The sequence below is a fragment of the Planococcus sp. APC 3906 genome (genome assembly GCF_030407685.1).
Classification (GTDB): domain Bacteria; phylum Bacillota; class Bacilli; order Bacillales_A; family Planococcaceae; genus Planococcus; species Planococcus koreensis.
Window position 1 is genome coordinate 1 of sequence record NZ_JASDCW010000020.1, and the last position, 57,052, is coordinate 57,052.

Here is a 57,052-nt window from a genome sequence, read left to right on the forward strand (position 1 = left end):
TTTGCAAACCACTCTCCATAAAGACAAAAACCCATCCAAGCCTATGGATGGGTTTTTTTCATATCAACTAAAAAGGAAATATACACTCTAATGCTATTTCAAAATAAGAGATTTTTCGGATTTTGTAATTAATTGAAGTTTCACATTATCGGAATTTAGGATAGAATTGTTGAAATACTATATGTTATAGTGTTATTTAAATACTTTAGTGCGTTGAAGGGAGAAAGTGCCATGCGTTATTTAACTGCAGGAGAATCACACGGTCCACAATTGACAGCAATAATAGAAGGTCTGCCGGCACAATTGCCTTTAACGGCGGAAATGATCAACAAAGAGTTGAAACGCCGCCAAGGCGGCCACGGCCGCGGCAGAAGAATGCAAATCGAGAAAGATACGGTGGAGATTGTCTCTGGCGTTCGGCATGGCAAGACTCTTGGCTCACCAGTCACATTGGTTGTTAAAAACGATGACTGGAAGCATTGGACGAATATCATGGGCATTGGCCCGATTGAAGAAGATGATGAAGTGAAACGCCAATTGACACGTCCCCGTCCGGGTCACGCAGATCTTAACGGCGGTATGAAATATGGCCATCGCGATTTGCGCAATGTCCTTGAACGGTCATCAGCGCGTGAAACAACAGTCCGGGTAGCGGTTGGGGCTGTGGCGAAGCAATTGCTGGCGGAACTGGGTGTTGAAATTGTTTCGCATGTAACTGAAATCGGCGGGATTAAAGTCAATCCGCAAAGCTACCAAGGCATGAGCGCTGCTGAAATCCGCGAATTGGTCGAGGCGGATGCGGTGTATTGCGCGGATCCATCTGTTACGCAGCAAATGACCGACCTGATCGATGAAACGAAAAAGAATGGCGATTCGATCGGCGGCACAGTCGAAGTGATTGTGGAAGGCATGCCTGCTGGAATCGGCAGCTATGTGCATTATGACCGCAAGCTTGATGGTAAAATGGCTGCTGCAATGATGAGCATCAACGCTTTCAAAGGCGTCGAGTTCGGCTTAGGTTTTGAGATGGCGAGATTGCCTGGCAGCAAGGTCCATGATGAAATTTTGTGGAACGAGCAGCAGGGCTATACCCGCAGCACGAATAATCTGGGCGGCTTTGAAGGCGGCATGACAACGGGAATGCCGATTGTGGTGCGCGGCGTGATGAAGCCGATCCCGACACTTTATAAACCGCTTCAAAGTGTTGATATTGACACGAAAGAACCTTTCCAAGCGAGCATCGAACGTTCAGACAGCTGTGCGGTACCGGCGGCGTCGATTGTTGCCGAACACGTCATTGCGTGGGAAGCTGCAAATGCGTTATTAGAGCAATTTGATGCGGATCAAATGCCGCGTTTAAAAGAAAATCTGCAGAGTTACTTAAAATACACGAAGGAGTTCTAAAAAAATGAAATCATTGCGAGTTGAAGCTGAAAAACCTTATGAAGTCCATATCGGAAGAGGCGTTTTGAATTTATTTTCCACAGAGTACCGCGAATTGCTGGAATCTGCGGATGCAATTGCCGTCATCGCTGACGAAAATGTCGCTTCGCTTCACCTTGACTATTTCCTTTCTTTTTTGGAACCTTTCCAAGTGCGTGTTTTCAAGATTCCTTCGGGCGAAGGAGCGAAATCGATTGAAGTTTTCATGGATTGCCATAGTTTCTTGCTGGCTGAAGGATTCTCGCGCAAATCGCTCATTTTGGCTTTCGGTGGAGGAGCGGTAGGTGACGTCGCAGGATTTGTCGCTTCCACATTTATGCGGGGCATCCCTTACATCCAGATCCCGACGACGATTTTGGCGCATGACAGTGCAGTTGGCGGCAAGACGGCGATCAACCATCCGTCTGGCAAAAATATGATTGGGACATTTTATCAGCCTGCAGCGGTGCTTTATGATATCCAGCTGCTCCATACATTGCCGGCGAAGGAAGTTCGCTCCGGTATAGCAGAAGTCATCAAGCACGCTTTTATTTCAAACGAGCATTGGCTTGGCGAATTATTGGAAATAAAATCTCTGGATACCATATCAGATGAGAAAATGATGCTTCATCTGGAACGGGGAATAGCTGTGAAAGCGGCAATCGTTGAAGAAGATGAATACGAGAGCGGTGTTCGCAAGTATTTGAACTTCGGACATACATTGGCGCATGCCATCGAAGCGCATCTCGGCTACGGGCGCATTACGCACGGCGAAGCGGTAGCGCTTGGCATGGCTTATGCTTTGCAGCTGTCAGGCCATCCACGTCTAATGGATTTCCTGTCGTGGTGCAAAACTAACGGCTATCCACTTGAAGGGCTGTCAGGCATTTCGTTCAAAGATGTTCTGGGCTACATGAAAAAAGATAAAAAATCTTCCGGCGGTACTTTGAGCTTCGTTTTGCTGAAAGAAACCGGGATTCCCTATATGGAGACGATTGATGAAAAACGCGCGGAATCCGATTACGAGGAATTGCGTTCGAAAATAAATGAGGTGCTTAAATGATACGTGGAGTTCGAGGAGCCATCACAGTTTCTGCAGACCAGCCAGAAGAGATTTTAAAAGAAACCCGTAAGTTAATCTTAGAGATGGTAAAGGAAAACAAGATTGTCCCCGATGATGTCGCGTCGGTGATTATTTCAACGACTACGGACATTTCTTCAGCATTCCCGGCGAAAGCGGTCCGTACCATCGAAGATTGGACGTATGTGCCAGTCATGTGCACCCATGAAATGGATGTGCCGGGCAGCATGCCTTTATGCATCCGGGTCATGATGCACGTTAATACGACAATCCCGCAACAAGAAATCCAGCACATTTACTTAAATGAAGCGGTAAAATTGCGTCCGGACTTGATCAAAAGTAGAGAGGCATCTTCGCTATGAAGGCGAATGTCCTGATTATCGGCCTTGGCTTGATCGGAGGCTCTTTAGCGAAAGCACTGCAGCGCCATGCCGATGTGCACGTTGCAGGATATGATGCAGATCCGCTGACTGCTAGAAAAGCATTTAAAATGGGTATTATTAATAGTTGCCCGCCGTCGCTTGAAAAAGCGGCGTCAGAAGCGGATGTCATTGTTTTTGCGACTCCGGTTGGCGCAACTTTGCGTTTGATGGAACAAAGCAAATTTTGGGATCTGAAAAAAGATGTCATTTTAACCGATACGGGCAGCACGAAGGCTCAAATCATGGAAGCTGCCGGAACGCTCAATCATGCATTCATCGGTGGCCATCCAATGGCCGGTTCGCATAAAAGCGGCGTAGAAGCTGCCAAAGATATGCTGTTTGAAAATGCTTTCTATATTTTGACGCCTGCTGAAGGCGTCAGCACAGATCAAGTGGCTTTTCTTGAAGAACTGTTGTCTGTCACAAAAGCGAATATCGAAGTACTGCCGGCCGATGAACACGATTATATGACAGCGATCGTCAGCCATTTTCCCCACTTGATTGCCGCGTCTCTTGTCCATCAATTGGCGAAAGAAGAGCAATATCCATTCGCTAAACAGCTCGCAGCAGGTGGTTTTCGAGATATAACCCGCATTGCCTCGTCAAACCCCGAAATGTGGCGTGATATAACTACGCAGAACAATCGCATGATCGCCCATCAACTGACAAATTGGATGGCGGAGATGGAAGGGCTGCGCAACCTGCTGCTGGACAATAAACCCGAATCGATCGAGCAATATTTTCAACAGGCAAAAACCGTCCGCGACGAATTGCCGATTGCCGGGCACGGCGCATTGTTCAGCGTCTACGATTTGTATGTCGACATCCCGGACGTTCCAGGGGTCATATCCGAATTGACCGGTTATTTGGCTGAAGAGCAGATTTCCATCGTCAATTTAAGAATTCTTGAAACCCGTGAAGATGTTTTCGGTATTCTGGTCATCAGCTTCCAGACGCCGGAAGACCGTGAGCGGGCAAAAAACTGCATCAGCAAGAGAACTGCATACGATACGTATATTTCTTAAAGGAGAGGCTCCATAATGACGTTATCCTTAACTTATTCCACCCCCGCTTTAAGGGGCACGATCCAGGTTCCTGGAGATAAATCGATTTCTCACCGTTCCATCATGTTCGGCGCCATGGCTGCAGGCACGACCACTGTTGAAGGCTTCCTGCTCGGAGACGATTGCTTGAGCACCATCAGCTGCTTCCGAAAGCTTGGGGTCGATATCGAACTTGATGGCGACAGAGTCACCATCAAAAGTGACGGGGAACGGAATTGGCAAGAGCCTTCTGAAGTATTGGATACCGGCAATTCTGGCACGACGACACGGCTTATGCTCGGGCTTCTTGCTGGGACGGATTTCCATTCTGTGCTTGCTGGAGATGAGTCCATTGCCAAGCGCCCAATGCGCCGCATCATCGATCCGCTGCGTTTGATGGGTGCGGATATCAGGGGGCGTGCAAATGGCCAATTCACGCCATTGGCAGTTCAGGGCACAAAGCTTCATGCGATTGAATACACCTTGCCGGTTGCGAGCGCCCAGGTAAAATCCGCGATTTTATTGGCTGCACTGAAAGCGGACGGCGTAACCACAATTACGGAGCCGGTGGCAACAAGGGACCATACCGAAATCATGCTTGAACATTTCGGTGCGGAACTAGTGCGCGAAGAAAACAAAATTTCGCTCGCAGGCGGCCAGAGTTTGGCCGCAGCCCACGTGAAAGTTCCGGGTGACATTTCTTCCGCTGCATTCATGATTGGTGCAGCTTTAATCACGGAGGGCAGTGAAGTCGTGCTGACGAACGTCGGCTGCAATCCGACGCGGACAGGGATACTGGACGTAATCGAACAAATGGGTGCTGATTTCAGCATCAGCCTCCTTGAAGAAAACGGCGAAAGGCCAGCTGATTTGACGATCCGTTCTTCTTCTTTGAAAGGGATCGAAATCGGCGGCAGCTTGATTCCGAGATTGATTGATGAAATTCCATTGATCGCGCTAGTGGCAACGCAGGCAAAAGGCACGACGGTCATTAAAGATGCTGAAGAGCTGCGCGTCAAAGAAACAGACCGCATCGCTGCAGTCGTGGCCGAGCTGTCGAAAATGGGAGCGGATATCACCGCAACAGAAGATGGCATGATCATCAATGGTCCGACGCCGCTGCACGGTGCTTCGATGGTGACATACGGTGACCACCGACTTGGAATGATGGCTGCTGTTGCTTCTTTGATTGCGGATGGCCCAGTTGAAATCGATGATCCGGATTGCATTTCCGTATCGTTTCCTAATTTTGTCGAACAGATGAATTCGTTGATCGATTAACTCTCCTTCGGGGGAGTTTTTCATTATCATTCGAACACACTTTCGTGTAGGATGGAAGTATGAAACTCAAGGGAATAGGTGATAGGATGGCAAGTATAGAAGAGATACAAAAAGCGGTGGAAATGGGCGATCCGGATGCCGTCAATGCGCTTCTCGAAGCGTATTTGCTGAAAGGCGATCCGGATGAGCAATATGATCTATCGGAATGGCTCGCGGAAATCGGCTATGTAGAAGAAGCGATCAAAGTGCTCGAACACCTGGAGTACGTTTTCCCAGAGGAATCGCAATTAAAAGTCGACCGCGCAAACATGCTGATGGAAGTGGACCGCGAAGACGAAGCGCTGAATACGCTGATGGAAATTTCGAAAGAAGATGAACTTTATCCGCAAGTGCTGGTCACATTAGCCGATCTTTTCCAATTGCAAGGACTTCTTGAAGCCGCAGAAAACCGGCTCAATGAAGCGATTGAGCTGCTGCCGGATGAACCGCTGCTGCTGCAAGCCAAAGCGGAACTCCTGTTGGATTCGGGACGTTATTTGGAATCGGCAAAGATTTACCAGGATCTTCAGCGCGAAAACGTTCAAATAGAAGGTGTGAATCTTTCAGAGCGGCTGGCTGAAGTCTATAGCGCCGGTGCAGCCTATGAAGAAGCGCTGCCCTATTACGAAGCAGTGCTGGCAGACCAAGTGCAGCCGGATGTATTGTTCGGGGCCGCTTTTGCCGCTTTCCAGACGAAGCAATATGAAATGGCCGTCAAAAGGCTCGATGAGCTGATCGAGTTGGACCCGGATTATTTCTCCGCATACTTATTGCGCGCACAAAGCTTGAACATGGCCGAGGATTACGAAGGGGCATACAGCTCAATCCAGCAAGGCATCGCGCGCGACGAGTTCGACAAAGAGCTTTATTTGTTTTCAGGCAAACTGGCGCTGAAACTGGGCAAAACAGTGGAAGGCGTCGACCAGCTAAGGCAGGCGATTGCGCTTGATCCGGAATACATGGAAGCCATTTATACGCTGGTGTCTTATTTCCATGCAGAAGAAATGGATGATGAAGTCGTTGAATTGGCTGAAACAGTCATCGCCAATGAAGATGATTGGGCAGGGCTTTACCCAATGCTTGCCGAATCTTACGAACGCACCGAAAATTTTGAGCAGGCAGCTGTTTATTATGAAAAGGCGTATCCGTCATTCCGCGAAGATCCGAATTTCCTCGAAAAATACGCACGCTTTTTAATCGAGGAAGGAAAAAGAGGCAAAGCCCTCGAAATTATTAAGGAACTTCAAGTTTTGGAACCAGAAAACCCGGATTGGTTTGATTGGCAACAGTCATTTGAGTGAAAGGGGGAATTCCGATGACCGCTTCAATTTCTGTAGGAGAAAAAAAGCAGTTCGTCCGATGGTTCTTGCAATCCCATAAAATGAAAAGGCGGGAATGCATCTGGATACTCAATTACATGCTCAGCAACGAAGAGCTTCTCGAAAAAACGCATTTCGTGGAGGAAGCCCATTATTGCCCACGGGCAATGGTCATGTCCTCGACTGAGTCGGAAGAAATTCCATTCCGTTTCTATAAAGGGAATTTGATGACTGCAGATGCTGAAAAATCCTTTCATGATTTAAGGCTTAATCCAAACGATGATTTGTTCGTGCAACTGAATTTTCCAAACCGCCCGCCATCAGCACTATATCTATCTGTGTTGGAAGAAAACCCTTATATGCCGAAAAATGCAATGATTACTGACGAGGACCGGCAGCTTGCTGAAAAAATGCTGGAAGCGAGCATGGCCACTTTTCAGGAAGAGGCAATTTTAAAGCAGATTGACGAAGCTCTTGATGCGAATGACCGCGAAAAATTCTTTGAACTTTCCGCGTTGCTTCATTCCATCAAGATTTTAAAGGAATCGGAGAGTGAATAAGGAAGATGCATTTTACGGGAAGAGATATCGACCAATATATACAGCAGCAGCAATACGTGGATACTGCGGTAATTCCGCTCGTCCAGCTTGATTTAACCCCGAACGGCTTGAAACAAAGTGCCAGCGCTTCGGATTATTTGCAGTCGCTGACGAATTTGCTGGAAAAGCAATTCAAGGGCAGAATCCTGCTGTTTCCTCCGGTCGCCTATTCAAAAAATGGGGATCGAAGCCGCCTTGCGGAAGAAATGAACGCAGAAATGGGCAATACCGAATTCAAGCATGTATTTTATATCACGACAGATGCCGAATGGCGCACTTTTGAAGAATTGAATAATGTTTTGTGGCTGCCGGCGATACCGACTGAGAATATGGACCAATCGTTCAAATTATCTGTCATGGAAGACCAGCTCCGGCAAGTCTTGCCGCTTTTCATAAAAGAATGGTCGAAGCCTTCATGAAATGTTCACAAACTGCGAGAATCGAAACAATGCTATATTGACCTTAACATTTGATTGATATATCATTAGGTTGTCCTAGTAATTATATTTGAAATGAGTATGTCCATTGGACTGACCTTGAATGTTAGAGGGGGGAAAAGGATGAGTAATAATCGTGTATCACGACGTCAATTTTTAGGCTACACTTTAACAGGTGTTGGTGGATTTATGGCAGCAGGCATGCTGATGCCGATGGTTCGTTTTGCAGTCGACCCGCTTTTACAAGAAAAAGCTGGCGGAGATTTCATTTTGACCGATCAAAAAGTAGCTGACTTGAGCGAAGAGCCAGTTCGTGTCGACTTCGCATTTGAACAAGTAGATGCATGGTATACATCTGAAGTGACAAGTTCAGCTTGGGTGTATAAAGAAGGGGATAAACTGATTGCCCTGTCACCTGTCTGTAAACATTTGGGTTGTACAGTCAACTGGGGAGGCGATCCGGAACACCCGACGCAATTCTTCTGCCCATGCCACGCAGGGCGCTACGAGAAAAACGGCAAGAACATTGCCGGAACTCCACCGCTTGGGCCGCTCGACGAATTTGCTATCGAAGACCGTGACGGCTTAGTTGCTCTCGGCGCAGTAAAAGCGAACACATTAGTTAAATAGTTAGGGGGTACGATACCAGTGCTAAACAAGTTATATGATTGGGTTGATGAGCGGTTGGATATCACGCCGATCTGGCGCGATATCGCTGACCATGAAGTACCGGAACACGTAAACCCCGCACATCACTTCTCTGCATTTGTTTATTGTTTCGGAGGATTGACGTTCTTCATTACAGTAATTCAGATCCTGTCAGGTATGTTCTTGACAATGTACTATGTACCGGATATTGAAAATGCGTGGCAGTCGGTTTATTATCTTCAAAACGAAGTTGCTTTTGGAGAGATTGTGCGTGGGATGCACCACTGGGGTTCTTCTCTTGTAGTAGTTATGATTTTCCTTCATACACTGCGTGTATTCTTTACAGGTTCTTATAAGAAACCTCGTGAACTTAACTGGATCGTCGGCGTATTGCTATTCGGCGTTATCTTAGGCCTAAGTTTCACAGGCTATTTGCTTCCATGGGATATGAAAGCATTATTTGCAACAAAAGTTGGTATTGAAATTGCGGCTTCTGTTCCGGTTATCGGCGGCGCAATCAAAGTCTTGCTTGCTGGGGATTCAACGATCCTTGGTGCACAGACGCTTACCCGATTCTTCGCGATTCATGTATTCTTCTTGCCCGCTGCTTTGCTTGGGTTGCTCGGCGCGCATTTTATCATGATCAGAAGACAAGGTATTTCTGGCCCATTGTAAAAAATGCGGCTCAAAGGATTTATTTAAGGAGGGGACACTATGCATCGCGGAAAAGGGATGAAATTCGTCGGGGATTCACGTGTACCAGGTTTACAGCATCGTAAGCCGAATATCCCGAAAGATTACTCCGAATATCCTGGCAAAACAGAAGCTTTCTGGCCGAACTTCCTTCTAAAAGAATGGATGATCGGTTCTGTCTTCTTAGTTGGGTACTTGCTCCTTACTGTTGCGCATCCATCGCCTCTTGAAGGCCAGGCGGATCCAACAAATACGGGTTATATTCCATTGCCAGACTGGTATTTCTTATTCTTATACCAATTATTGAAATATGAATTTGCATCTGGTCCATTCAACGTTGTCGGTGCCATCATTATGCCAGGTTTGGCATTCACCGCTTTGATGCTGGCTCCATTCTTGGATCCAGGTCCGGAGCGCCGCCCGTCAAAACGGCCGCTTCCGACAGGCTTTATGCTTTTAGCAATCGCTTCAATCATTTTCCTTACGTGGGAATCAGTAGTCAACCATGACTGGGAAGCTGCTGAAGCGCAAGGTAAAATTGTTGAAGAAGTTGAAATCGACACAGCGGATCCCGGGTATGAAATCTACTCAGGTTCAGCATGTATCAGTTGCCATGGCGACAATTTAGAAGGTGCGGTCGGACCAGCATTGACTGCAACAGCATTTACAGCAGAAGAAATTGCTGAAATCGCTGTTAACGGCATTGAACGTGACGGAGAGCAAGTAATGCCTCCATCATGGGATGGTTCCGAAGAAGACCTTAAGGTCATGACAGAATTCATCGATGGTTTATCCGAATAATACTTTAGAAAAGAGCCGGGAAACCGGCTCTTTTTTGCTACTTGAAAGGGAGAATCCGATGCTTTTCACAATACAGAAATTATCTGCTTGGCTGATGTTCCGCCCGTTTTTGATCTTGTTGTTCATCGTCAACCTGGCAGGCACGATCTATGGATACATATGGTACGGTTGGCAACTTGAAATCACCGAACCGAAATTTTTGATTTTTGTTCCGGATAGCCCGACAGCAAGCCTGTTCTTTACGATGGTACTAGGACTGTGGATCATCGGCAAAAAAAGTGCGCTTTTTGAAGCACTGGCTTTTGTGACACTCATCAAATACGGCCTTTGGGCGGTTGCGATGAATCTGCTTACTCTAGTCGAGATCGGTTCAATCGGCTGGATCGGCTGGATGCTGGTCGTCTCCCATTTCGCGATGGCGCTGCAAGCTGTGCTTTATATAGACCATTACCGCTTCGGCTGGCTTTCCGCCGCAATTGCAGCAGTATGGACGCTGCATAACGATGTCATCGATTACGTATTTGGCCAGATGCCGATTTACAGCAGGCTGGATATGTATACGGCACAAATCGGCTATTTCACGTTTTGGTTGTCGATCGCTTGTATTCTTTTCGCTTTCTTTGTCGTGTCTCTTAACAAGCCTACTAAGCGTTTCAGTTGACCTAAGTTGACCAAAGTTAGTAAAATAAAGATATAAACGAACGCAGAAAGGCGTGGGGAATTGATGGGGTATATCGTCTATTTTATTGTGCTGCTGATACTTCCAATTTGGGCGCAGCTCAAACTTAAAAGCACTTATGGAAAATATTCTAAAATCCGTTCGACTTCCGGTCATACCGGTGCGGAAGTCGCCCGCATCATTTTAGACCAGAACGGCCTGCAGGATGTCCAAGTGGTGGAAAGCCGGGGCATGCTAAGCGACCATTACAATCCACTGACGAAAATCGTTGCGCTGAGCAGCCATAACTTCCACGAAGCATCTGTGGCGGGTACAGCAGTGGCGGCACACGAAGTGGGACACGCCATCCAGGATGCCGAAAGCTATGCGTTCTTGCGCATGCGCCATCGCCTCGTGCCAATCGTCAACATTTCTTCGAACATGTCATGGATCTTCATCATGATCGGTTTGTTCTCTTCTTGGAGCAACGGCTTGCTGATCGGTATCGTGTTATTGGCTGCAGGTGTTTTGTTCCAGCTCATCACATTGCCGGTCGAGTTTAATGCTTCGAGCAGAGCGATGGACCAATTAGTAGCGCATAACATCATCCGCAACGAAGAAGAGCGCCATGCGAAAAAAGTATTGAGCGCTGCAGCAATGACGTATGTCGCTGCAACAGCCGTCGCTGTCCTTGAACTTGCGCGTTTGCTGCTCATCTACACAAGCATGAACCGTTCTTGATAATAGACATGAAAAAGCCCGTTCCGGCATTCCGGAACGGGCTTTTAAGCAAGTTGAGAAAGGTAAATCGTTTTTCTGAAGGAGCCGATATTCCGCAAAACAGCTGCGCTTGCCGCGGGCGAGCGCCAAGCCTCCTCGCTCGCTTCGCTCCCTGCGGGGTCTCGGCTGTCTCGCTTTCCCGCAGGCGTCTCCGCTGTTTTGCTCCATATCTAGAGAACACGAAAGAAACTGCAGAAAGTGTATCTTTCGTGTTCTTGAGTAAGAGAAATAACTCGCTATCAAGAAATATCTTGGAATGAAGCGGAAGGCGGCGACTCCAGCGGGCAAAGCCTGAGCTGAAGGCCCCGCAGGAGCGACAGCGACGAGGAGACTGAAGCCAGGCCTGCGGAAAGCGTCCGCCTGAAGCGAAATGCAAAACAACCATCTAATTTTCTCGACAATATCAAAAAGCCCGTTCCGGCGTTCCGGAACGGGCTTTTCTTATTCGAGCGGACGTTTCAATTCATCCAAGGTGAAGCCTTCACCCATGACATCGTGCACCTCGGTCATGGAAACGAATGCGTGCGGGTCGACGCTGTTGATGATATTCTTCAGACGGACGATCTCGTTTTTGGCTACGACGCAATACAGGACTTCACGTTCTTCTTTCGTGAAATGGCCATAGCCGCGCAGGATGGTGATGCCGCGGTCCATCTCCGCTGCAATGCGGTTCGCAATCTCTTCTTGCGAGTTTGAAATGATCATAGCGCCTCGTCCGGCGTATGCACCTTCCTGCACAAAATCGATGACACGTGCGCCGACGAAGACTGCCACCAGTGTATACATCATCGTGCGGTTATCGAGAAACGTCAGGCGCGATAAAGCGATGACGCCTGCATCAAAAAGGAACATTGTCTTGCCCATGCTCCAGCCGCTGTATTTCTGAACCAACCGGGCAATGATATCGACGCCGCCGGTTGTTCCGCCATAACGGAAAATGATGCCAAGGCCGATGCCGACAAAAACACCGGCAAACAGCGTAGCCAAAAACAAATCTTCATGCAGATCGATTTGGACTTCGTATACGAGGAAAATTTTCAGGAAGACCGAAACTGCGACCGTCCCTATGATCGTATAAAGGAAAACCTTTTTGCCCAGCAGCTTCCAGCCAATGAAAAATAAAGGTATATTCAGTAATAAGTTCATGAGCGCTGGATCCCATTGAAACAGGAAATACAAAATCAGTGTAATGCCGGCAAAACCGCCTTCTCCCAATTCATTTTGGATATTGAAATGGACAAATCCAAAACTGTAAATGGCAGAGCCAAGCAAGATGAAGAAAATATTCTTCACGCGCAATTCTTTCAAAAATATCATCCCCTAAATGTAAATTCGACTTCTGTATTATCGGTTATAATAATGATTTTGACAACATCTCTTGTTTTCTTTACGATGAAATGAGGAGTGTGATGATATGGACGGCAATAAATCGATGAAAGAGCTGCAAATGGATGTCGACAACTACATAAGCCAGTTTAAAGAAGGCTATTTTACACCGCTTGAATTGGTTGCTCGCATAACGGAGGAACTGGGTGAATTGTCCAGGGAAGTGATGCACGAACACGGTCCGAAAAAAAAGAAGGCATCTGAGAATGCGGGCAGCATAGCTGATGAGATGGGCGATATCTTGTTCGTGCTCATCTGCATGGCCAATTCACTCGACATCGACTTGGCAGAGGCGCATGACCGCGTTATGGCTAAATTCAATACACGGGACAAAGACCGTTGGACACGAAAGGATGAGAAATAAAATGACAATACGAGTGGCAATTGCAGGCGCAAGAGGCAAGATGGGCCAAGAAGCGGTACATACAGTGATGAAAAATGCTGAAATGGAATTGGTGGCAGTGCTGGATTATAAAGACATCGGAGCGACTTTGGCGGACACCGATATTTTTCCGGATTCATATGATGTTCCTGTTTTTACCGATATGGAAGAAATGCATGACGCAGCCGAGCCGCATGTCCTGGTCGATCTGACTTCGCCTGAAGCGGTTTATAAGCATACCAAAAAAGCTTTGGAATTGAACATTCGGCCGGTTGTCGGGACAACTGGATTTTCGGATGACGAACTGAAAGAGTTGGCCCGGTTGTCTGAAGATACGGGTGTCGGCTGTATCATCGCACCTAATTTCGCGGTCGGTGCTGTTTTGATGATGAAGTTTGCCGAGCAGGCAGCGAAATACTTGCCGGATATCGAAATCATAGAAATGCACCATGACCAGAAATTGGACGCGCCGTCAGGCACCGCCATGAAAACGGCACATTTGATTTCTTCGCATCGCCAAACTCATGAGCAGGGCCATGTCCATGAAAAAGAAACGCTTGAAGGTGCGCGCGGAGCGAATTATGACGGCATGCGAATCCATAGCGTCCGTTTGCCAGGGCTTGTCGCCCATCAGCAAGTACTGTTGGGAGGAGAAGGGCAATTATTGACCATCCGCCATGACTCCTTCAACCGAGGCTCGTTTATGTCAGGCGTGGTATTATCTATTAAAACCGTTATTAAAACGGAGAAACTGATTTATGGACTCGAACATATAATTGACTAGAGGGGTAGAGCCGATGAACATAGCATTGATCGCACACGACCGAAAAAAGGATGATTTGATTCAATTCGTCACCGCTTATCAGCCGATTTTATCGGAGCATACGCTATACGCTACCGGCACAACCGGGCGTCGGATTATAGACGAAACGGACTTGGATGTCATTCGTTTCCAGTCAGGTCCGCTTGGCGGAGATCAGCAGATTGGAGCCATGATCGCGCAGAATGAAATGGATATGATCATTTTTTTCAGGGATCCGCTCACCGCACAGCCGCATGAGCCGGATGTTTCGGCTTTGATGCGTTTATGCGACGTCTATAACGTGCCGCTTGCGACCAATATGGGAACAGCGGAAGTATTATTGAAAGGCCTGGAGCAAGGCTTTGTAAACTGGCGGTTGATCCGTGAACAGAGAGGATAGGAGTGGCAGCAATGCGTAAAATGAAAATAGGCATCATGTGTTATCCAACAGTAGGGGGCTCGGGCATCATTGCCACAGAGCTGGGCAAGATGATTGCAGAGAAAGGCCATGAAGTCCATTTCATCACGTCAAGTACGCCTTTTCGGCTGAACCGGATGGACCCGAATATCTTCAGCCACCAAGTCAGCGTCAACACGTATTCCGTGTTCGAATACCCGCCTTACGATATTGCCTTGGCGACGAAAATAGCGGAAGTCATCAAAAATGAAGGGCTGGACCTTTTGCATGTCCATTACGCTATCCCACATGCGGTTTGCGCAATTCTTGGGCGCGACATGGCAAATTCGGACATCGGCATTGTCACGACGCTCCACGGCACTGATATTACGGTGCTCGGCACTGATTCCTCACTGACGGAAGCGATCCGCTACGGAATTGAGAAATCCGATATCGTCACAGCGGTTTCCAACTCGCTCCGCGATCAGACCTATGATTTGGTAGGCCCTAAAAAACGGATTGAGACCGTCTATAACTTCGTTGATGAACGTGAGTATAAAGTGAAAGAGTCGAGCCAGTTAAAAAGTGACCTCGGGATTGCCGACAATGAAAAAGTGTTGATCCACGTTTCCAACTTCCGCAACGTCAAACGGGTTGAAGATGTTGTTGAAACCTTCTATAAAGTGCATGATCAAATCGATTCGCGATTGATGCTTGTAGGCGATGGACCGGAAATGGGACGAATCGTCCAGCAGGTCAGAGATTTAGGTATTGAAGACTATGTGCTGTTCTTAGGCAAACGGGATAATTTGACAGAGTTATACAATATCAGCGATGTTAAATTGCTGATGTCGGAAAAAGAATCGTTTGGCTTGGTTTTATTGGAAGCGATGGCTTGCGGCGTGCCATGCATCGGGACGGCAGTCGGCGGAATGCCTGAAATCATTGAACCGGGCTTCAATGGTTATCTGGTAGAGCTTGGAAATACGAATGAAGCGGCGTTGAGCACGCTGAAAATCCTTTCAGATGAGGAAGAATACGCGCGGCTAAAAGCCGGCGCATTGGAAACAGTCCAGCTGCGCTTCCATTCTTCTAAAATCCTGGATCAATACATCGGCTTGTATGAGCGTTTGTTGGATAAAGGCGAAGGGAAATGAAAACAGCCGCAAAGGTGATCCGGAATTTGGAGAACGCCGGCTTTGAGGCATATATCGTCGGGGGTGCTGTGAGGGATTATTTGCTCGGAAAAGTGCCTCACGATATGGATGTAGCATCCAACGCATATCCGGAAGAAGTGAAAAAACTCTTTAACCGCACAGTCGACATCGGCATTGAACACGGTACGGTGCTTGTACTGATGGAAGGCGAAGGAATTGAAGTTACGACATTCCGAACCGAAAGCGAGTACACCGATTTGCGCAGGCCGGACAAGGTGGAATTTGTCCAATCGCTGGAAGAAGATTTGAAAAGGCGTGATTTTACGATCAATGCCATGGCGATGGATAAAGACCTGGCAATCATCGACCCGTTTGGCGGAAAAAGCGATTTGGAAAAATGCTTGATCCGGGCAGTTGGGGAGGCGGGCGAGCGGTTTCAGGAAGATGCATTGCGCATGCTTCGTGCTGTCCGTTTTTCTGGACAATTAAACTTTGCCATCGAAGAAGGGACGCTTGCGGCTATCCGCAGCCACGCATCGTTGATCCGTTCGGTTGCAGTGGAACGGCTGAAAAATGAACTGGATAAAATTCTTCTCAATCCAAGGACGCAGCACAGCATGGCATACTTGAAAGACTCAGGTTTGGCAAAGCATCTGCCAGCTGGCGGCCTGCTGTCGATGGATTGGACTGGCTACGAGCCGAAAGGCCAAGCGGCTTTCGGCTGGGCCTATTTGCTGCACAGCCAGCAAAAACAATTCGAAGAAATCAAAGGCTATAAATTTTCCAACGCTGAAAGGCGGCTGGTTGAACGCGCGCTTGAAGCGGCGAACCTTACTGAATGGGACGACTGGACGTTTTATTGTTTCGAGGCGAAAGAACTTGAAATCGCGTGTTATTTGAATGGGACAGATATGGACATTCCTTTAAGAAAAGAACAGCTGCCAATCAAGTCCAAACGGGAGTTAGCTGTAAACGGCATCGATCTGATGGAATGGAGCGGGCGAAAGCAAGGTCCGTGGCTGCGGCAGTGGATTGAAAAAATGGAGCGGCATATCGTGTACGGGCAGCTTGAAAACGATAATGGCCTAATAAAGGATTGGTTTCTAAATGAATATAACGGTGACTCATAAATTAGCCGGGCGGCTGATTGAAGCTAAAGGCACAGCCGTATCAGGGCAACAGTTGGCAGACGAATTCGGCATTTCGCGGACCGCGGTCTGGAAGCACATCAAAGAGCTGGAAGAACAAGGCTATGAAATTGCTTCTGTCAAAAAGAAGGGGTATAGCCTCGTCAGCCAGCCGGATACATTGGAACCTGCCGGGCTTCAGCCGTTGCTGAAAACGCGCATGATCGGGCGCACGATGGTATACCAGCAATCATGCGCTTCGACGCAGATCATCGCGCACCAATTGGCTCAGGAAGGCACACCGGCCGGAACTGTTGCACTTGCGGAAGAGCAGACAGCTGGACGGGGCCGTATGGCGCGGGTATGGGATTCAGCCTATGGCAAAGGGATCTGGATGAGTATTGTGCTGCGTCCGGATGTCGTGCCGCAGAAAGCGCCGCAATTTACGCTGGTGGCAGCAGTGGCGATGGTGCGCGCGATTGAAGAAGTGACAGGAGTCAAACCGGAAATCAAATGGCCGAATGATATATTGATCAGAGGAAAGAAATGCACCGGCATCCTGACAGAGCTTCAATCGGATGCAGATGGCATCCAGGCGCTGATCATCGGCATCGGATTGAACGTCAATCAGGAGCTGTCCGACTTTGATGAGCAAGTACAGCCCATTGCCACTTCTTTAAAAATGGAAAGCGGCAAACATGTCAGCCGCCAGGAAATGGTCCGGTCAATCCTTTTCTACCTTGAACAATATACAGATCTTTATATCGAGGAAGGCTTTGGCATCTTAAAAGTGCTGTGGGAAAGCTATTCATCGACAATCGGCAGCAAAGTGCGCGCACGCTTGCCAAAAGAGACGCTGGAAGGCATCGCAGAAGGCATCACCGAAGACGGCGTCTTGCAGCTACGGACAGCTGACGGCAAGCTGCATTCCATCTATTCAGCTGATATCGAGATGACAAGTTGAAGTATTTTGTTTTCTGCAAATTTCTGATATAGTATTTTTATCGGGCAGTATCGCTTGCGAACTGCACCGGAAAACAAGCGTGATTAGAATTTTATAGCACGAAGATCTGCCTTGATCTATCGCATGACAGGGACGGAGAGACCTAAACTTACATTTACTGTCCTTCTGCCCATTTAGCGGCGGGAGGACTTTTTATATGGCCTTCTTCCCGAGAGGAGAGAAATACTTGGAAATCATTACGACATTAAAAGACCTTAAAGCCTGGGTCCAAACGACAAAACAGCAAGGTGATTCGATCGGCCTTGTGCCGACGATGGGCTTTTTGCACGAAGGCCATATTTCGTTGGTGGACATGGCAAAAGCGGAAAACGCTAAAGTAGTGATGAGCATTTTCGTTAATCCGGCGCAATTCGGGCCGAACGAAGATTTTGACCGCTACCCCCGCGACCTTGAGCGGGACAGCAAACTTGCAGCAGCAGCTGGGACGGATGTGATTTTTGCTCCATCCGCAGAAGAAATGTATCCAAGAGAATCCCATATCCAGCTGTCTGCCGGACCATTGGCAAATGTGCTGTGCGGCGCCAAACGCCCTGGCCATTTTGACGGCGTGCTGAAAGTCGTGACGAAATTATTTCATCTGGTACAGCCGGACCGGGCGTATTTTGGCCAAAAAGATGCGCAGCAGCTGGCGATTATCGAGTCGCTCGTTGAAGATTTCAATTTTCCGCTGGCTATCCGCAGAGGCGAGACTGTCCGCGAAGAAGATGGATTGGCAAAAAGTTCGCGCAACGTCTATTTAAGCGAAACCGAACGGCAGGAAGCTCCCCATCTGCGCAAAGCGCTGCTGCTCGGGGAACAAGCGGTCCTCAGCAATGAAGACGCGGTGCAGTCTATGACGGCATACTTAGAGCGTGAAGTATCAGGCAAGATCGATTATATTGAATTGCTGTCGTATCCGGATTTGGACCACAATGTGCAAGGGCTGGCAATTTTAGCGCTCGCGGTACAGTTTGAAAAAGCGAGATTGATCGATAATATTATATTTCCGATAGAAGGGAAGAACTGAATTATGCTTAGAATGATGCTCAACTCCAAAATACACCGTGCCACTGTGACAGAGGCTGACTTGAACTATGTCGGCAGCATTACCATCGACCAAAACATCCTGGATGAGGTGGGCATGCTGGCGAACGAAAAAGTCCATGTCGTCAATAACAATAACGGCGCGCGTTTTGAAACGTATATTATTGCCGGAGAACGCGGCAGCGGCGTCATCTGCGTCAATGGCGCAGCAGCACGCCTCGTGCAGCGCGGCGATATCGTCATCATCCTCACTTACGGATATGTCATGGACGAACAGGCGCGCAGCCACAAACCGACAGTCGCCATCATGGGCGAGAACAACGAAATCCGGGAAATCATCAATTATGAGCCTGAAGCAACTATTATGTAATCAAGCGATGGGAACAAGTGGACAAGCGGCCTCGGCTGATCGTCCGCTTGTTTTTTATTTCCAAGCAGTGAAAATTCCATAGAGCGATTTTCTGGTCTGGCGCACAGCGCAAAACAAGGGGATATGGTACAATTTTTAAAGAATGTATCACCTGAGAAAGAGGGTTTGCCATGAACACCCAAAGATACGTCGTTGTCGATATTGAAACAACGGGCCATTCCCCTGCAAAAGGTGACCGGATTATTCAAATAGCGATGGTAACGATTGAAAATGACATAATAATTGATACATATACGGAATTCATCCATCCCCAAAAGAAAATCCCTGTTTTTATCCAGGATTTGACGGGCATTTCAGATGCAGATGTTAAAGATGCACTCCCATTCGAGGCCCACGCAGCAAAAATCTTCAGTATGCTGGAGGATGCAGTGTTTGTCGCGCATAACACCAATTTCGACCTTCCTTTTCTGCAAGCGGAATTTCAGCGAAGCGGTTTGCCGAAATGGCATGGGCTGACAATGGACACAGTGGAAATGGTCCGTCTAATGTACCCGACGGCGTTCAGTTTTAAATTGCAGGATATTGCTTCGGTACTCGACATTCCGTTGGAGAACGCGCACCGGGCGGATGATGACGCGGTGGCCACTGCGCATCTGTTCCTGAAAGCAAAACGGGATTTAAGCCTGTTGCCTTATGAAACATTGGCATTGCTCCATAAACGGTCGTTCCAATTGAAATCAGATCTTTCCAGGCTGTTTTTCGAACTGACGCAGAAAAAGCGCAGTGAACAGCAAGTGCAGTGTGAATATTTCCAAGGGATCCCGCTTAAGCATCGGCGCGGTATGCAAGAAGAAGAGCTTTATTATCAGCCGGCACATGATTGGGAAAAATCGCTTGAAAAAGCCTTTCCGAAATTTGAAAGACGCCAGAGCCAATTCGATATGATGGATTCGATTGAGTCAGCGCTGACAAATAAAGAGGAGAGAGTGATCGAAGCTTCCACCGGCATGGGAAAAACAATTGGCTACCTGCTGCCGGCTGTGAATTACGCGATTGAAACCGGTGAACAGGTGCTTGTGAGCACATATACAACCCATCTGCAGGATCAGCTCGTTCAAAAAGATGGCGAAATTGTCAGCAGCTTAGTCGGCGCGCCAATAAGAATTTCATTGATCAAAGGACTGGGGCATTACATAGATTTGCCGAGATTTGCCGAATTGGTGCACGGGCAGGATGAATCTTATGACGAGTCGTTTACAATCATGCAAGTGCTGATCTGGCTGAATTTGACGGATACGGGCGATTTGAACGAACTGAATGCATCAAGCGGCGGACAATTCGTGCTGGATAAAATACGGCGTTCACATTTAAGGAGATTGGCGAGGGATGAAAGGCGCTATGATTTTTATGAATATGCGCTTGAAAAATCCAAAAAAGCACAAGTCATCGTCACGAACCATTCGTTTTTATTGAATCAGCGGATGCCGCATCAAAGCATTCTCGCGAATGTTGGCGCGTATATTTGGGACGAGGCGCATCAAGTGGTCCAAGCGGCGATATCACAGCACGAAAAAACATTCGTTTACACGCAATGGAAATATATCTTCGGCCAATTGGGCACGTTTGAAGACCAGCAATTGTTTTACAGGCTCTACCAAACAGCGGAAAGAAGCGGATTCTCGACAGTGCCCGAATTGCTGAAGCTTGAATCGCTGTTCCTGAAATTTACCGCGTTGTTCGACGAAACCACAAACGGGTTAAGTGCAGCATTCTATGCGAAATTCCAAGGCAGCCGCCACAAGAAATGTTCGACACTGCTGAGTGAATTGAGCTATGACAGGCAGCGGTTTATGGAACTTCTTGGATTTCTCAATGATTGGATTGATATGTCGCAGCTTATTCTGCAAAAAGCGGAACGGCTGACAGAAACGACTATAGAGGATAAATTGGTCATTTCGGATTGGCGTTACTGGACAGAGGAATTGATGGTCAAGGCAGTCGAGTTTGGTGAAATTTTCGTCTTTCCATTGGAAGATGAAGTCAGCTGGTTGGAAGCGGATTTGCGAAGCTTGCCGACGAGCTTGTCATTTTACAAGCGTCCATTTGAAGTGACATCGATTGTCCAACGGGTGGCATCGCCTGTACGTGGAAAAAAATCGCTGATATGGTTGTCGGGTACGATGAGTGTGCCTTCGAATGAACGATTTATCGTCAATCAGCTCGGCATTCCGAATACCGTGCCGATTACCAAGTTCAGACCGCCGGAAGAATTCTATCAAGGTGCCCGGGTATTCATTGTTGATGATATGCCCGAAATCCAGCATGTGTCGCAAAGTGAATACATCGAATCAGTAGCAGATGCCGTCATCCAGACGGTACTGGTAACAGAAGGGCGATGCTTCGTGCTGTTCACGTCACAGGATATGCTCCGCAAGACGGTGGATTTGATACAGGATACCGGGCTGCTTGATGGCTATATGCTATTTGCCCAGGGCATGACATCGGGCAGCCGCATGAAACTGCTGAAATCGTTCCAGCGTTTCCAGAAGTCTGTGCTGTTCGGCACGAACAGCTTTTGGGAAGGGGTCGATGTTCCCGGAGATGCGCTGCGTGCAGTCGTGGTCGTGCGTTTGCCGTTCACTTCACCGGATGAACCGATTTTCAAAGCGAAATCAGAAGCGATTTCCAAAGAAGGCATCAATCCCTTTTTGTATTACGCTTTGCCAGAGGCAGTGCTCAGGCTGCGGCAAGGATTCGGCCGTCTCATCCGATCGAAAGAAGATCAGGGATTGTTCATCGTCCTGGACCGCCGGATCGAAACAAAGTCATATGGTGTCGAATTCCTGAATGCGCTGCCGCGCGTTAAGGTCTCAAAAGTGTCATTGGAAAAGATGGTAACGGATATTGAACATTGGTATAATAAGCAATGATATAAAATGGAACCACATATACAGAAGGGAAGATCGCTCTAATGGAATCGAAAATCGAAGTGCTGTCCACCGTGACAGTCAATTACCAAGCAGATTTGTATAAAGTCGTTGATGCATTGAACCGCACCTTAAAACACGATAATTTAATGTTCGGGTTGGCCCTGGACAAAGAAGATCCAGAAAAAGCGATTTTTACAATCTATAAGACATAGGTGAGAAAATGAAACAATGGATCATATTTATACTTGGATTTCTGTCTTTTCTGGCAGTTGCTTTGATGATCGTCGTCATGGTGGCAGGCAATAAGCCGTTCACGGAAGTGGAGCAGCAGGCAATTGACCGTGTGAAAAACGAGGAACTGCTGGCGGAAGTAAAACAGGCATATGTCTATGCCAATAAACATACAGCTGTGACGGTGATCGGAACGGATGCAGAAGGCAAACTGAAAGCGGTCTTCGTGCCTGCAGGCGAAGGCGAAATGCGTGAACTGATGATGGAAAATGCCATTGCCGCAAAACAGGCGCGCGAAGTAGCGCTGGGTGGAATGGATGCCAAAAAAGTCCTCCATACCAAATTAGGGCTTGAAAAAGACGGCCCTGTCTGGGAAGTTGTTTTTATCAATGAAAAAGACCAGCTGAATTATGTTTACATCCTAGCGGCTGACGGCTCGAAATGGAAACAAATCCTGAACATGTGAAAGGGTTGGAGAAATTGATTAAATTAGCAGAGCGTGTACAAACTTTAACACCGTCCACTACTTTAGCGATCACAGCAAAAGCGAATGAATTAAAAGCGCAAGGTGTGGACATCATCGGCCTGGGTGCTGGTGAACCGGATTACAATACGCCTGAAAACATCATTGAAGCAGCTTACCGTTCGATGAAAGAAGGCAAGACGAAATATACGCCTGCGGGCGGTCTTCCAGCTTTAAAAGAAGCAATCATCAACAAATTGGAGCGCGACCAAGGGTTGGCGTATAAGCCGAACGAAATCATGGTCGGAATTGGTGCTAAGCATGTCTTATATACCTTGTTCCAGGTGCTGCTGAATGAAGGCGATGAAGTGATCATTCCGATCCCTTATTGGGTAAGCTATCCGGAGCAAGTGAAATTGGCAGAAGGTGTTCCGGTATACATAGAAGCGACTGCCGGCCAGCAATACAAAATAACGCCTCAGCAATTGAAAGAAGCCATCACGGAGCGGACGAAAGCAGTCATCATCAACTCGCCAAGCAATCCGACAGGCATGATTTACTCGAAAGAAGAACTTCAGGAATTGGCGGAAGTATGCCGCGAGAAGGACATTCTGATTGTTTCTGATGAAATTTACGAAAAATTGATTTACGGCGACACCGTCCACACATCAATCGCTGAGCTTTCAGAAGACGCGAAAAACCGTACGATCATCATCAACGGCGTTTCTAAATCGCATTCGATGACAGGTTGGAGAATCGGCTACGCAGCCGGCGATTCAGCATTAATCAAAGCGATGACGGATTTGGCGAGCCATTCGACGTCCAATCCGACAACGACTTCCCAATACGCGGCGATTGAGGCGTATAATGGAACACAAGATGCGGTCGAGGAAATGCGCCAGGCTTTCGAAAGCCGTTTGGAAACGATTTTCCCGAAAGTCGAAGCCATTCCCGGCTTCACTGTGATCCGTCCGCAAGGCGCATTTTATTTGCTGCCGGATGTCGCGGAAGCAGCGAAAAAAACCGGCTATTCATCCGTTGACGAATTTGTCGAAGGGCTATTGACTGAAGCGAACGTTGCTGTCATACCAGGTTCCGGATTTGGGGCGCCATCGACGATCCGCTTATCGTACGCAACTTCTCTTGAAGCATTGACGGAAGCGGTGGAACGCATCCATAATTTCGTAACATCTAAATGGAAAGACTGAGTGGAATATAATTTCTGGAGGCTATGATGAAAAAGATTACAATTGCTGAAATGGCAAAATACAACGGACAGACAATTAAATTAGGGGCTTGGGTATCAAACAAGCGCTCAAGCGGAAAAATCGCATTCTTGCAATTGCGCGACGGATCTGGCTTTGTACAAGCGGTCGTCGTCAAAGCGGAAGTTGGGGATGAGCTATTCGCAGCTGCGAAATCGCTGACCCAGGAGACTTCTTTATATGTAACAGGCGAAGTGAAAGAAGACTCACGTTCTTCATTCGGCTACGAGCTTGCCGTCAGCGGCATCGAAGTGATCAATGAAGCAGTCGATTTCCCGATTACCCCGAAAGAACACGGTACGGAATTCTTGATGGATAACCGCCACCTATGGCTGCGTTCACGCAAGCAGCACGCAATCATGAAAATCCGAAACGAAATCATCCGTGCGACGTATGAATTTTTCAACGACAACGGCTTTGTCAAAGTAGACCCGCCAATTTTGACGGGTTCCGCGCCGGAAGGCACTTCTGAACTGTTTGCAACGAAGTATTTCGATGAAGATGCTTATTTGTCACAATCCGGCCAGCTTTATATGGAAGCAGCTGCAATGGCGCTTGGAAAAGTTTTCTCTTTCGGGCCGACATTCCGTGCTGAAAAATCCAAAACGCGCCGCCACTTGATCGAATTTTGGATGATTGAACCGGAAATGGCTTTTGTGGAACATGCAGAAAGCTTGGAAGTCCAAGAACAATTTGTAGCGCATCTTGTTCAATCGGTATTGAAAAACTGCCAATTGGAATTGGAGCGTCTGGGCCGCGACACGACGAAACTTGAAAAAATAAAAGCGCCATTCCCGCGCGTATCGTATGATGATGCGATCAAATGGTTGAATGACAATGGTTTTGATGACATCAAATGGGGCGAAGACTTCGGTGCGCCGCATGAAACAGCGATTGCTGAAAACTACGATATGCCAGTATTCATCACCAATTACCCGATCGGCATCAAGCCGTTCTATATGCAGCCGCATCCGGAACGCGACGACGTTGTGCTTTGCGCAGACTTGATCGCACCAGAAGGCTACGGCGAAATTATCGGCGGATCTGAACGGATCTACGATTATGATCTGATGAAACAGCGCATCGCTGAACATGGTTTAGACGAAAAAGCCTACGCTTGGTATTTGGATCTCAGCAAATATGGCGCAGTGCCGCATTCAGGCTTCGGCTTGGGATTGGAGCGCACTGTCGCTTGGATCAGCGGAGCGGAACACGTCCGTGAATCCATCCCATTCCCACGCTTGTTGAACCGTCTATACCCTTAATTGTTGAACAGGACATTGGAATACAGAATAGAAAGGTGGTTGGGATATGAAACAGCCGAATCGATTGCACACCTGGATCGAGCAGGGGAATGTTAACATTTCCCAGCTCTTTTTTCAGTTTTATAAAGAGTTGAAGATAACCGATGAAGAAGCGATGCTGATTATGCACATCCATGCATACCAACAGGCGGGAAATCCGTTTCCGACGCCTGATGAAGTAGGAGCACGCATGATGGCCACACAGACAACTGTAACAACCATGCTGCAGAAATTGATGCAGCAAGGGTTTCTCGCAATCGAACAGGAACCTGGAGAAGATGTGAAGACAGAGCGCATTTCCTTGCTGCCGCTTTGGGATCGCCTCCTGGATTGTGTGTATAAAGAGAAGCAAGCCGAACAGGAATCGTCCCAGAAAGAGCTTGAAGGAGAGATTTTCCAGCTCTTTGAACAAGAATTCGGCAGGTTTTTATCTCCGATGGAAATAGAGACGATTTCCATGTGGATGGACCAGGACGGCCATACGCCAGCCATTATCCGCATGGCTTTGAAAGAGGCTGTCATTTCCCAAAAAATCAGTTTGCGCTATGTGGACCGTATTTTGTTTGAATGGAAAAAGAAGAACATCAAAACGACGAACGAAGTTTCGAAGCACGCCAGTTCTTTCAGAGAGAAAAATATCCAACTTCAGCCTGCAGCTTCAAATACGAAAAAAGTGCAGTTTTACAATTGGCTCGAGGACCGGAATTAGAAGGTGATCTTATGATGTCGAAGAAAGAATGGTTATCTTGTTTGGAAGAAATGGATGAAATGTTTCCAGATGCTCATTGTGAACTGATTCACCGGAATCCGTTTGACCTGCTGATCGCGACCTTGCTGTCCGCCCAGTGCACGGATAAATTGGTCAATAGAGTAACGGAAACACTTTTCCAAAAGTATGCCACACCTGAAGATTATGTTTCTGTAACGCTCGAAGAACTTCAAGATGATATCCGTTCCATCGGATTGTTTCGCAATAAAGCGAAAAATATTCAAGCTCTAAGCCGGATTCTAATTGATGAGTACGGCAGCACTGTCCCGGCAGACCGTGATTTATTGACGACATTGCCAGGGGTCGGCCGAAAAACGGCGAATGTCGTCGTATCGGTGGCGTTCGGCATTCCCGCTCTAGCCGTGGATACGCATGTGGAACGCGTTGCTAAAAGGCTTGGACTGAACCGGTGGAAAGACAATCCGTTGCAAGTGGAAGAGACAATCATGAAAAAAACACCGGCGGAAGATTGGTCGAAGACCCATCATCAAATCATTTTTTTCGGACGCTATCATTGCAAAGCCCAGAATCCGGGATGCCACATTTGCCCATTATTCGATCGTTGCAGAGAAGGCAAGAAACGTGATAAAAAAGGGCTGGTTAAACATGAAGCAGTCACAAAAATTAACTAAAGAAACGATTGACCCTTATTTTGTCCAGTGGCAGCGGTTAAGTACGGAATTGCTGTACGTCCATCAGCAGCGCAGCAAAAGCGCTGACGAGCTGATGGCACAAGGAATCCTGCTCTTTGCAGCGTTGCTGGAAGAATGCGGAGGGGAACTGGCGCCTTTGAATTGCGGGGAGCGGTTAAGCTTTGTCAAAGCAAAACCGGCTCAATTCGCCGCTTTCCGACAGCTCGATGAATTGTTTAGGGAAATGAATAAAAAGATTTCTTCAAAGCGGATCCAGTTGAATAAAAATGCCCATTAAAAATCCCCCCGACGCCTAAAGCGTTGGGGGGATTTTATGGTTTATGGACGATCATCACCGTTTCCATTGCCATTGTTCTCGTTGTTGTTTCCGTTATCATTGTTGTTGCTGTTGTCATTTTCGTTTTGGCCTTCTCCAGCATTGGCAGGGTCAACGGAAGCGGGATTGGCTTCGGTTTCATCTTCGCCGCCATCTTCAGGCGGAGCTTCTTCGCCTTCATCCGCTGGTTCTTCCTCAGCAGGAGGTTGTTCCTCGGCCGGAGGTTCTTCTTCAGCAGGAGGCTCTTCTTCAGCCGGTTCTTCCTCGGCTGGAGGTTCTTCCTCAGCAGGAGGCTCTTCTTCAGCCGGTTCTTCCTCGGTCGGAGGTTCTTCTTCAACAGGAGGCTCTTCTTCTACTGGTTCTTCAGGTTCTTCCACAGGCTCTTCTGGACGGGCAGCAACTTCGACGGACACAGAAGCAGAGTCGCTTCGCTGGTCATCAGTGACTGCCGCAACCCGGAAGGTATACGTTTTGCCTTCTTCAAGACCGCTGAACGTATAGCCCTGTTCGTCTGTAGTTGTCAAGACCGAACGAGATCCGTCAACTTCAACAGATACTTCGAAAGCTACATTGCCTGCATCACCATAGTTCCAAGAGAGATTAACATTTTCGCCATCTACATTTGCTCTCAAGCCTGATGGGGCGTTAAGGTCTTCCTGAACGTAGCGTTCTGAAACTTGGTTCGGCTCCGTGCCTTTTGCGAACAACTCTGTGCTGCGCAAGCTATACGGTGTGTATGCGCTCGCCAGTTGAAGAGGGGATGTACCTTCTTCAACTTGGAGTTCTACAACCGAATCAGGCTGGGTGAACGTTCCGCTTTCGCTTGTTGAAATCTCGGACATGACTGTTTTGAAAAGGCGCTGGGACAATAACCGTTCATCAGAGTCAGTGTCGACGCCGACTGCGCGCGTCGGGTAGCCGCTCCATACGGAGATTGAATATTCCGGAGTATAGCCGGCAAACCAGATATCCGGTGCGGATGATGCATCTAGACCATATTTGTCCAGTTCATCTTCAGTGTAATTGGATGTACCGGTTTTGCCAGCCAGATCCAAGCCGCTGATGGATGCTTCTTTGCCTGTCGAACCGCGCAGGTCAGTATCGACCACGTCGCGCAGCATGTCAGTGACCATATAAGCTGTACTGTCTTTCATTGCTTGTACCGGTTCTGGCTTGACGATCTGTTCAGTCGAGCCATCGCGGAAAACGATTTTGGTGATCGTATGCGGTGCTGTATAAGAGCCATTATTGCCGAATGCCGCAAAAGCACCAGCCATTTCGACAGTGGAGATATTATCCGTACCTAACGCTGTTGATTCGTAGACATTTTCTATTTCAAGCCCTAATTTCTTTGTAAAGTCTGCAGCATTTTCTGCTCCGACTTCTTCCAAAGTCTTTACTGCCGGGATATTGCGTGAGCGGTATAATGCTTCTCTGATCGACATCGTGCCGAGAAACTCGCCGTCAACGTTGCGGATTTCCTGGCCGCTTTCATAGGAAAGGGGTTCATCCACGACTGTTTCGCCTGTCGACCAGTCAAGGTACTCGATTGCAGGACCATAATCGATCAGCGGCTTGATCGTGGAGCCGATGTTGCGGTCTTTGGCTGTCGCGCGATTGATGCGGACATCACCGCTGTAATCGCGGCCGGCTCCGACAGCACGGATGCCGCCGGTTTTGGTGTCGACGACTGTCATTGCAGATTGAACTTCCTCATCGAAGAACAAATCGGATGCCATCGCATTGTTGACCACTTTTTGAGCATTTGGATCCAAGGTTGTATGAATTGTCAACCCTTCATCCATTGCGTAATCTCCATCAAGAGATTCAAGTTCGTTTTCCATCATTTCCATGAACGCCGTATATTCATTTGTTTCGACGACTTGTTTGCGCTGGTCTTCCGGCAGCAAGGAGTCTGTCGCGGAAGCCGCCTGGGCTTCTTCCTTTTCTGCAGTGGTGATTTTGCCGTGCTGCTCCATCAATTTCAATACGACGTTGCGGCGCGTTTCAGCGCGCTCCGGATTATTGAAAGGGTTGTAGCCGTTCGGGCTTTGCGGCATGCCTGCAAGCAATGCGGATTCGTGCAAGGCCAATTCGTTCAATGGCTTGCCATAGAAATGCTGAGAAGCGGTGCCGAAGCCGTAAATATTGCCAGACATCAAAATTTTGTTGAAATACATTTCAAAGATTTCTTCTTTTTCGTATTTCTGTTCAAGCTTGTATGCAAGGTATGCTTCCTGCGCTTTTCGCTTCAATGTCTTATCATTCGAAAGGAAGGAGTTTTTGATGACCTGCTGGGTGATGGTGCTGGCTCCTTGTGAACCGAAACCTCCGGTGATGTTGGCGATGACAGCACCGCCGAGGCGGATGACGTCAATCCCTGAATGGTCATAGAAGCGATTGTCTTCCGTCGCCAATATGGCGTCTTCCATCACTTTTGGAATATCTTCATATTCGATATATTCGCGGTTTTCTGCGGTCATATAGGGAATTTCCGTTTTGCCGTCAGCTGCCAGGATGGTCGGGCTGATCGGATCGCGGAGAAGTTCTTCATCAATTTCGGGGGCGCTGCTCGCGTAATAAGTAAAGAGGCCGATGCCGAATACGAGGCCGATTACGCCAATCAGCAGAAGGATCAGGAAAATTCGTTTAATCCAGCCTCCGCCTTTTGGTTTCTTGCTTTTCTGGTTGCTTTTCTTCTTCTGTTGTTCGATTGCTTTTCTGCGCTGTTCGCGCGAAACTGGTTTTTCACTCACAATCGGTCCCTCACTTTCAAATATGCTTCGTTAAAATTGTTTGAGGACAGGCAGGTAGTCAATGCGCGGAAATGCCCCCGGCACGACTTCGATTGCAATGTCTTCGATTTCTTGCAGCGCGATGGATTTTCGTCCGCCAGTCAACATGCGGTCCCAAAAAACTTCAAGCGCTTCAAAACGGATGATGAAATATCGCTGCAGCGCTGAAAAACGGATGATCATAAATGCCAGCCCCTGATGCTTGACGACCTGGGACATGTGATGGATTTGATGTTCGTGGATGTTTTTCAGCGGAAAGGAAGTTTTGTTTTCCGTTTCCTTTGCTTCAAAGTCGATGTATCGCCCATTCCACACCCCATTATAATCCGTGGTGGAAGGTGCCCGGAAATAGGCTTCCCGAATGACCGCGGCACTTCTTGAAGGGTATTCGACTTTGACGATTTGGACTGGAACCGGCTTTTTATGAATGACTGCAAGTCCTAAATGCAAGTAGTATTCATTGGTTTCATTTAATTCATCCTCTAAAGTTTTACCCCGATTACTGAAAGAGAAATCCTTTTTCTTCTTTTTCACCGGCTGTTCTTTAGCTGGGATAAATTTCTTGCCGTTAGGATAATTTATTGCCATTGTGATACACCTCGCTTATCTTATCATATCACACGGACTAAGACGACTTCCGGTATGAAAGGTTCCAAATAGGCTAGCCTAATAATAGCGGATTCCTGAGGCAAATCCAAATGAAAAGAATGCCTGTTCGATAAGTTAGTGAAGCTTTTGCTTATATGATAAACTAATGGCAATGGAGGGACGATAAATGACAGTTAAAGAACTCTCTTCCGCCTTATTTGACGAATGCGGAAAATGCCTGGACCGCTTTTACGCCATGCGCGAAAAAGACGCGGTACCGGATTTCTATAAAGATGTGAAACCATATGCAGATTACTGGCACGAGAAGATAAACGAATGGCAGCGGGAATCCTTGCTTTATATCCAGCAGGAGCGGCCAAAATATGCACATAAACCAACGATCGATACGGCTGCGGAAGGCATGGCGCAAGTTTTTGTACAAAGTTTCTATAAAGAGACAAGCAAAAAACGGTTTGTCCAAACCATCCAGGCGGCGCAATACACCTTGCAGACGCTGATGCTGGCCATCGACGAAATCGACGAAAAGGGCGAAGACAGATGATCAGAAAAAAGAAGCTACCTGAGCTGCTCGCTGAATGGAAAACAGAGCCGGACATGATGGAACGGATTGAACATTGGCATACGAAACCGGAAAAGCCGGCTGCTTATGCCGATTTTCCGCCGGCTATGCATGAAAGTTTAAAGGCGGCGCTGCGAAAAAAAGGGATTGAACAGCTTTATACGCATCAACGGCAGGCTTTCGATCTGGCAGTGGACGGCAAGTCATTTACGGCAGTGACGCCTACGGCATCCGGCAAATCGTATTGCTATCACTTGCCTGTGCTGCATAAAATCCTCAATGACCCGGGCGCGCGTGCGTTGTATTTGTTTCCCACAAAAGCGCTGGCGCAAGACCAGAAAAGCGATCTTCACGATTTGATCGAGAAAACGGAGAAAGATATCCTTTCCTATACCTATGACGGCGATACGTCACCGGCGATCCGTACGAAAGTGAGAAAAGCGGGACAAATCGTCATGACCAATCCGGATATGCTGCATTCGGCAATTCTGCCGCACCATACGAAATGGGTATCGCTTTTCGAGAACCTTCATTATATAGTTATCGACGAGCTCCATACGTACAAAGGTGTGTTCGGCACCCATGTGGCACATGTTATCCGCAGGCTGAAGCGCATCTGTGAATTTTATGGCAGCAACCCGGTGTTTATCTGTACCTCCGCGACAATCGCCAACCCCAAGGAACTTGCAGAGAGCCTGACAAATGAAGAGCATGTGCTGATCGACCAGAACGGGGCACCGTCCGGTAAAAAGCATATTGTCTTTTACAATCCGCCGATTGTCCATCCGACATTCGGTGTACGCAGAAGCGCGGTTCTTGAAGTGCGGGACCTCGCGACCCATTTGATCAAACAAGGGATCCAGACGATCGTTTTTGCGAAGAGCCGGGTGCGGGTGGAGATGCTTGTCACGTATTTGCAGGCCATCACGAAAACGAAGCTGCAGGATGAATCCATTAAAGGATACCGCGGCGGTTATTTGCCGACCGAACGCCGTGCCATTGAAAAGGGGCTGCGCGACGGTTCGATTCAATGTGTCGTGTCGACGAACGCACTTGAGCTTGGCGTTGATATCGGCCAGCTGCAGGCCTGCATCATGACCGGCTACCCTGGCAATATCGCCAGCGCTTGGCAACAGGCGGGCCGCGCCGGCAGAAGGCAAGATGAATCATTGGTCGTTTATGTGGCCCAATCCACCGCGCTCGATCAATACATCATCAACCATCCGGAGTACCTTTTGGATCAATCGCCTGAGGAAGCGCGCATCCACCCGGAAAATATCATCATCTTGATGGACCACTTGAAATGCGCGTCTTTTGAATTGCCTTTCTCGACAGACGATCAGTACGGGGAATTCGATGTCCAGGAGTTGCTGGAGTATTTGCAGGAAGAAGGGGTTCTGGTGCGCACAAGTGAACGGTGGCATTGGATGAGCGACCGATTCCCGGCGCATGACATCTCCCTGCGCTCCGCATCCCAGGAAAATGTCGTCATCATCGACCAATCGGTGCCGGCGAATACACGCGTCATCGGAGAGATGGATCGTTTCAGCGCCATGACGCTGTTGCACGAAGAAGCGATTTACCTGCATCAGGGTACTCAATTCCAAGTTGAGATCCTGGACTGGGAAGAAAAGAAAGCCTTCGTCACGGAAGTTGATGTGGATTATTTCACGGACGCCAATCTGGCGGTCGAATTGAAAGTGTTGAGCGAAGACAAGTCAAAGAAATTCCACGGATCGGATGTCCAATATGGGGATATCGCTGTTTTGGCGATGCCGACGATTTTCAAGAAAATCCGTTTCGATACACACGATAATATCGGTTCGGGGCCGATTACGCTGCCTGCTGAAGAGCTCCATACTTCATCGACCTGGCTAAGTTTTACAAAACCTGCGGAATTCAGCGATTCCGAGCTGTCGGATACAATGACCGGAGCGGCTTACGCCATCGAGTCATTCATCCCGATTTTTGTCCAATGCGACAGGAGGGATGTCCACGTCGTGCCGCAAGTGAAATCGCCGCATAATGACATGCCGTCCTTTTTTATCCATGATTCATACCCGGGCGGCATCGGCATCAGCGAGCGCATCTACGATTTGTGGCAGCCGCTGCTTGAAAAAGCGCAGCAGCACGTGGAAGAATGTCCGTGTTTTGATGGCTGTCCGTCATGCATTGGTGCACAGGATGCAGCTGTCAGCATGAAAAATCATGTAATCGACTTGTTGAACGAGCTTCGAAAAGAGGGGTGACCGTCCGATGTCGTTTGAAAATAAATTGATGCAGATGAAAGGCATGCTGAAAAAGCAGCCGACTAAAAAGCAAGCCAAACCAAGAACCATTGAACGGCCCGCCTTTGAAGAAGCATGGGCGGGCATTGGTCTGGAATTGATTGAAAACCGCTTCGGCTTTGTTTACGTGAAACGGATCCGTTACCCGCTCGATACGATTCATGGCAATGTTAGCCTGTCGGAGCTGGACCGGGTGCGGACTGCGTGGGAACAAGCGCCGTTTGAGCATCCGTTCAAATTGAAAAAAGAAGAACCCATCCTGTTTTTTGATACCGAAACGACGGGACTTAGCGGAACGGGCGCTTATATTTTCCTGATCGGCATCCTGGTGAAGAAAAGCGATCATTTTGAAATGACGCAATACATTATGCCCGATCCCTCTCATGAGGCTGCGTTTCTTTACGAAACCGGCTTGTGGCAGGACGATGAGCCGACCATTTTTTCCTATAACGGCAAAAGCTTTGATTGGCCGCAGCTGACGTCAAGGTGGACGATGCACCGGCAAACGCTGCCGAAGCTGCCGGTGCCGAAGCAGATTGATTTGTTCCATGGCACGAAACGCATTTGGAAAAATGAACTCGAGCGCATGAAGCTCAGCACGATCGAATCGGAAAAGCTGGGATTCGAGCGGGTCGGCGATGTCCCGGGCTTCCTCATTCCGGCGATTTATCTTGATGCAGTGAAGAGCGGCTATACGGATGGACTGGCTAAAGTGCTGTTTCATAACGAGCTCGACATTCTGTCGCTCGTTTCGCTGTATGTGCTGTCATCGGATCTGCTAATGGAGGATATGTTGTCAGAAACAAGCGGAGCTTATACCAATATCGGCAAATGGTATGCGGACTTGAAACAATACGACCAAAGTGCGGCTTATCTGGAACATGTTACACAAGAGCGTGGAAGCGGCGCCGCATTGGCGCGATTTTTCCTGGCCATCCAGAAAAAACGGAACGGTGACCACGCCGAAGCGGTAAAGCTTTTTAAAGAAGCGGCACCGCATCTCCGCGGGGCAGCAGAAGTCGAAGCTTGGGTCCACGCGTCAAAACTGTACGAACATCAGCTGCGCAATGTGGACCAGGCGATCATCATGGCCAATTTTGCAAAAGAGGCGAGCGAGCATACCCACGTGCGGAAATCGCTAGAGCAGGATATCCATAAACGGCTGATCCGTCTTCATGAAAAAAAACGAAAAAAAGAACTGCAACTTGATAAGAACTAGACACGCAAAACTTGCCTTATGCTATACTTAGCGTAAAGCAAGTTTTTATTTTGCAAAAACGTCAATATCTAGTTGCACGTTACGGAAGGACGATTAAAATGGACAATAAATTCACAGCGAAAGACATTTTGGAAAAAGACTTCAAAACGGGAATGCGCGGTTATAACCAGGATGAAGTGGACCATTTTTTAGATGATATCATCCAGGACTATGAAATCTTCAGCAAAAAAATCGAACAATTGCAAAACGAAAACAAGCGGCTTCGTGCTGAGATGGAAGATATGCCGAGAAAACAGGCAACTCCAGCTCCAGGAACAACCAATTTCGATATTTTGCGCCGTTTGTCCCATCTTGAAAACCACGTGTTTGGCAGCAAATTGAACAACAATTGATTGGGATTGAAAGTTTCGCTCTTATAGCGTATACTTGTTAAGCCATCTGAAATTCTGGCAATCGCTCCAGTTCAGTCTGGAGAGGAAAGTCCATGCTCACACGGCCCTGCAATGGACGTAGTGATCGCGCTCAGCGAAACAATAAGCTGAGGCAGCCGCATAGCGGTTGACGGCGGGTAGAACGCCTAAGTCTTCGGATATGGCCGAAATACCCTGAAGGTGCCACAGTGACGGAGCTGCATAAGAAATTATGCAGGTGGAACGAGGTAAACCCCGCGAGTGAGAAACCCAAATTATGGTAGGGGCACTTTTCCGATGGAATCCAACGGAGGAAGAGGCAAGCTAGGCTTGCAGATAGATGGTTGCCGTCCACTAGTACGAGGCGCAAGCTGTTTGAGTACGTGGAAACAAAACATGGCTTATAGAATTTCGTTTGGCTTTAAAATGCTTATTGAAGGCTCTCCTTGCGGGGAGCTTTTCTACTTATTATGGAATCGGATTGAACTTGGCCCCCTTCAAAAAGGCGGGGACAGGAAAAGGAGCTTATATGACTAAATTTAAATTATTAGCGACAGCTGCCATGGGCCTCGAGTCTATCGTAGCGGATGAATTAAAACAGCTTGGATACGAAACACAAACTGAAAACGGCAAAGTGTTTTTCGAAGGCGATGAGCGCGATATCGCTTTCACAAACCTTTGGCTGCGGACGGCAGACCGGGTGAAAATCATCGCAGGCGAATTCAGCGCGTATACATTCGATGAATTGTTTGAACAAACGAAAGCGTTGGATTGGGAAAAATTCCTGCCGGTCGATGCCAATTTTCCGGTACAGGGGAAATCAGTGAAATCAAAGCTATACAGTGTGCCGGATTGCCAGGCATTAGTCAAAAAAGCGATCGTTGAACGCTTGAAAAAAGCCTATCACCGGAACTCGTTCTTGGACGAATCGGGTGCCCGCTTTAAAATCGAAGTGTCAATCCTGAAAGACAAAGTCCAATTGTCGATCGACACAAGCGGAGCAGGCTTGCATAAGCGCGGCTACCGCTTGGATCAAGGGGAAGCACCGTTGAAAGAAACCTTAGCGGCAGCTTTGGTGAAACTATCCCGTTGGACGCCGGACCGGCCTTTTGTCGATCCGTTCTGTGGATCCGGGACGATTGCGATCGAAGCGGCAATGATCGGACAGAACATCGCGCCAGGCTATAACCGTGATTTCGACAGTGAAAATTGGCCGTGGATGACGCAGCAGATTTGGGACGATGTCCGAGAAGAAGCGGAAGAGCTTGCGAATTACGACCAGCCGCTGAACATTCTCGGCACCGATATCGACCACAAAATGATCAGAGTGGCTGAGGAAAATGCGCGTGAAGCCGGCTTTGCCGACATCATCAAATTCCAGCAGCGCCAAATAAAAGACTTTACGACGAATGAAGAAAACGGCGTCGTCATCGGCAATCCGCCATATGGCGAGCGGATCGGTGAAATTGAAGTGATTGAAGAAATGATCAAGGATATGGGCAACATCTTTGCGAAGCATCCGACCTGGTCGGTTTATATGCTGTCATCGATGGCCCGTTTTGAAACCTTATACGGCCAGCCGGCCACGAAAAAACGCAAACTGTTCAACGGCTTTATCCGCACGGACTTGTTCCAATTCTGGGGAGAACGCTCGAAAAACAAATGACATGAGAACGGAAGGGCCCCAGCCCTTCCGTTTCTCTGTGAGGAGAATTAGATGAGACAGCCATTACCATTTCCATTATCGAAAGATAAAACATTCTTTGAATCGCTGAACGACTGGATCGGGGATGTCTTTTACGACGAATTGCCGGAAAAAGGCTTTGATCTGCGAGATGAACAGATTTTCATGGCGTTCCAGATTGAGCAGGCGCTGAAAGACAAATCCGTCCTGTTCGCCGAAGCAGGCGTCGGGACCGGAAAAACATTGGCGTACCTTTTGCCAGCCATTGCCTACGCCCGCTATACCGGCAAGCCGGCATTGATTTCCTGTGCTGACGAAACTTTGATCGAACAGCTTGTCAAAAAAGGCGGCGATATCGACCGTTTGGACGCCATGTTCGATTTGAAATTGGATGTCCGCCTGGCCAAATCGCGGGACCAATATCTATGCCTGCAAAGGCTTGAAGGCGCACAAAAGCGCAGCGACGCCGATTTCCTGGATGACATTGAATTCAGTTTGCCGGAATTCGTCAACAAAACCTATTCGATGCAAAACACGTATCCGTACGGCGAACGTTCAAGCTATCCGGACGTCACCGATGACGAATGGCAGCAAGTCAATTACCATCCGATCCAAAATTGCACGGCATGCGAGCTGCGCAATAAATGCGGACAGACGATCCACCGCAACCATTACCGCGAAGCGACCGACCTTGTCATTTGTTCACACGATTTCCTGATGGAGCACATCTGGACGAAAGAAACCCGCATCCGCGAAGGCCAGACGCCTTTGTTGCCGGAAGTTTCGCAAATTGTTTTGGATGAAGGGCATTTATTGGAATTTGCTGCACAGCGCGCATTGACGTACGAAGTGCAGGAAATGACGCTGCTGAACGTCACTGAACGCGTCATGGTCGATGGCGTACGTGAAAAAACGCTCGGCCTGATTGAGCAAACCATTGATTTGCACAATGAATTTTTCCGCGTGCTGCGCGCAAATACGATTGCGTCGGACGAAGATCGCAAAGCGATCACCAAATCGGACGATTTGTTGATGCTCGGCCATAAGCTGATCAATAAAATCGATTCGCTCTTGGAAGAGTTCGTCTTTGAAGGTGAATTGTACACGATTCCGGAATACGATTTGAAAATTGCGGAAGAGTATTTTGACCTTTATACGTTCGCCATGAAACTTTTCATCGAAAAAGGCGATGCCGTAAATTGGCTCGAAGTGAAAGATGAAATCGAGACGCTTGTCATCATGCCGCGCTTGGTAACGGATATCTTGGAAGAGAAATTCTTCGACGGCAAAATGCCGATCATTTTTTCTTCTGCCACGCTTTCCATTCAAAAAGACTTTACTTATATCGCTGACAGCCTAGGCATCGACGATTTCCAATCGTTCTCGGTGCCATCGCCATTCGATTACGAAGAAGTCATGAAGATTTTCAAGCACGCGCTGCCGCAAGAACAGAAATTCAGCCGTGTCTACGATTTATTGTCGAGCGGAGACCAAACCTTGGTGTTGTTCAAATCAAAAATCGATATGGAGAACTTCAAGCAGTCACTGCCGCTTGCACATCCATACACGATTGAATTTGAAGGGGACCGGGAATTGTCGACCGTCGTCAAAGACTTCCAGGAAGGCAAATTCCAAGTGCTGTGTTCGTATCATCTTTGGGAAGGTTTGGACTTGCCGGGTGAAGCTTTGACGAAAGTCATCATTGTCGATCTGCCTTTGCCACCAAAAGATCCGGTTTTCGAAGCGAAACGCAAATTCAGCTTGAACCCACTTGAAGAAATCGATTTGCCGTTTATGCAGTTGCGCATTCAGCAAGGCATCGGCCGTTTGATCCGCACATCACGTGATTACGGAGAAATTCACCTTTTATTGAACGAAGAAGAATTGGTGATAGAACATCTATGGGATAAAGTTTTGCCGGTAGCCGCAAATAATTTCCTATAGGCCTTTCGGTTTATGATACACTGATGTTTCAATGCTGATATTGGAGGGATTTTTGTGGATTTACAGCAATCATATAAAGAGCACGTCGCTAAAATGCGTGCCTATCAAGAAGCTATTTCGCTTTTGTACTGGGATTTGCGGACGGGCGCTCCTAAAAAAGGGGTAGACTTGCGGTCCGAGACGATCGGCACCCTGTCATCTGAGCTTTTCGCTTTGTCGACATCAGATGAATTCGGCGGAATACTAACTGGTTTAGAAGCAGAGAAGACCGGATTAGATCCGGTCTTACAGCGTTCCGTTGAAGAATCACGAAAAGAATACGATTTAAGCAAGAAAATTCCACCTGCTGCGTATAAAGAATTCGTCGTGCTGCAGTCGAAAGCAGAATCCGTTTGGGAAACCGCAAAAGCGGAATCCGATTTTGCGATGTTCGAGCCGTATTTGGAAAAGCTGGTAGCAAAAACGAAAGAAATGATCGGCTATTGGGGCGAGAAGAACGGCAGCGCGTATAACACGCTGCTCGATCAATACGAGCCGAGCATGACGACAGAAGTGCTGGATGAAGTTTTCGGCAAACTGCGCCAGCGCATTGGCAGTTTGGTCCAAAAAATTGCCGACTCCGACAACAAGCCGGAAACGGATTTTCTGTACAGCCATTTTCCAAAAGAAGCACAGCGTGAATTCAGCCTGCAGATTTTGCAGCAATTGGGCTATGATTTTGACGCCGGGCGCTTAGATGAAACCGTCCATCCGTTCATGACCAACATCAATCGCCAGGACATCCGCGTGACGACGAAATACGATGAGAACGATTTCCGTTCAGCCGTTTTCGGGACAATCCATGAATGCGGCCACGCGGTCTATGAGCAAAATCTGGGCAGCAAGCTTGCCGGCATGCCGGTTGAAACCGGTGCGTCAATGGGCATTCACGAATCCCAGTCGCTGTTTTTCGAGAATTTCATCGGCCGCAGCGAAAATTTCTGGAACCGCAATTACACGGCCCTTCAGCAGGCTTCACCGCAAGGCTTTGGTAATGTCGAAAAATCGGAATATCTCCGGGCCATCAATGAGGCTAAGCCGTCGCTCATCCGCATCGAAGCGGACGAATTGACCTACGCGCTGCACATCATGGTGCGCTACGAACTTGAAAAAGGGCTCTTTAACGGCGATCTGCAAGTGAAAGATTTGCCGGAATTGTGGAACGCGAAATACGAAGAATACCTCGGCGTTCGCCCTTCGAACGATGCTGAAGGCATTTTGCAGGACGTCCACTGGGCAGGCGCAAGCTTCGGTTATTTCCCATCCTACGCATTGGGCTATATCTACGCAGCGCAATTCAAAAACGCGATGCTGAAGGATCTGCCGAATTTTGACGCTTTGCTTGAAGAAGGCAATGCGGCGCCAATCTTAGAATGGCTGACGGAAAACGTCCACCAGCACGGCGCCATGAAAAAACCGCTGGAAATCCTGGAAGACGCAACAGGCGAAGGCTTGAACGCGGATTACCTAGCCGATTATCTGGAAAAGAAATACACCAGCCTATATAACTTGAGAAGATGAAGTGACTGTAGAGTCGATATTCCGCAAAACAGCTACGCTTGCCGCGGGCGAGCGCCAAGCCTCCTCAGTCGCTTCGAAAACCGGTGCTCCTGCATCGCTTCGCTAGCTTCGTCGCAAATGGTTGGGCAAAAGAAATTTGCCCAACCATTCCTTGCGGGGTCTCGGCTGTCTCGCTTTCCCGCAGGCAAGACATTGGCCGAAGCTCGCGAGGGCAAGTCTTTGCGACGAAGCGCACAGCGCTGCAGGAGCAGTAAGGTTTTCTCCGCTGTTTTACTCCATATCTAAGGACAACAAAAATATGCAGATATTTTTTCAAAAAGTTCTTAGATTAAAGAAATGATTCGATATTAATATTCACCTTTGAATGGAGCGGAGGGCGGCGACTCCAGCGGGCAAAGCCTGTGCTGAAGGCCCCGCAGGAGCGCTAGCGACGAGGAGACTGAAGCCAGGCCCGCGGAAAGCGTCCGCCTGAGAGCGGAATGAAAAGGAATATACAAATCTTCACAATTTAAAAGCATGGACAAGGGCAACCTTTTCCATGCTTTTTTCATTTGCCTTGGCAATTGACCGAAAACAATGATTATAATGAAAGAGGAGGCGATCATATGTTGAAATCATTCAGTTTGGAAGGCAAGACTGCAATTGTGACAGGGGCTGGCAAAGGCATCGGCCGTGCCATCGCGATGGCGGTGGCAGAAGCAGGTGCCAATGTTATGCTAGTGGCGCGGACCGAAGCGGATCTGCGCAGCGTGCAAGAAGAGATCGGCAACGAACGGACTTCGTTTATTGCTGCAGACATCACAGATCGGGACCAGATCCGCAATGCTGTTCAGAAAACGGTGGAAAGATTCGGTGGATTGGATATCCTGGTCAATAACGCAGGCATGAACATCCGCTCCAAATTAGAAGACGCAAGCGATTTGGAATGGCATAAAATTATGGACACCAACGCCCATAGCGTGTTCATGTTTTCACAGGAAGCCGCCAAAGAGATGGCTTCAGGCGCATCAATCATCAATATCAGTTCCGTCGGAGGCGACCGCGCCTTGAAAACGGGCGTCGTCTATGCGGCTTCCAAAGCGGCAATTATCCAGATGACGCGCGTTATGGCAATGGAATGGGGGCCGAAGAATATCCGGGTCAATGCCATCGGCCCGTGGTATTTCCGTACACCGCTGACAGAAAAAATCTTAAGCGATGAAGAGTATTTAAATTCGATTCTTGCAGTGACGCCGATGAAACGCGTCGGAGAGTTGCCGGAAGTCGCTACGCCTGTGGTCTTTCTGGCATCGGACGCAGCGAGCTACATAACCGGGCAAACTTTATTCGTTGACGGCGGCATGTCGATCCACGGTTTTTCCTGATCACTGCTTGGCGAAATCCTTTCCTGGAAACAGGGAAGGATTTTTTTCGTTCCGCTTGAAAAAATGTTATGATATTAGCAGTATTGGAAGGTTTAACAAAGAACATCCGGAAGAAGGGAACAGACTTACATGACACAGGACCACAAAAGCGAATTGATTGAAACAGCGAGGCTCCACCAGATTTTTTTAGCCAATGAAGACACGGAGCGCGCGGCTAAAGCGGAGCTTTTTGCTAAAAAAATACTTAAGAACAATTTCATCATCGGTTTTGCCGGCCATTTTTCTTCAGGCAAATCCTCCATGATCAATGCGCTGACAGGTGAAACGATCTTGCCGTCCAGCCCGATTCCAACCAGCGCTAACATCGTCAACGTACATAAAGCAGAAAAAGACTTCGCAATCGTCAACATGAAAAACGAAAAGCCTGTTTTTTTCCCGGAGAATTATGATTTTGAAGCCGTCAAGGCATTCTGCAAAAGCGGAGATGTCACCCAAATTGACATCGGCCACCACGACTCGGTCCTTCCGGAAGGCATCACTGTCATGGATACCCCAGGCGTCGATTCGACAGACGATGCGCACCGGATGTCCACCGAGTCAGCACTCCACGTCGCGGATATGGTTTTCTACGTTATGGATTACAACCATGTGCAGTCTGAGCTGAATTTCAATTTTACGAAAGAACTCCAAAAGTACACTGAGCTGTACTTGATCGTCAATCAAATCGACAAGCACCAGTCGAATGAGATTCCGTTTACGGATTTTCAGCAAACGGTCCATGATTCGTTTGCGGCGTGGGGCGTTGTGCCAAAAGGCATCTTCTTTACCTCGTTGAAGGATTTTAATTTTCCGGAAAACGATTTTGAAAAAGTGAAAGGCCTGGTTTCTTCGACAATGAACGATTGGAAAGGGCATGTCGGTGAAGCCACCCATTCCGCGCTGCAGCAATTAAAAGATGAACACCTGCAATTCCTGGAAGCCGAACAGATGGAACGGCTGGCTGCCTTTTCTTCGGTGTTGACCGAAGAAGAATGGGAAATGCGCAGTGAGTTGAAGCTGGAAAATGAAAAAGTGGAACGCCGCTTGTCTGTGCTGGATTTTGAAAACTGGAAATCGAAATTCGAGAAAAGCCGCAAAGAACTCGTTGAGAATGCCAATATCATGCCTTATGAGATGCGCAGCGCATTGACGAGTTACATGGAGTCGGTTCAGCCTGGCTTTAAAGTCGGTTTATTGTTCAGCGCCAAAAAAACGCAGGAAGAACGGAATGCAAGGCAACAGGAAGTGGCTGGCCATTTGGACGCGGTCACAGCTTCACAAATCACAAGCCATTTGAAAAAATTGATGAAAAATTCATTGAAAGATGCTGGCCTGCTGACGGACAGCGAATCGATTTCCATCGATGAAACAGAATTTCATGTGCCATTTTCCCTGGTGGATGATGGGATTCCGAAAAATGGTGCCGTAACAGCAGATGCCGTGCTGAATATCGCCAAAAGTATTACGACAGCTGTCCAGCGCTGGTTCATTAAAGAAACCGATAGCTGGAAAAATGAACAAGAAGAAAAGTTCAACGGCTTAACAGACGATGCGAGCACAGAAATGGATATGAAAGCGGAAGGGCTTAGCCAAAAAATGTTGGCGATCGCGACGCTTGAAGAAATGGACGAGCGTATTGCAAAAGTGAAGCGCGCATTCTCAGCGATGCTGCCAAAACAGAAAGAAGCAGCCGAACTGAAAGTTGAAAAGTGGCAGGATGAATTTCATCTTGACGAAGATGAAATGACGGTATTCGATCCTTCAATGCTTGCACCCGATAAAGTGCGTGAAACGGACGAGCGTCCGGAAGAAGAATTGGCTGTCCAGCAATTCGATGAAAACGCAGTGATCAAGCGCGCGGGCCAGACCGCAGCCGTGCTTGGCCAAGTCAAAGGGTTCGTGGAAACTGCGCAATACTTGAAACGCAAAGCAGGAAGGCTTGAAAACCAGGAATTTACGATCGCATTGTTCGGTGCGTTCAGTGCGGGGAAATCTTCTTTTTCCAATGCGTTGATGGGGGAATCGGTGCTGCCGGTTTCGCCGAATCCGACAACCGCTACAATTAACCGGATTCGGCCGGTGACGGCAGAGCATCCACATGAAATGGCGGATGTCCGGCTGAAAACAGTCGCTCAAATGACCGAAGACGTACGAAATTCTTTCCAGGCTTTGGGGATTGCCATCCAGACTTTACCGGAAGCGTATGAAAAATCATCTTCGCTTCCTGCCAGTGATACGACGGAAAAACAAGTCCATCAATCATTCATCAATGCGTTCCGAAATGGCTATACGCAATTTGAAAAAGAGCTTGGCAAGACGCTCCGCGTCAATCGGGAAGAGTTCGGCTTGTATGTGGCCAAAGAGGAACGCAGCTGCTTTGTCGATGAAATCGACTTCTACTACGACTGCGAATTAACTAGGAACGGCGTCACACTAGTAGATACACCGGGAGCAGATTCGATAAATGCCCGCCATACGAATGTGGCATTCGAATACATCCGCAATGCCGACGCGATTTTGTTCATCACGTATTACAACCATGCATTTGCACGGGCGGACCGGGAGTTCCTCATTCAGCTTGGCCGCGTCAAGGATGCTTTTGAGATGGACAAGATGTTTTTCGTTGTCAATGCCATCGATTTGGCAAACAACGAAGAAGAAAAAGAAGCTGTGGTTGATTATGTAAGAGATGAATTGCAGCGCTTCGGCATCCGTTTCCCACGGCTTTATGGTGTATCCAGCCTGCAAGCCCTGCGCGAGCGCGCCAGTTCGGGTATGCCAGAATTCGAAACAGCATTCCAGCATTTCCTGAAAGATGAATTGAAAGGCATGGCCGTGCAGTCTTTGGCGGAAGAAGAACAAAAGGCTGTTGATCGCTTTAAAGGGCTGATCGAACAGACGGAACGGAATTTGATGCGCAAAGACGAGCGCTTGTCGGAACTGAAAAAGCTGGAGCAGCAATTGCGGATATTGTTCAGTGCCTCTGCTTCGGCAATCCTGTCCCGCGAGACGCTACAGGAACTTGACGAATTGCTTTATTACGTCAACCAGCGCGTTTTTTACCGCTTCAACGACTTTTTCAAAGAAGCGTTCAACCCGTCAGCTTTTTCCGGCAAGAGTTCCCAGCAAGCGCTTGACGGCGCATTGGCTGAGATAACCGAGATGGCAGCATTCGATTTTCAGCAGGAGCTGCGGGTTACGAATTTCAGGCTGGCCCAGTTTATCGACAAGAAAATCCTGATGCGTTTCAAGGATGATACTGCAAAGCTGAAAGAACTGAATCCTGACTTTTCTTTCACACCGTATGAGGTAGAAGAAGCACCAGTCGGCGATGTTTCAAAACCGTTCGAACGGGCGGATTACAGCAGCGTTAAAGGGTATTATAAAAACAATAAAGCCTTTTTCGAGAAAAATGAAAAAGAGAAGCTCCGCGATGCATTGCAGTCATTGATGCAGCCGGATGCCCAGAAATACTTGGCAATTGAAAAAGCTCGGCTAGGCGCTTGGGCGGAGCATTTGGTCGACCAGGAAGCAGAAGGGCTGCGCCAGCATATCCTGAGGCAGGCGGTTGACCAGATTGAATCCGAACGGACCTTGCTGCAGCAGCAGGAAATTTTGGACGAATGGAAAAAATCTTTATCCACTCTCTCACGCGAAAGGAAGTAATCGAATGAAAGTTTTTATAGATGTCCAAGGCACGGAAAATTACCGCTGGATCGATGCTCGTTTTGATCTGAAAGATCCTGTATCCGGCAAAAACATGTACGATAAAGGCCATGTCGAAGGGGCGATTTACTGGGATTTAGAAGAGGATTTATCTGATATGACTTCCAATGCCGGCCGCCACCCGATGCCTGGCAAAGAAAAAATTGCAGAGTTGATCCATGCCAGCGGGCTGGATCCGAAAGACCATGTTGTCGTCTACGACCAAGGCGGTGCGCCATTTGCTGCCCGTGCATGGTGGCTGTTGAAATATGCCGGATTTGAAAACGCCTTTATCAGCCGAGTCGGATTTGAAGACTTGCAGAAACAAGGAATCAATGTCTCTACTGAAGTGCCGGTGTTCGATCGCACGGATGTAGCATTGGATTTTGAAGAACCGCTTTACGCAGACCAGGATTACGTCAAGAAAATCATCAGCGGCGATGAGCTTGGCGTCCTAGTAGATGCCCGTTCCGCAGCACGCTATGCCGGGCTTGAAGAGCCGATTGATCCTGTATCGGGCCGCATTCCGGGTGCGCGAAATTTCGACTGGGAGAACTTGGTTGAAAACCGCCAAATTAAAGGGGAAGCCGACTTTAGCGAAGTGCTGCAAAAACACGAACCCGCGGTTATTTATTGCGGAAGCGGTGTTTCAGCAGCCGTTTTATACGCTAAATTAGCGGAACAGGGGCACGATTCACTCAAACTCTACACAGGCAGTTTCTCGGACTGGATCACCGATGAAGCGAACGTCGTGGAATTTGACCGCGAAGAACACCCGAAAGCAGCCGATGATGAAACAAAAGCATTGCTTGCACGCCTGATCGACGAAGGTTATTCAGGTGAAATGCTCATGAAGAAATTCGAATATGAGAAATCATTGTTAAACGGAAAATAAACAAAACCCCCGCTTTTTTCAAAGTGGGGGTTTTGTCTATTCTTTTTCTGCAGTTTCAATCTCAGCTGGCTCTGGTGTTTCTTTGCGCGTCAGCTGGACGGTGATGATCTGGTGGTTTTCCATTTCGATGACGGTAATCGTATGTGCCGGCAAATCGATTGATTCACCTTCGTTGATTTCCGTGTTCTTCATTTGGACCCATCCGCCGATCGTATCGACGTCTTCGCTGTCATCAAAAGAAATGGCAAAGCGGTCTTCAAGGTCGGAAAGCAGCACGCGGCCGCTTAATAAATAATTATGGGCATCAAGCGCTTTGATTTCATCCGCTTCGTCCTCGTCGAATTCATCGCGGATTTCACCGACAATTTCTTCAAGGATATCTTCCATCGTTATGACACCGGCCGTGCCGCCGTATTCGTCAATGACAATCGCCATATGAACTTGTTGCCGCTGCATCGTCAGCAATACGTTTTGAATCGGAGAACCTTCTACCACAAAAGGAATGTCATGAACATTGACACTTTCTTTTAAATTATTGTTCATTGAAAAGGTGGTGAGCATTTCCTTGATGTTGACAAAACCGATAATATCGTCCTTGTCGCCATTTTCGGTTACAGGATACCGGGTATATTGATGTTCACGGACGATTTCCATTAAATCGTTATGATCCATTTCAAGCGAAATCGTTTCCATTTGCGTCCGCGGAATCATGACATCTTTAGCCTGGCGTTCATCGAAAGAAAAGATGTTCTGCATATACGACAATTCAGTCTGGTTGATCTCTCCGCTTTGATAGCTCTGGTTCATGATGATTTTCAATTCTTCTTCCGAATGTGCTTGTTCATGGCCAGCAGGCTCAACGCCGAATAAGCGAAGCAGCAAGCGGGCGGAACCATTCATCAGCCAGATGGCCGGATTCATGATCTTGCCGAAAATGATCAATGGACGCGAAAAGAACAAAGCCATTTTTTCGGAATACTGAATTGCCAAAGTTTTAGGCGCAAGTTCGCCCAGTACAACATGCAAAAACGTGATACCGGTGAAAGCGATGGCAAATGATAGTACTGATGCCGTCGGTTCGCCAATTCCGTAGTTCTCGAACACCGGGTGCAGAATGCGTTCAACAGTCGGTTCACCAAGCCACCCTAGCCCGAGAGCGGTGACGGTGATGCCTAATTGGCACGCAGACAAATAATAATCCAGGTGTTCTGAAATTTTCTTTGTCAACACTGCGTTTTTATTGCCTTCCATGATCAATTGGTCGATCCGCGATTGCCTGACCCGAATCATTGAAAACTCCGATCCGACGAATAACGCGGTTAAAGCAATTAATATGGCCACCAAAAACAAATTTAAAATAAGTATACTGTCCAATTGTTCCCTCCGGCTAGGAGGGTTCACCTCAGCTTTCTAAAATATGGACTTAATTATAGCATATTTTACTTCTATTTTGTTGCACTGGCAAATTGCCTCAACTTTTGAGCAATTTAAAATCAATCTTGTTGAATACATAGGGTTTTGGATTTATGATTAAGAGTAGAAAAGGAGTGACATCATGAAAACCTTATGGCATGGAGGCATTATTTATACAATGGCGTCGGAAGGCGAAACCGTTGAAGCGGTTCTCGTTTCGGGCGGTAAAATAGAGCAGGTAGGTTCATATAATGAATTGAAAGAGCGAGCAGATGAGGAAATCGATTTGCAGGGGAAAGTCCTTTATCCAGGTTTTGTCGATAGCCATATGCATATGATCGGCCACGGCGAAAAACTGCTGCGGGTGGATTTGTCCAAAATCGAATCAGCAGAAGAAATGAAAGCGGAATTGATCCGCTCGACAAAAAACCTCTCAGTAGACGAATGGTTTATCGGGGAAGGCTGGAACGAAAACAATTTCGCTGACCGCAAAATTTTCCATTGCGACGAATTGGATGAGATTTCTGCATCACCGATGCTGCTGAAGCGCGTTTGCCGCCATGCCATTTTGGCGAATTCAAGTGCGCTTAAATTGGCGGGCATCACAAAAGACACGCCGGATCCGGAAGGCGGCGTCATCGTCCGCGACAATGACGGCGAGCCGACCGGTTATTTACTGGATGCTGCGCAAGACCTTGTTTCAAGCCAAGTGCCGGAAGTGAGCGTCGACTATCTGACGACTGCCCTGAAAACGTCTGTGGAAGATTTGCTGTCGCTCGGGTTGACAGGTGCCCACACGGAAGATATGGGCTATTACGGTGATTTTAACCGGCCGTTGCAGGCGTTCAAAAACGTTATCGGCGGACCCTTGAAATTCCGGGCTCATCTGCTGCGGGCCCATAGCGTGTTTGAAAACATGATGGAAACCGCTGAATACAATGAACCCTTTATTGACCCGGGCGCAATGAAAATATTTGCGGACGGCTCAATCGGCGGTAAAACGGCGTTGCTCAGCAAACCGTATAACGACGACCCGGCAACAAGCGGTGTGGCGATGCACAGCGACGATGAGTTGAAACGCCTCGTCGGGATGGCGCGCAAGCACGGTGAAGCGGTTGCTGTCCACGTGATCGGCGACTTGGGAATGGAAAAAGCGCTTGACGCGATCGAAGCCCATCCTGTTCCGGCAGGGAAAAGGGACCGGCTGATCCATGCAATGGTTGTGCGGGAGGATTTGGTCGAACGCATGCAAAAACTGGACGTTGCGTTGGACATTCAGCCAAGCTTTGTGACTTCGGATTTCCCATGGGTCGTTGAACGGCTTGGCGTCGAGCGCATCAATTGGGCCTACGCCTGGAAGAGCCTGCTCGATAAGGGGCTGATTTCAGCTGGCGGCTCGGATGCGCCAATCGAAGAAGTCGATCCGCTGCTTGGCATTTACGCAGCGGTAGCGAGAAGAAAGCCGTACGAAACACACGAAGGCTATATGGCACACGAAAAGCTCAGCCGCTTCGAAGCGATTCAATTGTATACAAGCGGCAGTGCAGCGGCAATCTGCAAAGAGCATGAACGCGGCCGGATCCTGGTTGGTTTTGACGCAGATTTCACCGTGCTGGATCGGGATTTGTTTGCAGGAGAACCGGAACAAATCGTTGAAGCGCAAGTGGAGATGACAGTCGTTGCGGGTGAAGTGATGTTTGCCAAGAAAGCGAAAGCAAAGCAGAAAGAGGGGATGGTTTGATGCCAGTGACACCAACAGCGATCCTCGACAGTTTGGCAGCAGCCGAAAAGTCAGGTGTCGATATGGGGAGCCCGAAAGCGGTTGTAGATTTTATGCTTGCACAAGGCGAACGCCAATCGATCTTGTATTTCTATAAGCCGAATAGTGTCGAATTCGATTTTGATAAATTTGAAGGCATTGTGAAAGAAATGCGCACGCGCAAAGAGCAATAAAGGATTCTGATTTCAGTGAACCTATGATGAAAAAATAAGGGCAGTCCGTGAAAGTCATTTTAAGACTTTCACGGACTGCCCTTTATGTTTGCGGAATGTTATTTGCCGCCCAATATATTGAACAAGCCCCCGGCGATGCTGCCTTCACCTTGTGAGCTGCCGGCGGGGTTTTGGGGTGCGGCCGCAAAGACGCGGCTCGCCAGACGGCTGAAAGGCATCGATTGGATCCAAACACTTCCAGGTCCACGCAGTGTAGCAAAGAACAAGCCCTCGCCGCCGAATAAAGCGGTCTTGATGCCTGCGACCCGTTCGATATTGTAATCCACATCAGCTGTCATGGCAACGAGGCAGCCGGTATCGACTCTAAGGACTTCGCCTTTTTGAAGATTTTTTCGGATCAGCGTTCCGCCGGCATGGACAAAAGCTAAGCCATCGCCTTCGATTTTTTGCATGATAAAGCCCTCGCCGCCAAAAAAGCCGGCTCCGAGTTTTTGCTGCAATTCAATGCCGATGGAAACGCCTTTGGCTGCAGCTAAAAAAGAATCTTTTTGGCAAATGATTTTGCCGCCGAGCGTGCTCAAGTCCATGGCGATAATTTTACCGGGATAAGGAGCGGCAAACGAAACATGGCGTTTGCCCGTTCCGTTGTTCGTAAAAGCAGTCATAAATAAACTTTCACCCGTCAGTACACGCTTGCCGGCACCCATCAGCTTGCCCATGAGGCCGGAGCCGCCTGAACTCTTAGAACCGTCGCCGAAAATGGTTTCCATCGTGATGCCGTCTTCCATCATCATCAATGCACCAGCTTCCGCAATCACTGTCTCTGCTGGATCTAGCTCGACTTCAACGAATTGCATATCGTCACCGTGTAATTTAAAATCGATTTCATGATTATTCAAGTAAGTTCCTCCTCAAGATTCTATTTTTCCATACTGCTTATACGGTCTATATAAGCTAAAGGTTTCGCCAAATTTCATCAAACTCCTGCAATGAACCGTTCGTTAAAGAGGCGCTCTTCCGGTAGCCAGCGAAATGTGCTAAAATTTAGACAAACCGTTTAGGGATGGGGATATATTATGGAGATGGCGTTATCATTATTAATTATCGCGGTGGCGATTTTCGCTGGCTATTCATTGAAGAAATTTTACGACAAGCCGTATATCGTGAATTTCGCTTTAGCGGCCATGCTGCTGCTGATTGTTCTTCGGACAGTGCTCCTGCAGCCAATCAATACACTGGGCTGGGCTGCAATCATCATTTGTTCTATTGCATTCGTTTTCCAGGCAGTTCTTGGCGTAAAGAGTTTGAAAGCCAAGCCACACGTACAAGCATAGAAAAGACGGCCCTCTCTGTAATGAGAAAGGGCCGTCTTTTAGGTTAAAGCTGGCTTAGGGCTTCTTCAATCAAAACATCTCCTGATATTATTTCGAAGGTTTTATTAAACACATGGACATTGTCGAGTGAATAGAAAAGGACGCCGGCAACATCTTCGCGCGGTATCGGACCGGATTCCAGGCTTTCTCTCGCCTCGATCCGGCCAGTTCCCGGATCATTTGTCAACAGCCCCGGCCGGATAATCGTGTAGTTCAATCCGCTCGCCCGGAGAATGTTATCTGCATGGTGTTTAGCGACATAATAAGGGGCAATTTCGTCTCCCCATGATTCGCGTTTGTCAGCGTGGATGGCGCTGACCATTAAAAAGCGGTCAGTTCCGGTTTGTTCGGCGGCTTCGATTGATTTGGCGGCACCATCCAAGTCGATCAGCAGCGTCTTGTCCGCGCCGGTATCACCGCCGCTGCCTGCAGCAAATACAGCAGCATCGCAGCCCTGCATTGCTTGTGCGATGTCATCTACGCTGTCTTCGAGCGACGCTAAAACCGATTGGACTCCAAGGCTATTGAAAAAGCTGATTTGGTGCTGCCTTCGGATCATGGCGATTGGCGTATGAGCGCTGCTGTCAGCCAGCAGTTTGACGAGATGCCTGCCAATTTGGCCATTTGCTCCTATCACTAATACTTTCATCTGTATCTGAACCTCCTCGCTGAATATCTTTTTACTGATATACCCTTCATGGAAGGGAGTAAGCGAACGAATCAAGGGTTTTCGAAATAATAAAAAAATTTCTGCACAAGCTGCGGCACTTTAGTATAATATAACTAATCTACTTTTTTTCAATTTAACGTTTTAGGAGGAATTTTATGGAACCACGCCGTATACGAAAATCAGACAAAACAACGAACGAACTCCATTCATCAGGGCTTTCATTGGGTGTAGCGCAAATGGATGTAAAAAAGCTTGATCGAAAACCAAGTGTCATCTGGGACTTCTTAACCCAATCGTTTTTATTTTTGCTAGGGGGAGTCATCCTCTGCGCATTGCTTTATGGACTCATTTATTTTACATAATGGAAGTTAAGGGAGGAGCCGCGATATGATCATTTACCCAGCATTATCCAAGCAATCGATTGGAGTGACGGCGCCATCATCCGGCGTTGCTCCAGAAATCCACAATACGCTGAAACAAGCAATCAAGCGGCAAGAACAAAGGGGCTTCCAAGTCACAGTCGGTGAAACTGCTTGGACGCAAGCATTGGCCAAATCGGCTCCGGCAGAAGCAAGAGCCGCCGAGTTGATGGAAATGTTAAGCGATTCTTCTATAGACATCGTCATGCCGCCATGGGGAGGGGAATTATTGATTGAAATCCTGGAATTCATGGATTTTCAAAAAATCCCCGCAAAATGGGTTGTGGGCTATTCGGACATCAGCGTATTGTTACTGGCAATGACGTTGAAAACGGGTATTGCGACGGCGCATGGCTTGAATTTCGTGGACTTGAGAGGGCCGGAAACGGATGCTGTCAGCGCGAAATGGCTCGAAGTGCTTCAAACGGCTGCAGGTGAAAGCATCGAGCAGGAGGCGTCCCAAAAATTCCAGCTGAGCTGGGACCATGAAAATCCATCGCCTGTCGTTTTTCATCTGACCGAAGAAACCCAGTGGAAAACGGTGTCTGGTGAAACTGAACATATGGAAGGGCGGTTGCTCGGAGGCTGCATCGATGTGATTCGCCATCTAATCGGCACTCCCTACGGTGATGTCGACGCTTTCCGCAAGGAGCACATTCCGGGAGAGCCAGTCATCTGGTACTTGGAGAATTGTGAAATGAATATTGCCGACATGAAACGATCGCTGATGCAAATGAAATATGCAGGCTGGTTTTATGGCATATCCGGCATCGTTTTCGGCAGAAGCCCGGCCAATGAGCCGGTCAATGGCTACACTGCTGAAAAAATGTACGCCGATCTTTCGGAAGAATTGGGAGTTCCGATCATCTACGATATCGATTGCGGCCATGTACCGCCTCAGCTTACGTTCGTCAATGGAGCACACGCAGTAATTGAAGCGGGCGGCGGAACCGGAAAAATGTTGATGCAATTTTCATGATAAAGGAGCGATGTCCATGGAAATCCGGAAATTGACTACCGCTGATGCGATGGACTACAGGGCTCTTCGCCTGGAAGCATTGGCGAACGACGGAGATGCATTCGGGGCTTCGCTGGAAGATGCCCAGCGTGCACCGCTGTCAAAGACAGCTGACCGGCTGGCAGGGACAGATGCGATGACATTCGGCGCTTTTCTGGAAGGTAAACTGGTAGGCAATGTGACACTGGCGCGTGACACAGGAACAAAACTGCGGCACCGGGCATCGGTCTACGCCGTATACGTGACAGCGTCCGCAAGAGGAAGAGGCATTGCGAATCGATTGATGCAAGAACTCATTGAGGCCGCTGGCGCCATCGAAGAAATCGAACAATTGTATCTGGCGGTGTCCAGTGGAAATACTGCTGCTTTGAAACTCTATAAAAATTTGGGTTTTGAAAAATACGGAATCGATGTGCGGGCGATGAAAATCGGCGGCCGCTATGTCGATGAAGAGCTGATGGTTAAATTCCTATGAAAAAAGCGCCCAAAAGGCGCTTTTATTCATTGCTGAGCCTATATAATTTGTCGTCGCCTTCGATCGGTGTTCCACGTCCATCCGTGTTGTTGGAGATGAAATAAATATTTGTCCCGTCCGAGTAAACATCGCGGACCCGGCCGAACCCTTCGATGGAGTCGGTGACTTCGCCCGTTTCCAGATCCATGACCTTCACAGCAGTGCCGCGGAGTGCCGCAATATAAAGCAGGCCATCCTGAATGGCCAGCCCGCTCGGTGCCCAAGTGTCATTGGAGCCCGTCGTATAATAAGGAGTGACGAGGCCGTCCTCGGCTTCTTCGCCTTCGATGAGCGGCCACCCGTAATTATCGCCTTCATTGATGATATTGATTTCGTCATTTGCAGATTGGCCGTGCTCAGAAGCGTACATATCATTGCCGTTCCAGGCAATGCCTTGAGGATTCCGGTGGCCGCTGGAATAAATGATAAATTCATCGTTGTCATTCAACTTCAGGATCTTGCCATTGACTGAACCCATATCCTGGGCAAGATCGGGTTCAGATGAATCCCCGATGGTTGCATAGAGGGCACCTCCTTCATCAAGTTCCAGCCTGCCTCCGTGGTGGACATTCCCCGTCGGGATCCCTTCAATCAAGACATCGGTTTCTTGCCAAGCATCACCCTCGAGCTGGAAGCGTGCAATCTTATTGAAAGACTGGCCATCCCGTTCGTAAACATAATAGCCGTAAGCTTTGCCGCTTTCTTCAAAATCCTTTGCCAGAACGAATCCGAGGAAGCCAGCTTCAGCTGCATTTGACAACGGATCGGAGAAATTTACTTGCTGGTGCGCCACAACGCCTTCCGCATTTACATGTGCGACAGTGCCAGGGCGTTCCGAAATGTAAAATTCATCGTTGATTTTATTGATCGACCAAGGGGAATCCAATCCTTGTGCAATCGCCTCCGTAGGGGCAGTCGCGTTCTCGGGATTGGCAGGAGCGTCATTGCATGCCGCAAGAAGCGCAACGGATAGAAAAGGCAAAATGTATTTCTTCATTACAAAAACCTCCTTTTTTCCATCATAAGGGAAGAGCATTTGAAAAGGTACTGATATGGGAGTCTTGAAAGCAACACCAGAAAACGAAAAAAAACCGTCATTTCGACGGTTTTTTCCTGTTTTGCATTATTTCCGCAATCACAAGGCCGATTGTCACGGCCAGCAAGATATTGATCATCGCTGGATTCAGGTATTGGTCGCGGAAAATGAAGGCGACTGTCAGTACATAAAATGCAGCTTGTGTGATTTTTGCATATAGCGGTATGCTGTCTTTCGGATAACGCACCCTGACGAGCTGAAACACCAAAAACGATAACAGCAGAGCCAGGAAATGCGGCCAGTATAGATGGTCAACCAAATTATTGACCACCAAGTAAATCACGATAGGGATAATATAAAATAAAACCGAATGCAATGGAATCACCTTTTCAAACTATTTTTTCGGGTTGCGCTGCTGGCGCGATGAAAGCGCCAAGTACAGATTATAAATAGAAAATGCGATTGCAAGTGAGATTATGATGATGGAAATTACCGGGTACACCGAAACGCCGCGCTCCATAATTTCAATGATGCGGGTGTAAAGAATCCAAGGTCCGATTACCAAAATGAAAATATCGAGTACAATTCCAATTTTTGATCTCATAATTTTCCCCCATTTAATTCAACTGCTTCAAGTTTACCAGACTTTCCAGAAAGCGTCTGCCAAAAACTAGTTCTCCATCAAGTTAACTTGATAAAGAGAGGAAAGGCGCAATTCTAAAAACAATTCCATTGAAAATAATGCTCTAGTCCAAGTCCCTTCAACGCTGCGCTTGTTTTCGGATAGATAAGTACGTTTAAGCGCAGTGAAAAGAGCAAAAAGGAAAAACTCCCGCTGAACAAGCGGGAGTGTGTTATCTTCTATGGGACCGCAGCTCCGTCCTGGCGAGGTCATCGGCCGCTCGGTTCTGGGAATCGGGGATCCATTTGATAAAGCAATAGTCAAAATGTGCCGCCAGTTCAAGCGCTTGTGCGAGCAGCGGCTTGAACTTCGCGTTTTTCGTAAACTCGCGTTCAAATGCATCTACCGTGACTTGGGAATCGGATTTGATGGACACCATCCCGCTGGTCAATTCTTTCGCCATCTCGAGCCCGATGACCAAAGCAGCAAATTCCGCTGTGTGATTGTCCATTTCGCCAAGGTATCGGCTTTTCTTGAGGAGATGCCCTTCACCTTTGATGAAAATGCCGGCGGCACTGACTTTCGGGTCGCCGGCTGTCGCAGCATCTACAAAAACTTCCAGCATGGTCACACCTGCTTTTCGTCGATTGGTTTTATCGCTTTCGCCATATAGCCGAACGGTGTTGCGAGTACAGTCACGATGAATTTAAGGATATACGTCGAAATGAATATTTCGAGCCAAATATCGAATGGGAATACGCCATAAAAAGCGATGCTTGTGAAAATGAGCGTATCAATCAATTGGCTGATCAGCGTGGAACCGTTATTGCGGATCCAAAATTGGCTGTCTTTCGGAAACACTTTGCGGATTGCTGAAAAGATGATGACATCGATATGCTGGCTAGCGAGATAAGCGATCATGCTGCCAAGGGCGATTTGGGGCACCAAACCGAAGATCGTGTGCAGAGAATCGTCCGCAATGTCGCTTTCCGCTGGTATGAATTTCAACCCGAATTGCATGACAACAACCATGATAAGCAGTGAGGCAAAGCCGAGCCACACGGCTTTGCGTGCGTCTTTTTTGCCGTATTTTTCATTTAATATGTCGGTTGCCAGAAAAGTCGAAGCATAAAGGCTATTGCCGAGCGTGGCAGTCAGCGCCAAGATCTCGATGGTTTTGGTCACTTGGATATTTGCCAGGACTGTCGAAATGGCTACCCAAGCGAACAAGCCGGTCTTGCCGAAAACCTTATACATGATGAGCATAAGGATGAAATTGATCAGGGCGAAGCCCAATCCTAAAAATTCGTTAAACAATGATGGTCCTCCTTAGTTTTGGTGAGGCGGGAGTTTTCGAACCGCCGCAAAAAGTGAAATTATCCTTTGCTAGTATAACTATTGTTGCATTAAATGACAAATCAGTAGTAAAATAAACGAACGGCAATTTAGAGGGGTGACAGCTTGGACAAGCTTTCAATTATCAACGAGATTGACGGCATGATGGAAACCTATTGCGAAGGGTGTTTCGTACGCAAGCAAATCCGAAAAGAGCAAGGCAAAACCGCCGCTCACCGTTTTTGCATCAGCAATTGTTCCGTCGGCGCTCAACTGCAATTTTTGGGAAATGAATTAAATAAAGTTGGCACTAGCCATAAATGATCGACCGGCAAAGCCGGCGGCGGAACTATCCGCCGCCGGCTTTTATGCGGATAGAGCGGTGGGTCTTACAAAAAGACGGCAAATGCGCCATCGCATAAAAAAAGAGACCAGGTAGAATTCCGCAGGTCTCTAAAGCAAAAAAGCTATACTGTTTTAATTGGTGATCTCGACCACATTTGCTGCCTGCGGACCACGATTGCCGTCAATAATTTCAAAAGACACGGGTTTGCCTTCTTCGAGTGTCCTGAAGCCGTCACCTTGGATGCCGGTAAAGTGGACGAAGACGTCATCACCATTATTATGTTCAATAAACCCATAACCTTTTTCTGAGTTGAACCATTTAACTGTGCCTTGGTGCATGCGCGTTCCCCCTATTATTGAGTCTTGCCGTGGCACCATTAAAAAACCTTTTAATGGATGGCTATACTATACATTAAGCGTGCCAAATCGTCAATCTAAGGGGAAAAGAAAAGCGGGCAGCA

At 47.9% G+C, this 57,052-nt stretch carries 58 protein-coding genes and 1 other RNA gene; 47 read left to right on the forward strand and 12 right to left on the reverse strand.

Annotated elements, in window-relative coordinates; translation table 11 throughout:
- Positions 1 to 231 precede the first annotated feature (231 nt).
- From aroC to QMA09_RS11905, 13 genes are all read left to right on the forward strand, one after another.
- Positions 232 to 1,404, forward strand: coding sequence for a chorismate synthase (gene aroC / locus QMA09_RS11845; RefSeq protein ID WP_290213270.1), 1,173 nt, complete (start codon positions 232 to 234; stop codon positions 1,402 to 1,404).
- Positions 1,405 to 1,408: 4 nt separating this feature from the next.
- Complete coding sequence (gene aroB, locus QMA09_RS11850; protein ID WP_290213271.1) at positions 1,409 to 2,485, forward strand: 3-dehydroquinate synthase; 1,077 nt, start codon at positions 1,409 to 1,411, stop codon at positions 2,483 to 2,485.
- Positions 2,482 to 2,865, forward strand: coding sequence for a chorismate mutase (gene aroH / locus QMA09_RS11855; RefSeq protein WP_290213272.1), 384 nt, complete (start codon positions 2,482 to 2,484; stop codon positions 2,863 to 2,865). Before aroB ends, aroH begins: the two co-directional genes overlap by 4 nt.
- Positions 2,862 to 3,950: a prephenate dehydrogenase gene (locus tag QMA09_RS11860; RefSeq protein WP_290213273.1), complete on the forward strand. Its 1,089-nt coding sequence runs from the start codon at positions 2,862 to 2,864 to the stop codon at positions 3,948 to 3,950. The genes aroH and QMA09_RS11860 overlap by 4 nt, the downstream gene beginning before the upstream one ends.
- A gap of 15 nt (positions 3,951 to 3,965) precedes the next feature.
- On the forward strand, positions 3,966 to 5,249 hold the full coding sequence (gene aroA, locus QMA09_RS11865) for a 3-phosphoshikimate 1-carboxyvinyltransferase (RefSeq protein ID WP_290213274.1): 1,284 nt from the start codon (positions 3,966 to 3,968) through the stop codon (positions 5,247 to 5,249).
- 86 nt (positions 5,250 to 5,335) lie between these two features.
- A complete protein-coding gene (locus QMA09_RS11870) occupies positions 5,336 to 6,589 on the forward strand; it encodes a tetratricopeptide repeat protein (RefSeq protein ID WP_290213275.1) in 1,254 nt (417 codons plus the stop codon).
- Positions 6,590 to 6,603: 14 nt separating this feature from the next.
- Positions 6,604 to 7,167: a ReoY family proteolytic degradation factor gene (locus QMA09_RS11875; RefSeq protein WP_135505407.1), complete on the forward strand. Its 564-nt coding sequence runs from the start codon at positions 6,604 to 6,606 to the stop codon at positions 7,165 to 7,167.
- Positions 7,168 to 7,172: 5 nt separating this feature from the next.
- Positions 7,173 to 7,625, forward strand: a complete 453-nt coding sequence (locus QMA09_RS11880; RefSeq protein ID WP_290213276.1) for a DUF2487 family protein — start codon at positions 7,173 to 7,175, stop codon at positions 7,623 to 7,625.
- A 141-nt stretch (positions 7,626 to 7,766) separates the two neighbouring features.
- Positions 7,767 to 8,273, forward strand: a complete 507-nt coding sequence (locus QMA09_RS11885) for a QcrA and Rieske domain-containing protein (protein ID WP_135505411.1) — start codon at positions 7,767 to 7,769, stop codon at positions 8,271 to 8,273.
- 18 nt (positions 8,274 to 8,291) lie between these two features.
- Entirely contained in the window at positions 8,292 to 8,966 is a 675-nt protein-coding gene (gene qcrB / locus QMA09_RS11890) for a menaquinol-cytochrome c reductase cytochrome b subunit (protein WP_135505413.1), read from the forward strand.
- Positions 8,967 to 9,005: 39 nt separating this feature from the next.
- Positions 9,006 to 9,785: a menaquinol-cytochrome c reductase cytochrome b/c subunit gene (locus tag QMA09_RS11895; protein WP_135505415.1), complete on the forward strand. Its 780-nt coding sequence runs from the start codon at positions 9,006 to 9,008 to the stop codon at positions 9,783 to 9,785.
- A 58-nt stretch (positions 9,786 to 9,843) separates the two neighbouring features.
- Positions 9,844 to 10,446: a lipoprotein heptaprenylglyceryl N-acetyltransferase LhaT gene (gene lhaT, locus QMA09_RS11900; RefSeq protein WP_290213277.1), complete on the forward strand. Its 603-nt coding sequence runs from the start codon at positions 9,844 to 9,846 to the stop codon at positions 10,444 to 10,446.
- A gap of 63 nt (positions 10,447 to 10,509) precedes the next feature.
- Positions 10,510 to 11,184: a zinc metallopeptidase gene (locus tag QMA09_RS11905; protein ID WP_135505503.1), complete on the forward strand. Its 675-nt coding sequence runs from the start codon at positions 10,510 to 10,512 to the stop codon at positions 11,182 to 11,184.
- 480 nt (positions 11,185 to 11,664) lie between these two features.
- Here the strand turns inward: QMA09_RS11905 and QMA09_RS11910 are convergent, their stop codons facing one another.
- Entirely contained in the window at positions 11,665 to 12,540 is an 876-nt protein-coding gene (locus tag QMA09_RS11910) for a YitT family protein (protein WP_135505419.1), read from the reverse strand.
- A gap of 97 nt (positions 12,541 to 12,637) precedes the next feature.
- Here QMA09_RS11910 and QMA09_RS11915 point away from each other — a divergent pair, with 97 nt between their 5' ends.
- The 16 genes from QMA09_RS11915 (at position 12,638) to QMA09_RS11990 (ending at position 26,783) form a co-directional block, all read left to right on the forward strand.
- Positions 12,638 to 12,973, forward strand: coding sequence for a nucleotide pyrophosphohydrolase (locus tag QMA09_RS11915; RefSeq protein ID WP_290213278.1), 336 nt, complete (start codon positions 12,638 to 12,640; stop codon positions 12,971 to 12,973).
- 1 nt (position 12,974) lies between these two features.
- Positions 12,975 to 13,775, forward strand: a complete 801-nt coding sequence (gene dapB, locus QMA09_RS11920; protein WP_290213279.1) for a 4-hydroxy-tetrahydrodipicolinate reductase — start codon at positions 12,975 to 12,977, stop codon at positions 13,773 to 13,775.
- Between the two features lie 13 nt (positions 13,776 to 13,788).
- Positions 13,789 to 14,193 carry a methylglyoxal synthase gene (gene mgsA, locus QMA09_RS11925; protein WP_135505425.1) on the forward strand — a complete coding sequence of 135 codons (405 nt, stop codon included), beginning with the start codon at positions 13,789 to 13,791 and terminating at the stop codon, positions 14,191 to 14,193.
- Between the two features lie 11 nt (positions 14,194 to 14,204).
- Positions 14,205 to 15,347: an N-acetyl-alpha-D-glucosaminyl L-malate synthase BshA gene (gene bshA, locus QMA09_RS11930; protein ID WP_290213280.1), complete on the forward strand. Its 1,143-nt coding sequence runs from the start codon at positions 14,205 to 14,207 to the stop codon at positions 15,345 to 15,347.
- The gene (locus QMA09_RS11935; protein WP_290213281.1) at positions 15,344 to 16,477 is read left to right on the forward strand and encodes a CCA tRNA nucleotidyltransferase; all 1,134 of its coding nucleotides are present in this window, start codon (positions 15,344 to 15,346) and stop codon (positions 16,475 to 16,477) included. The genes bshA and QMA09_RS11935 overlap by 4 nt, the downstream gene beginning before the upstream one ends.
- A complete protein-coding gene (locus tag QMA09_RS11940) occupies positions 16,455 to 17,438 on the forward strand; it encodes a biotin--[acetyl-CoA-carboxylase] ligase (RefSeq protein WP_290213282.1) in 984 nt (327 codons plus the stop codon). The genes QMA09_RS11935 and QMA09_RS11940 overlap by 23 nt, the downstream gene beginning before the upstream one ends.
- Before the next feature lie 196 nt (positions 17,439 to 17,634).
- A complete protein-coding gene (panC, locus tag QMA09_RS11945) occupies positions 17,635 to 18,504 on the forward strand; it encodes a pantoate--beta-alanine ligase (RefSeq protein WP_425325313.1) in 870 nt (289 codons plus the stop codon).
- Positions 18,505 to 18,507: 3 nt separating this feature from the next.
- Positions 18,508 to 18,891: an aspartate 1-decarboxylase gene (gene panD, locus QMA09_RS11950; protein WP_135505435.1), complete on the forward strand. Its 384-nt coding sequence runs from the start codon at positions 18,508 to 18,510 to the stop codon at positions 18,889 to 18,891.
- Positions 18,892 to 19,061: 170 nt separating this feature from the next.
- Positions 19,062 to 21,821, forward strand: coding sequence for an ATP-dependent DNA helicase DinG (gene dinG / locus QMA09_RS11955; protein ID WP_290213283.1), 2,760 nt, complete (start codon positions 19,062 to 19,064; stop codon positions 21,819 to 21,821).
- Between the two features lie 41 nt (positions 21,822 to 21,862).
- Positions 21,863 to 22,033 carry a YpmA family protein gene (locus tag QMA09_RS11960; protein WP_135505439.1) on the forward strand — a complete coding sequence of 57 codons (171 nt, stop codon included), beginning with the start codon at positions 21,863 to 21,865 and terminating at the stop codon, positions 22,031 to 22,033.
- Between the two features lie 8 nt (positions 22,034 to 22,041).
- The gene (locus QMA09_RS11965; RefSeq protein WP_290213284.1) at positions 22,042 to 22,518 is read left to right on the forward strand and encodes a cell wall elongation regulator TseB-like domain-containing protein; all 477 of its coding nucleotides are present in this window, start codon (positions 22,042 to 22,044) and stop codon (positions 22,516 to 22,518) included.
- Positions 22,494 to 23,723: a pyridoxal phosphate-dependent aminotransferase gene (locus QMA09_RS11970; RefSeq protein WP_483313555.1), complete on the forward strand. Its 1,230-nt coding sequence runs from the start codon at positions 22,494 to 22,496 to the stop codon at positions 23,721 to 23,723. Before QMA09_RS11965 ends, QMA09_RS11970 begins: the two co-directional genes overlap by 25 nt.
- 26 nt (positions 23,724 to 23,749) lie before the next feature.
- Positions 23,750 to 25,045 (forward strand): asparagine--tRNA ligase, encoded by a 1,296-nt coding sequence (gene asnS, locus QMA09_RS11975; RefSeq protein ID WP_135505445.1) that lies wholly within the window; start codon positions 23,750 to 23,752, stop codon positions 25,043 to 25,045.
- Between the two features lie 46 nt (positions 25,046 to 25,091).
- On the forward strand, positions 25,092 to 25,793 hold the full coding sequence (locus QMA09_RS11980; protein ID WP_290213285.1) for a DnaD domain-containing protein: 702 nt from the start codon (positions 25,092 to 25,094) through the stop codon (positions 25,791 to 25,793).
- 11 nt (positions 25,794 to 25,804) lie between these two features.
- Positions 25,805 to 26,485: an endonuclease III gene (gene nth, locus QMA09_RS11985; RefSeq protein WP_290213286.1), complete on the forward strand. Its 681-nt coding sequence runs from the start codon at positions 25,805 to 25,807 to the stop codon at positions 26,483 to 26,485.
- Positions 26,460 to 26,783: a YpoC family protein gene (locus QMA09_RS11990; RefSeq protein WP_290213287.1), complete on the forward strand. Its 324-nt coding sequence runs from the start codon at positions 26,460 to 26,462 to the stop codon at positions 26,781 to 26,783. The genes nth and QMA09_RS11990 overlap by 26 nt, the downstream gene beginning before the upstream one ends.
- A 41-nt stretch (positions 26,784 to 26,824) precedes the next feature.
- Here the strand turns inward: QMA09_RS11990 and QMA09_RS11995 are convergent, their stop codons facing one another.
- Both QMA09_RS11995 and recU read right to left on the reverse strand, forming a co-directional pair.
- Complete coding sequence (locus tag QMA09_RS11995) at positions 26,825 to 29,578, reverse strand: PBP1A family penicillin-binding protein (RefSeq protein WP_290213288.1); 2,754 nt, start codon at positions 29,576 to 29,578, stop codon at positions 26,825 to 26,827.
- Positions 29,579 to 29,608: 30 nt separating this feature from the next.
- Complete coding sequence (recU, locus tag QMA09_RS12000; protein ID WP_135505465.1) at positions 29,609 to 30,205, reverse strand: Holliday junction resolvase RecU; 597 nt, start codon at positions 30,203 to 30,205, stop codon at positions 29,609 to 29,611.
- 187 nt (positions 30,206 to 30,392) lie between these two features.
- Between recU and QMA09_RS12005 the strand changes: the two genes are divergently transcribed.
- From QMA09_RS12005 to QMA09_RS12055, 11 genes are all read left to right on the forward strand, one after another.
- On the forward strand, positions 30,393 to 30,767 hold the full coding sequence (locus tag QMA09_RS12005; RefSeq protein WP_135505468.1) for a YppE family protein: 375 nt from the start codon (positions 30,393 to 30,395) through the stop codon (positions 30,765 to 30,767).
- Positions 30,764 to 33,034 carry a DEAD/DEAH box helicase gene (locus QMA09_RS12010; RefSeq protein ID WP_290213289.1) on the forward strand — a complete coding sequence of 757 codons (2,271 nt, stop codon included), beginning with the start codon at positions 30,764 to 30,766 and terminating at the stop codon, positions 33,032 to 33,034. Before QMA09_RS12005 ends, QMA09_RS12010 begins: the two co-directional genes overlap by 4 nt.
- 7 nt (positions 33,035 to 33,041) lie before the next feature.
- Entirely contained in the window at positions 33,042 to 34,292 is a 1,251-nt protein-coding gene (locus QMA09_RS12015) for a ribonuclease H-like domain-containing protein (RefSeq protein ID WP_290213290.1), read from the forward strand.
- A 98-nt stretch (positions 34,293 to 34,390) separates the two neighbouring features.
- Complete coding sequence (gpsB, locus tag QMA09_RS12020) at positions 34,391 to 34,684, forward strand: cell division regulator GpsB (protein WP_183736391.1); 294 nt, start codon at positions 34,391 to 34,393, stop codon at positions 34,682 to 34,684.
- Between the two features lie 49 nt (positions 34,685 to 34,733).
- Positions 34,734 to 35,111, forward strand: an RNA gene (rnpB, locus tag QMA09_RS12025) — RNase P RNA component class B.
- Between the two features lie 120 nt (positions 35,112 to 35,231).
- Positions 35,232 to 36,368 carry a THUMP domain-containing class I SAM-dependent RNA methyltransferase gene (locus QMA09_RS12030; protein WP_290213291.1) on the forward strand — a complete coding sequence of 379 codons (1,137 nt, stop codon included), beginning with the start codon at positions 35,232 to 35,234 and terminating at the stop codon, positions 36,366 to 36,368.
- A 51-nt stretch (positions 36,369 to 36,419) separates the two neighbouring features.
- Entirely contained in the window at positions 36,420 to 38,330 is a 1,911-nt protein-coding gene (locus QMA09_RS12035) for an ATP-dependent DNA helicase (protein ID WP_290213292.1), read from the forward strand.
- 93 nt (positions 38,331 to 38,423) lie between these two features.
- Positions 38,424 to 39,890 carry a carboxypeptidase M32 gene (locus QMA09_RS12040; RefSeq protein WP_483313557.1) on the forward strand — a complete coding sequence of 489 codons (1,467 nt, stop codon included), beginning with the start codon at positions 38,424 to 38,426 and terminating at the stop codon, positions 39,888 to 39,890.
- Between the two features lie 605 nt (positions 39,891 to 40,495).
- Positions 40,496 to 41,254 (forward strand): SDR family NAD(P)-dependent oxidoreductase, encoded by a 759-nt coding sequence (locus QMA09_RS12045; RefSeq protein WP_290213294.1) that lies wholly within the window; start codon positions 40,496 to 40,498, stop codon positions 41,252 to 41,254.
- A 129-nt stretch (positions 41,255 to 41,383) separates the two neighbouring features.
- Entirely contained in the window at positions 41,384 to 44,959 is a 3,576-nt protein-coding gene (locus tag QMA09_RS12050; protein ID WP_290213295.1) for a dynamin family protein, read from the forward strand.
- Between the two features lie 4 nt (positions 44,960 to 44,963).
- Positions 44,964 to 45,893 (forward strand): sulfurtransferase, encoded by a 930-nt coding sequence (locus QMA09_RS12055; protein WP_290213296.1) that lies wholly within the window; start codon positions 44,964 to 44,966, stop codon positions 45,891 to 45,893.
- Positions 45,894 to 45,929: 36 nt separating this feature from the next.
- Here QMA09_RS12055 and QMA09_RS12060 read toward each other — a convergent pair whose 3' ends face one another.
- The gene (locus QMA09_RS12060; RefSeq protein WP_135505484.1) at positions 45,930 to 47,267 is read right to left on the reverse strand and encodes a hemolysin family protein; all 1,338 of its coding nucleotides are present in this window, start codon (positions 47,265 to 47,267) and stop codon (positions 45,930 to 45,932) included.
- Between the two features lie 181 nt (positions 47,268 to 47,448).
- On the opposite strand from QMA09_RS12060, the gene QMA09_RS12065 reads away from it, so the two are divergent.
- Positions 47,449 to 49,047, forward strand: coding sequence for an amidohydrolase (locus QMA09_RS12065; protein ID WP_290213297.1), 1,599 nt, complete (start codon positions 47,449 to 47,451; stop codon positions 49,045 to 49,047).
- Positions 49,047 to 49,259: a hypothetical protein gene (locus tag QMA09_RS12070; RefSeq protein ID WP_135505488.1), complete on the forward strand. Its 213-nt coding sequence runs from the start codon at positions 49,047 to 49,049 to the stop codon at positions 49,257 to 49,259. Before QMA09_RS12065 ends, QMA09_RS12070 begins: the two co-directional genes overlap by 1 nt.
- A 98-nt stretch (positions 49,260 to 49,357) precedes the next feature.
- On the opposite strand, the gene QMA09_RS12075 is transcribed toward QMA09_RS12070, so the two are convergent.
- Positions 49,358 to 50,158 carry a TIGR00266 family protein gene (locus QMA09_RS12075; protein ID WP_135505490.1) on the reverse strand — a complete coding sequence of 267 codons (801 nt, stop codon included), beginning with the start codon at positions 50,156 to 50,158 and terminating at the stop codon, positions 49,358 to 49,360.
- A gap of 177 nt (positions 50,159 to 50,335) precedes the next feature.
- Between QMA09_RS12075 and QMA09_RS12080 the strand changes: the two genes are divergently transcribed.
- Positions 50,336 to 50,593, forward strand: a complete 258-nt coding sequence (locus QMA09_RS12080; RefSeq protein ID WP_135505492.1) for a hypothetical protein — start codon at positions 50,336 to 50,338, stop codon at positions 50,591 to 50,593.
- Between the two features lie 43 nt (positions 50,594 to 50,636).
- On the opposite strand, the gene QMA09_RS12085 is transcribed toward QMA09_RS12080, so the two are convergent.
- Positions 50,637 to 51,281: an SDR family oxidoreductase gene (locus QMA09_RS12085; RefSeq protein ID WP_290213298.1), complete on the reverse strand. Its 645-nt coding sequence runs from the start codon at positions 51,279 to 51,281 to the stop codon at positions 50,637 to 50,639.
- 176 nt (positions 51,282 to 51,457) lie between these two features.
- Between QMA09_RS12085 and QMA09_RS12090 the strand changes: the two genes are divergently transcribed.
- The 3 genes from QMA09_RS12090 to QMA09_RS12100 are packed head-to-tail and all read left to right on the forward strand — an operon-like array spanning position 51,458 to position 53,214.
- Entirely contained in the window at positions 51,458 to 51,664 is a 207-nt protein-coding gene (locus tag QMA09_RS12090) for a hypothetical protein (protein WP_135505497.1), read from the forward strand.
- Between the two features lie 25 nt (positions 51,665 to 51,689).
- Positions 51,690 to 52,700, forward strand: a complete 1,011-nt coding sequence (locus tag QMA09_RS12095) for a S66 family peptidase (protein ID WP_290213299.1) — start codon at positions 51,690 to 51,692, stop codon at positions 52,698 to 52,700.
- 16 nt (positions 52,701 to 52,716) lie between these two features.
- On the forward strand, positions 52,717 to 53,214 hold the full coding sequence (locus QMA09_RS12100; RefSeq protein WP_290213300.1) for a GNAT family N-acetyltransferase: 498 nt from the start codon (positions 52,717 to 52,719) through the stop codon (positions 53,212 to 53,214).
- Between the two features lie 22 nt (positions 53,215 to 53,236).
- Here the strand turns inward: QMA09_RS12100 and QMA09_RS12105 are convergent, their stop codons facing one another.
- From QMA09_RS12105 to QMA09_RS12125, 5 genes are all read right to left on the reverse strand, one after another.
- Positions 53,237 to 54,250: a PQQ-dependent sugar dehydrogenase gene (locus QMA09_RS12105; RefSeq protein WP_290213301.1), complete on the reverse strand. Its 1,014-nt coding sequence runs from the start codon at positions 54,248 to 54,250 to the stop codon at positions 53,237 to 53,239.
- Positions 54,251 to 54,347: 97 nt separating this feature from the next.
- Complete coding sequence (locus QMA09_RS12110; RefSeq protein ID WP_290213302.1) at positions 54,348 to 54,665, reverse strand: hypothetical protein; 318 nt, start codon at positions 54,663 to 54,665, stop codon at positions 54,348 to 54,350.
- Between the two features lie 18 nt (positions 54,666 to 54,683).
- Positions 54,684 to 54,893 carry a hypothetical protein gene (locus QMA09_RS12115; RefSeq protein ID WP_135501301.1) on the reverse strand — a complete coding sequence of 70 codons (210 nt, stop codon included), beginning with the start codon at positions 54,891 to 54,893 and terminating at the stop codon, positions 54,684 to 54,686.
- A 250-nt stretch (positions 54,894 to 55,143) separates the two neighbouring features.
- Positions 55,144 to 55,536, reverse strand: a complete 393-nt coding sequence (locus QMA09_RS12120; RefSeq protein ID WP_290213303.1) for a ribonuclease HI family protein — start codon at positions 55,534 to 55,536, stop codon at positions 55,144 to 55,146.
- A 2-nt stretch (positions 55,537 to 55,538) separates the two neighbouring features.
- Complete coding sequence (locus QMA09_RS12125) at positions 55,539 to 56,228, reverse strand: queuosine precursor transporter (protein WP_135501305.1); 690 nt, start codon at positions 56,226 to 56,228, stop codon at positions 55,539 to 55,541.
- Positions 56,229 to 56,372: 144 nt separating this feature from the next.
- On the opposite strand from QMA09_RS12125, the gene QMA09_RS12130 reads away from it, so the two are divergent.
- Positions 56,373 to 56,570, forward strand: coding sequence for a zinc-finger domain-containing protein (locus tag QMA09_RS12130; protein ID WP_135501307.1), 198 nt, complete (start codon positions 56,373 to 56,375; stop codon positions 56,568 to 56,570).
- A gap of 153 nt (positions 56,571 to 56,723) precedes the next feature.
- On the opposite strand, the gene QMA09_RS12135 is transcribed toward QMA09_RS12130, so the two are convergent.
- The gene (locus QMA09_RS12135; RefSeq protein WP_135501309.1) at positions 56,724 to 56,930 is read right to left on the reverse strand and encodes a cold-shock protein; all 207 of its coding nucleotides are present in this window, start codon (positions 56,928 to 56,930) and stop codon (positions 56,724 to 56,726) included.
- Between the last annotated feature and the right edge of the window lie 122 nt (positions 56,931 to 57,052).

What these genes read in the sequence shown, in the direction of transcription:
- aroC (WP_290213270.1), top strand. Translation starts at nt 232, where the DNA reads ATGCGTTATTTAACTGCAGGAGAATCACACGGTCCACAATTGACAGCA.
- aroB (WP_290213271.1), top strand. Translation starts at nt 1,409, where the DNA reads ATGAAATCATTGCGAGTTGAAGCTGAAAAACCTTATGAAGTCCATATC.
- aroH (WP_290213272.1), top strand. Translation starts at nt 2,482, where the DNA reads ATGATACGTGGAGTTCGAGGAGCCATCACAGTTTCTGCAGACCAGCCA.
- QMA09_RS11860 (WP_290213273.1), top strand. Translation starts at nt 2,862, where the DNA reads ATGAAGGCGAATGTCCTGATTATCGGCCTTGGCTTGATCGGAGGCTCT.
- aroA (WP_290213274.1), top strand. Translation starts at nt 3,966, where the DNA reads ATGACGTTATCCTTAACTTATTCCACCCCCGCTTTAAGGGGCACGATC.
- QMA09_RS11870 (WP_290213275.1), top strand. Translation starts at nt 5,336, where the DNA reads ATGGCAAGTATAGAAGAGATACAAAAAGCGGTGGAAATGGGCGATCCG.
- QMA09_RS11875 (WP_135505407.1), top strand. Translation starts at nt 6,604, where the DNA reads ATGACCGCTTCAATTTCTGTAGGAGAAAAAAAGCAGTTCGTCCGATGG.
- QMA09_RS11880 (WP_290213276.1), top strand. Translation starts at nt 7,173, where the DNA reads ATGCATTTTACGGGAAGAGATATCGACCAATATATACAGCAGCAGCAA.
- QMA09_RS11885 (WP_135505411.1), top strand. Translation starts at nt 7,767, where the DNA reads ATGAGTAATAATCGTGTATCACGACGTCAATTTTTAGGCTACACTTTA.
- QMA09_RS11895 (WP_135505415.1), top strand. Translation starts at nt 9,006, where the DNA reads ATGCATCGCGGAAAAGGGATGAAATTCGTCGGGGATTCACGTGTACCA.
- lhaT (WP_290213277.1), top strand. Translation starts at nt 9,844, where the DNA reads ATGCTTTTCACAATACAGAAATTATCTGCTTGGCTGATGTTCCGCCCG.
- QMA09_RS11905 (WP_135505503.1), top strand. Translation starts at nt 10,510, where the DNA reads ATGGGGTATATCGTCTATTTTATTGTGCTGCTGATACTTCCAATTTGG.
- QMA09_RS11910 (WP_135505419.1), bottom strand. Translation starts at nt 12,540, where the DNA reads ATGATATTTTTGAAAGAATTGCGCGTGAAGAATATTTTCTTCATCTTG.
- QMA09_RS11915 (WP_290213278.1), top strand. Translation starts at nt 12,638, where the DNA reads ATGGACGGCAATAAATCGATGAAAGAGCTGCAAATGGATGTCGACAAC.
- dapB (WP_290213279.1), top strand. Translation starts at nt 12,975, where the DNA reads ATGACAATACGAGTGGCAATTGCAGGCGCAAGAGGCAAGATGGGCCAA.
- mgsA (WP_135505425.1), top strand. Translation starts at nt 13,789, where the DNA reads ATGAACATAGCATTGATCGCACACGACCGAAAAAAGGATGATTTGATT.
- bshA (WP_290213280.1), top strand. Translation starts at nt 14,205, where the DNA reads ATGCGTAAAATGAAAATAGGCATCATGTGTTATCCAACAGTAGGGGGC.
- QMA09_RS11935 (WP_290213281.1), top strand. Translation starts at nt 15,344, where the DNA reads ATGAAAACAGCCGCAAAGGTGATCCGGAATTTGGAGAACGCCGGCTTT.
- QMA09_RS11940 (WP_290213282.1), top strand. Translation starts at nt 16,455, where the DNA reads ATGAATATAACGGTGACTCATAAATTAGCCGGGCGGCTGATTGAAGCT.
- panC (WP_425325313.1), top strand. Translation starts at nt 17,635, where the DNA reads ATGGCCTTCTTCCCGAGAGGAGAGAAATACTTGGAAATCATTACGACA.
- panD (WP_135505435.1), top strand. Translation starts at nt 18,508, where the DNA reads ATGCTTAGAATGATGCTCAACTCCAAAATACACCGTGCCACTGTGACA.
- dinG (WP_290213283.1), top strand. Translation starts at nt 19,062, where the DNA reads ATGAACACCCAAAGATACGTCGTTGTCGATATTGAAACAACGGGCCAT.
- QMA09_RS11960 (WP_135505439.1), top strand. Translation starts at nt 21,863, where the DNA reads ATGGAATCGAAAATCGAAGTGCTGTCCACCGTGACAGTCAATTACCAA.
- QMA09_RS11965 (WP_290213284.1), top strand. Translation starts at nt 22,042, where the DNA reads ATGAAACAATGGATCATATTTATACTTGGATTTCTGTCTTTTCTGGCA.
- QMA09_RS11970 (WP_483313555.1), top strand. Translation starts at nt 22,494, where the DNA reads ATGGAAACAAATCCTGAACATGTGAAAGGGTTGGAGAAATTGATTAAA.
- asnS (WP_135505445.1), top strand. Translation starts at nt 23,750, where the DNA reads ATGAAAAAGATTACAATTGCTGAAATGGCAAAATACAACGGACAGACA.
- QMA09_RS11980 (WP_290213285.1), top strand. Translation starts at nt 25,092, where the DNA reads ATGAAACAGCCGAATCGATTGCACACCTGGATCGAGCAGGGGAATGTT.
- nth (WP_290213286.1), top strand. Translation starts at nt 25,805, where the DNA reads ATGATGTCGAAGAAAGAATGGTTATCTTGTTTGGAAGAAATGGATGAA.
- QMA09_RS11990 (WP_290213287.1), top strand. Translation starts at nt 26,460, where the DNA reads ATGAAGCAGTCACAAAAATTAACTAAAGAAACGATTGACCCTTATTTT.
- recU (WP_135505465.1), bottom strand. Translation starts at nt 30,205, where the DNA reads ATGGCAATAAATTATCCTAACGGCAAGAAATTTATCCCAGCTAAAGAA.
- QMA09_RS12005 (WP_135505468.1), top strand. Translation starts at nt 30,393, where the DNA reads ATGACAGTTAAAGAACTCTCTTCCGCCTTATTTGACGAATGCGGAAAA.
- QMA09_RS12010 (WP_290213289.1), top strand. Translation starts at nt 30,764, where the DNA reads ATGATCAGAAAAAAGAAGCTACCTGAGCTGCTCGCTGAATGGAAAACA.
- QMA09_RS12015 (WP_290213290.1), top strand. Translation starts at nt 33,042, where the DNA reads ATGTCGTTTGAAAATAAATTGATGCAGATGAAAGGCATGCTGAAAAAG.
- gpsB (WP_183736391.1), top strand. Translation starts at nt 34,391, where the DNA reads ATGGACAATAAATTCACAGCGAAAGACATTTTGGAAAAAGACTTCAAA.
- QMA09_RS12030 (WP_290213291.1), top strand. Translation starts at nt 35,232, where the DNA reads ATGACTAAATTTAAATTATTAGCGACAGCTGCCATGGGCCTCGAGTCT.
- QMA09_RS12035 (WP_290213292.1), top strand. Translation starts at nt 36,420, where the DNA reads ATGAGACAGCCATTACCATTTCCATTATCGAAAGATAAAACATTCTTT.
- QMA09_RS12040 (WP_483313557.1), top strand. Translation starts at nt 38,424, where the DNA reads ATGCGTGCCTATCAAGAAGCTATTTCGCTTTTGTACTGGGATTTGCGG.
- QMA09_RS12045 (WP_290213294.1), top strand. Translation starts at nt 40,496, where the DNA reads ATGTTGAAATCATTCAGTTTGGAAGGCAAGACTGCAATTGTGACAGGG.
- QMA09_RS12050 (WP_290213295.1), top strand. Translation starts at nt 41,384, where the DNA reads ATGACACAGGACCACAAAAGCGAATTGATTGAAACAGCGAGGCTCCAC.
- QMA09_RS12055 (WP_290213296.1), top strand. Translation starts at nt 44,964, where the DNA reads ATGAAAGTTTTTATAGATGTCCAAGGCACGGAAAATTACCGCTGGATC.
- QMA09_RS12065 (WP_290213297.1), top strand. Translation starts at nt 47,449, where the DNA reads ATGAAAACCTTATGGCATGGAGGCATTATTTATACAATGGCGTCGGAA.
- QMA09_RS12070 (WP_135505488.1), top strand. Translation starts at nt 49,047, where the DNA reads ATGCCAGTGACACCAACAGCGATCCTCGACAGTTTGGCAGCAGCCGAA.
- QMA09_RS12080 (WP_135505492.1), top strand. Translation starts at nt 50,336, where the DNA reads ATGGAGATGGCGTTATCATTATTAATTATCGCGGTGGCGATTTTCGCT.
- QMA09_RS12085 (WP_290213298.1), bottom strand. Translation starts at nt 51,281, where the DNA reads ATGAAAGTATTAGTGATAGGAGCAAATGGCCAAATTGGCAGGCATCTC.
- QMA09_RS12090 (WP_135505497.1), top strand. Translation starts at nt 51,458, where the DNA reads ATGGAACCACGCCGTATACGAAAATCAGACAAAACAACGAACGAACTC.
- QMA09_RS12095 (WP_290213299.1), top strand. Translation starts at nt 51,690, where the DNA reads ATGATCATTTACCCAGCATTATCCAAGCAATCGATTGGAGTGACGGCG.
- QMA09_RS12100 (WP_290213300.1), top strand. Translation starts at nt 52,717, where the DNA reads ATGGAAATCCGGAAATTGACTACCGCTGATGCGATGGACTACAGGGCT.
- QMA09_RS12105 (WP_290213301.1), bottom strand. Translation starts at nt 54,250, where the DNA reads ATGAAGAAATACATTTTGCCTTTTCTATCCGTTGCGCTTCTTGCGGCA.
- QMA09_RS12115 (WP_135501301.1), bottom strand. Translation starts at nt 54,893, where the DNA reads ATGAGATCAAAAATTGGAATTGTACTCGATATTTTCATTTTGGTAATC.
- QMA09_RS12120 (WP_290213303.1), bottom strand. Translation starts at nt 55,536, where the DNA reads ATGCTGGAAGTTTTTGTAGATGCTGCGACAGCCGGCGACCCGAAAGTC.
- QMA09_RS12135 (WP_135501309.1), bottom strand. Translation starts at nt 56,930, where the DNA reads ATGCACCAAGGCACAGTTAAATGGTTCAACTCAGAAAAAGGTTATGGG.